Below are 57,671 nucleotides of genomic sequence, written 5' to 3'. Positions count from 1 at the left end.
GTTATCAGTAAGGCTGCCGATGCTATGCTGGCTATGTCTGGCATTGAAGCCAGCTTCGTTCTGGCAAAAAATACACAAGGATTTATTTCTATCTCGGCTCGAAGTCGTAGTAAAATCAATGTGCAACGTATTATGGAAGAGCTGGGTGGTGGTGGTCACTTTAATCTAGCAGCTGCGCAAATCGAGGATATGAGTTTGTCGGAAGCAGGAGAAAAATTGACTCAACTAATCCTGGAAGAACTAAAGGAAAAGGAGAAAGAAGAATGAAAGTAATCTTTTTAGCAGATGTTAAAGGAAAAGGAAAAAAAGGCGAAATTAAGGAAGTGCCAACTGGCTATGCTCAAAACTTCCTGATTAAAAAGAATTTGGCCAAGGAAGCGACTGCTCAAGCAGTGGGTGAGTTGCGTGGAAAACAAAAATCAGAAGAAAAGGCTCATGCTGAAATGATTGCTGAAGCAAAAGCCATCAAGGCTAAGCTTGAAGCAGAAGAAACAGTTGTAGAGTTTGTTGAAAAGGTTGGACCAGATGGCCGTACATTTGGCTCTATCACTAACAAGAAAATTGCAGAAGAATTGCTTAAGCAATTTGGTATCAAGATTGACAAACGCAATATTCAAGTGCAAGCACCAATTCGAGCAGTAGGTTTGATTGATGTACCAGTGAAGATCTACCAAGATGTTACAAGTATCATCAATCTTCGTGTAAAAGAAGGTTAAGTTTACAACTTCTTGACAAGATTGTAAAAGGAAGGAAAGTCGGATGGCAGAAGTAGAGGAACTGCGAGTTCAACCTCAGGATATTTTAGCAGAACAATCTGTTCTGGGGGCTATTTTTATAGATGAGAGTAAGCTCGTTTTTGTCCGAGAATACATTGATTCTCGCGACTTCTTTAAGTATGCTCATCGGTTGATTTTCCAAGCGATGGTAGACTTGTCGGATCGTGGAGAAGCGATTGATGCGACAACAGTTCGGACGATTTTGGATAGCCAAGGCGATCTCCAAAATATTGGTGGCTTGTCCTATCTTGTTGAAATCGTCAACTCGGTACCAACTTCAGCTAATGCGGAATATTATGCTAAAATTGTAGCAGAAAAGTCTATGCTACGTCGCTTGATTTCCAAGTTGACAGACTCTGTAAACCAAGCCTATGAGGCCTCTAAGCCTGCAGATGAAATCATCGCTCAAGCTGAAAAGGGACTCATTGATGTCAGTGAAAACGCCAATCGTAGTGGGTTCAAGAATATCCGAGATATTCTAAATATCAACTTTGGGAACCTAGAAGTTCGGTCACAACAAACAACGGATATCACTGGTATTGCAACGGGTTACCGTGATTTGGACCATATGACGACAGGTCTCCACGAGGAGGAGTTGATTATCCTAGCGGCGCGTCCAGCGGTTGGTAAGACAGCCTTTGCCTTAAATATTGCTCAGAACATTGGAACTAAGTTGGACAAGACGGTTGCCATCTTTTCACTGGAAATGGGTGCAGAAAGCCTAGTAGACCGTATGTTGGCGGCCGAAGGATTAGTGGAGTCCCATTCTATCCGTACTGGTCAATTGACTGATGAGGAGTGGCAAAAGTATACCATTGCTCAAGGGAATCTAGCCAACGCGAGTATCTATATTGATGATACGCCAGGGATTCGGATCACGGAAATTCGTTCGCGCTCACGTAAACTGGCTCAAGAAACAGGTAATCTAGGCTTGATTTTGATCGACTACCTACAGCTTATCACAGGGACTGGTCATGAGAACCGCCAACAAGAAGTCTCTGAAATTTCTCGTCAGTTGAAAATCCTAGCTAAGGAGCTAAAGGTTCCAGTCATTGCTCTCAGTCAGTTATCTCGTGGTGTGGAACAGCGTCAGGATAAGAGACCAGTCTTGTCTGATATTCGTGAATCGGGTTCTATCGAGCAGGATGCGGATATCGTAGCCTTTCTATACCGTGAAGACTACTATGATCGTGCGGGTGAAGAAGAGGAAGGAATTCCAAATAACAAGGTAGAGGTTATCATCGAGAAAAACCGTAGTGGAGCTCGTGGAACGGTGGAATTGATTTTCCAAAAAGAATACAATAAATTTTCAAGTATCTCAAAGAGGGAGGCATAAAATGTCAGATGCATTTACAGATGTAGCCAAGATGAAAAAAATCAAAGAAGAGATCAAGGCGCATGAGGGACAAGTCGTGGAAATGACTTTGGAGAATGGCCGTAAGCGCCAAAAAAATAGATTGGGTAAGCTAATTGAGGTGTATCCATCTCTATTTATCGTTGAATTTGGGGATGTTGAAGGAGACAAACAAGCCAATGTCTACGTTGAATCCTTCACCTACTCAGATATCTTGACAGAAAAGAACTTGATTCGCTATCTAGACTAAGAATCCTAAAATGAAGTGAGCTTTGCTCACTTTTTTCTTTTTCTCCCGAATAGTATAAACGAGGGTAACCTCGGAAATATATATTATTAAGGAGAATGAATGACGTTTTTTAAATCAGGAGTTAAGAAGAGTGGATATACTCAGTTGGGTGTAGGGCTGGCTACTTTGTTTGTTACGAGTACCTTTTTGTTTGGTGGAGAATCGGTTCAGGCCGATAGTGTAGCGCGTGGAGATGACTATCCGCTTCACTACAAAAATGGTAGTGTTGAAATCGATCAGTGGCGAATGTATTCTCGCCAGTGTACCTCTTTTGCGGCCTTTCGTTTGAGTAGTGTAAATGGCTTTGAGATTCCTCCTGCCTACGGAAATGCGAATGAATGGGGACATCGTGCAAGGCGAGAAGGCTACCGTGTGGATACTAAGCCAGAAGTTGGGGCTATTGCTTGGTCGACAGAAGGATATTATGGGCACGTGGCCTGGGTATCAAATGTATCAGGGGATACGATTGAAATCGAAGAGTATAACTATGGGGTTCGAGAAAAGTATAACCGTCGAAAAGTCAAGGCTAGTTCGATGACAGGTTTTATTCATTTCAAGGATTTATCTACTAGCCATAGTGCGGGTGAGAATGCTCGTAGCTCAGAGCTTCCGTCTAGTGGGACAATAGTATTCACGGGGAAATCACCTATTATGGACCAACCGTCAAGTACAGGAAAGGTTATTGACTACTATTATGCTGGTGAGAGTGTGAGTTATGATCAAGTTCTTGAAAAGGATGGTTATAAGTGGATTGGTTATTTGTCTTATAGCGGTTCTAGAAGATATGTGCAGTATGCAGAGTTAAGAAATACAGAGAATGGATGGAAAAAAGAAGGAGGGAGTTGGTATTACAGAGAGAATGGTAAGCTAGCGACAGGATGGAAAAAAGTTAACGGCAATTGGTATCATTTAAAAGAAAATGGGGCCATGTCAACTGGATGGATTAAGGATGGCTCTCATTGGTATTATCTAAAGGCTTCGGGTGAGATGCAGACGGGATGGCTTAAAGACAAGGGAACTTGGTATTACTTAGAGGAATCTGGCCAGATGAAAGCTAGTCAATGGTTCCAAGTCTCGGGTAAACATTACTATGTCGATGTTTCGGGAGCCTTAGCTGTTAATGCGATTATTGATGGCTACAGACTAGACAGTGATGGGGTAAGGATAGGAAGTGTTTCTTAAACATCATACAAGCTTTCTTCTTGTTCATAAAATTTTAAAATGGATATCGAATTAGTTGACGTTCTTTAAATAGTATAATATAATAACATTAAAAACTATAAAAGGGGCTTTGTCTAATGGACAAGAAGAAAGTTATTTTAACAAGTTTAGCAAGTGCAGCTGTATTGGGTGCTAGTGTACTCGTTTCACAGCCTTCAGTAGTTAAGGCAGATGAAGGGAAAGCAGAAGAGCAGGCAGTTGCTCCTGCACAACCACAAGCTGGAACAGAAGGGGAGAGCGGTGCTCAAACTGAAAAGGGATCAGAAAACGCTAGTCCAGCTAATCCTGGTGCGACAAATCCAGCTAAAATGACCAAAGAAGAGTTGATGAAGGCTTTGGATGAACTTGAGGAACAGGCTATTAGTGATATTAAGGATAAGGAAGCGATTGAGGACAAAGAGGATGCAGCTGAAGCTGTGAAGGAATATATCGGTAAGATGTATATTTCAGATACTCTTGAGTCTGGAGAGCTTAGCTTAGATAATATCATCGCTGAATTGCCAGAAGGTGCAGAAGATAAGGCTGTGGTAACAGGTCCTGAAGTTCAAACTAATAAAAAATTATCTACTGAGGAGAAGGCTCTACTAGACCAGGCTGAAAAAGATGCCAAAGAACAAGTTTCTCAAGCGACGGATGCTCTGGTTCAAGCCCTAGAATCTCTTGAAAATGCTGTAATTGAAGATATTAAAAAAGACGCTTCAATCACCGATAAAGAAACGGCCATCAAAGAAGCCAAAGAAGAGATTGGTAAAGAAAATCTTTTGAAGGCTATCGCAGATGAGGATTTGGAGATTGGTGATGTTATTGTAGACTGGCCAGCAGATACAAGCGAGCATAAAACAGTAGCTGAACCTGTATCAGAATTCACAGATGAAGACCAAGCTAAGTTAGATGAAGCTGATAAAGAGGCTCAGGTTGATGCAGCCAAAGTTCGCTCAGATTTAATCGCTACCTTAGAAAAAATTGAAAAATCAACCATAGATGACATCAACAAGGATGCCACTATCACTGATAAGGAAGCAGCGATCAAGGCGGCTAAAGAAGTGATTGGCAAGGACGGCATCTTGAAAGCTATCGAAGAAGGCGACATTGATGCCTCAGACTTGTTAGATGATTTCTTAGCAGAAGACAGTGACCAGGTAACACCAGCCGAAGCGATGAGCCAAGAAGATTTCTCAAGTCAAGACCAAGCAAAACTCGCTGCAGCGGACAAGGAAGCGGCTGAGGAAGCCAAGAAAGAGGAAGAAGCTAAGCAAGCTGCAGAAGAAAAAGCTCACAGCGAATTGCTTTCAACGCTTGAAGGTATCGAAAAATCAACCATCGACGACATCAACAAAGATGCTACTATCACTGATAAGGACGCGGCGATCAAAGCAGCTAAAGAAGTGATTGGCAAGGATGCTATCTTGAAAGCTATCGAAGAAGGCGATATCGAAGCGTCCGACTTACTGGCAGATTTCTTGGCAGAAGACAGCGATCAGGTAACACCAGCCGAAGCAAAAACTCAATCTCAACTTTCAAGCCAAGACCAAGCTAAACTCGCTACAGCCGACAAGGAAGCAGCGGAGGAAGCAGCAAAAGTTCGCTCAGATTTAATCGCTACCCTAGAAAAAATTGAAAAAGAGACCATCGACGACATCACCAAGGATGCCACTATCACTGATAAGGAAGCAGCGATTAAGGCGGCTAAAGAAGTGATTGGCAAGGACGGCATCTTGAAAGCTATCGAAGATGGAGATATTGAAGCATCTGACTTGTTAGATGATTTCTTGGCAGAAGACAGCGATCAGGTGACACCGGCCGAAGCGATGAGCCAAGAAGATTTCTCAAGCCAAGACCAAGCTAAACTGGCTGCAGCCGACAAGGAAGCAGCAGAAGAAAATAGTAATGTGAAAAAACTTGAGCTAAGTAAATTAGAAGAGCAAGTTGCTAAGATTAAAGCACAATTATCAAGTTTACAAGTTTCTGGTGACAAGAATAGTCAAGTAAAAGACTTGCAACAAGCTTTAGTCGACTATGAGGATGCTATTAAGGCTCTAAGTAGTGTTATGTCAGCTGTTCTTGAAATTGAAGACTTTAAAGGTGGGGTGAACGCAGTAGAAGCTGCAACTGCAGAGTTGCCAGAATACAACAAAGGTGCAAATGCGGTAGAAGCTGCTGTAAATGAACTCCCAGCCTATGCAGAAAGTGGCGCTCCAGTCGTAGCGAACGTTCCAGCTTACGGAGAAAGCGGTGCCCCAATAGTAAACAACACTCCGCCTTATGGAGAAAGTGGCGCTCCAGCCGTAGCGAATGTTCCAGCTTACGGAGAAAGCGGTACACCAATAGTAAACAACACTCCGCCTTATGCAGAAAGTGGCGCTCCAGTCGTAGCGAATGTTCCAGCTTATGGAGAAAGCGGAACACCAATAGTAAACAATGCTCTGCCTTATGGAGAAAGTGGCGCTCCAGCCGTAGCGAATGTTCCAGCTTATGGAGAAAGTGGTGCCCAGCCCTAGCAAATGTTCCAGTTTATGGAGAAAGTGGTGCTCCGGCAGTGGCTACTATTCCAGCCTATGCTGAAAAGATTGAGCCTGCAGTAAATGAAGTTCCGGAATACACTGGCAGTGTAGCTCCTTTGGCTACAAACCCTACTCTTGGAACTGAACAAGATCGTACCTATAAAGCGCCTGCAGCAACGGATGAGCAACTCCTTCCAAATACAGGAAGTAAAGATGCTTCAGCAGTCGCATCACTAGGATTTGTTGGTCTCCTTCTTGGTTTGCTACCATTTGCAAAGAGAAAATTTAATAAATAAATCGCATGAAATCAATAAAAGAAAAGGATTTGAATGGTCCTTTTCTTTTTTATGGTGAAATAGGGACAAGTCCACGTTTTTCAGCTCTTTCCGATGGTATTTTTCCTTGCTTTCCTTTATAATGGGTGTATGGACAAGAAAAAATTATTATTAATTGATGGATCTTCAGTTGCTTTTCGAGCTTTTTTTGCGCTCTATCAGCAGTTGGATCGTTTTAAAAATGCTAATGGCCTTCATACCAATGCAATCTATGGCTTTCAACTCATGTTGAATCATGTCTTAGAGCGGGTTGAGCCCAGCCATGTTTTGGTAGCCTTTGATGCAGGCAAGACGACTTTCCGAACAGAGATGTATGCAGACTACAAGGGTGGCCGTGCTAAAACTCCAGATGAGTTTCGTGAGCAATTTCCCTTCATTCGTGAGTTGTTAGACCACCTTGGGATTCGCCATTATGAGTTGGCTCAGTATGAAGCGGATGATATCATCGGGACTCTTGGTCGTTTGGCTGAGAAAGATTCCTTCGATGTGACAATCGTTAGCGGAGACAAGGACTTGATCCAGTTGACCGATGAGCGTACGGTGGTCGAGATTTCCAAGAAAGGTGTGGCTGAGTTTGAGGCCTTTACACCAGCTTACCTTATGGAAAAGATGGGCCTCACACCAGCTCAGTTTATAGATCTCAAAGCCCTGATGGGGGATAAGTCTGATAATATCCCTGGCGTCACTAAAATTGGTGAAAAGACGGGCATCAAGCTCTTGCTGGAACACGGCTCGCTCGAGGGTATTTATGAACATATCGATGGGATGAAGGCTTCTAAGATGAAGGAAAATCTCATCAATGACAAGGAACAAGCCTTCCTGTCTAAAACCTTGGCGACTATTGAGACTCATGCACCTATTGAGATTGGCCTTGATGATTTGGTCTATAGTGGACCAGATGTGGAAAATCTCGGAAAATTCTATGATGAGATGGGCTTCAAACAACTCAAGCAAGCTCTAAATGTTTCATCAACGGATACGCCTGAAAGTTTGGATTTCACTATTGTTGACCACGTCAGTCAAGACATGCTGAGCGCAGACTCTATCTTCCACTTTGAGCTTTTTGGTGAGAATTACCATACAGATGATTTGGTTGGTTTTGCCTGGTCCTGTGGGGATAAACTTTACGCTACAGATAAACTTGAGCTCTTACAGGAGTCGATTCTCAAGGATTTTCTAGAAAAAACACCTCTGAAAGTGTATGACTTTAAGAAAGCGAAGGTTCTTTTAAATCGCTTGGACTTGAACCTGCAGGCCCCTGCTTTTGACAGTCGCTTGGCCAAGTACCTTCTCTCTACTGTCGAGAATAATGAAATTTCAACCATTGCGAGTCTTTATGGTCAGACTTACATAGTCGACGATGAGACCTTTTACGGCAAGGGGGTCAAGAAGGCAATTCCTGAACGGGAAAAATTCTTGGAACACCTAGCTCGCAAGGTTGCTGTATTGGTTGAGACGGAGCCGGTTTTACTTGAAAAACTCAGTGAACATGGACAGTTAGACCTTCTCTATGACATGGAGCAACCTCTGGCTTTTGTCCTTGCTAAGATGGAAATTGCTGGGATCAAGGTCAAAAAAGAAACCCTACTTGAAATGCAGGCTGAAAATGAGGTCGTCATTGAGCAACTCACTCAAGAGATTTACGAACTGGCTGGTGAGGAGTTTAATATCAACTCGCCTAAGCAGTTGGGCGTCCTTCTCTTTGAAAAGCTCGGTCTTCCTCTAGAATACACCAAGAAAACCAAGACAGGTTACTCAACAGCAGTGGATGTGTTAGAGCGCCTAGCTCCTATTGCGCCAATTGTTAAGAAAATTCTAGACTATCGTCAGATTGCTAAAATTCAATCGACTTACGTGGTTGGCTTGCAGGATTGGATTTTAGATGATGGCAAGATTCACACGCGCTATGTGCAGGATTTGACTCAGACTGGGCGTCTGTCTAGTGTAGATCCAAACTTGCAAAATATTCCTGTGCGTTTGGAACAAGGCCGTCTCATTCGTAAGGCTTTTGTGCCAGAGTGGGAGGATAGTGTACTACTCAGTTCGGACTATTCACAGATTGAGTTGCGCGTTTTGGCTCATATTTCTAAAGATGAGCACTTAATTAAGGCTTTCCAAGAAGGAGCTGACATCCATACTTCAACGGCCATGCGGGTCTTTGGAATTGAACGCCCTGAGGATGTGACTCCAAACGACCGTCGTAATGCCAAGGCGGTTAACTTTGGAGTGGTTTACGGAATTTCAGACTTTGGCTTGTCTAATAATCTGGGCATCAGCCGTAAAGAGGCTAAAGCCTACATCGATACCTATTTTGAACGCTTCCCAGGTATTAAAAACTACATGGATGAAGTGGTGCGTGAGGCGCGTGATAAGGGTTATGTAGAGACTCTCTTCAAGCGTCGTCGCGAGTTGCCAGATATCAATTCGCGCAACTTTAACATTCGTGGTTTTGCAGAGCGGACAGCTATCAACTCCCCTATCCAGGGATCTGCAGCAGATATTCTCAAGATTGCTATGATTCAACTAGACAAAGCTCTAGTTGAAGGTGGCTATCAGACCAAGATGCTCTTGCAAGTGCATGATGAAATCGTCCTTGAGGTTCCAAAATCAGAACTAGCAGCCGTTAAAGCTCTAGTGAAACAAACCATGGAAGAAGCCATCCAGCTCAGTGTTCCCCTCATTGCAGATGAAAATGAAGGAGCAACCTGGTACGAGGCTAAATAAGAAAGCTATGATAGAGTTTGAAGCATTTGACTTCAAACTCTTTTTCATGATTTTCTGTAAGCAGTTTCCTTGACTTTTCCTAGTATTTGCGTTACTATATTTCCATATAAGATATGGGAGTCTGTGTACAGTCTGAGAGGAAGTGTTAAACTTCGACCGCACCTGATCTGGGTAATGCTAGCGTAGGGAACGATACTTAGCCGAATTCTGCACCTTTTCCATATATGGCAAAGGTTTTTCTTTTTGTCAAAGGGAAACCTGAGAAAAGGAGGTTTTTATGAAAGCAAGCATTGCCTTGCAAGTCTTGCCCCTATCACAGGGGATTGATCGAATTGCTATTATCGATCAGGTGATTGCTTATCTGCAAGCTCAGTCCGCGACCATGGTAGTGACACCATTTGAAACGGTTTTGGAAGGAGAGTTTGATGAGCTCATGCGCATTCTCAAAGAAGCGCTTGAAGTGGCTGGGCAGGAGGCAGATAATGTCTTTGCAAATGTCAAAATAAATGTAGGAGAAATTTTAAGCATCGATGAGAAACTTGAAAAGTATACTGAGACGACACATTAGTCTATTGGGTTTTCTAGGAGTCTTGTCAATCTGGCAGTTAGCGGGAATATTCAAACTTTTACCCAAGTTTATCCTACCAACTCCTTTTGAAATTCTCCAGGCCTTTGTTCGTGACAGAGAATTTCTCTGGCACCATAGCTGGGCGACCTTGAGAGTGGCTTTACTCGGACTAGTCTTAGGAGTCTTGATTGCCTGTATCATGGCTGTGCTTATGGACAGTCTGACTTGGCTCAATGATCTTATCTACCCTATGATGGTGGTTGTTCAGACCATTCCGACCATTGCTATAGCTCCTATCTTGGTCTTGTGGCTAGGCTATGGAATTTTGCCCAAGATTGTCTTGATAATCCTGACAACAACCTTCCCTATCATCGTCAGCATTTTGGATGGTTTTAGGCATTGTGACAAGGATATGCTGACCTTGTTTAGTCTGATGCGAGCGAATCCTTGGCAAATCCTGTGGCATTTTAAAATCCCGGTCAGTCTACCTTACTTTTATGCAGGTCTGAGGGTCAGTGTCTCCTACGCCTTTATCACAACCGTGGTGTCTGAGTGGTTGGGAGGCTTTGAAGGACTAGGTGTCTACATGATTCAGTCTAAAAAACTGTTTCAGTATGATACCATGTTTGCCATTATTATTCTGGTGTCGATTATCAGCCTTTTGGGTATGAAATTGGTCGATATTAGTGAAAAATATGTGATTAAATGGAAACGTCCCTAAGATAAGGATGTTTTAGAAAAAGAAAAGAGGAAATGAAAATGAAGAAAACATGGAAAGTGTTTTTAACGCTTGTGACAGCTCTTGTAGCTGTCGTGCTGGTGGCTTGTGGTCAAGGGACTGCTTCTAAGGACAATAAAGAAGCAGAACTCAAGAAGATTGACTTTATCCTAGACTGGACGCCAAATACTAACCACACAGGGCTGTATGTTGCCAAGGAAAAAGGTTATTTCAAAGAAGCTGGAGTGGATGTTGATTTGAAATTGCCACCTGAAGAAAGCTCATCTGACTTGGTGATCAATGGCAAGGCACCATTTGCTATCTATTTCCAAGACTACATGGCTAAGAAATTGGAAAAAGGCGCAGGAATCACTGCCGTTGCAGCTATTGTAGAACACAATACATCAGGAATCATCTCTCGTAAATCTGACAATGTAGCTAGTCCAAAGGACTTGGTTGGTAAGAAATACGGAACTTGGAATGATCCAACTGAACTTGCTATGTTGAAAACCTTGGTAGAATCACAAGGCGGAGACTTTGAGAAGGTCGAAAAAGTACCAAACAACGATTCAAACTCAATCACACCGATTGCCAATGGCGTTTTTGACACTGCTTGGATTTACTACGGTTGGGATGGAATCCTTGCTAAATCTCAAGGCGTAGACGCTAACTTCATGTATTTGAAAGACTATGTCAAGGAGTTTGACTACTACTCACCAGTTATCATCGCAAATAATGACTATTTGAAAGACAATAAAGAAGAAGCCCGTAAAGTCATCCAAGCTATCAAAAAAGGCTACCAATATGTTATGGAGCATCCAGAGGAAGCAGCAGATATCCTCATTAAGAACGCACCTGAACTTCAGGAAAAACGTGACTTTGTTATCGAATCTCAAAAATACTTGTCAAAAGAATACGCAAGCGACAAGGAAAAATGGGGACAATTTGACGCTGACCGCTGGAATGTCTTCTACAAATGGGACAAAGAAAATGGTATCCTTAAAGAAGACTTGACAGACAAAGGCTTCACTAACGAATTTGTAAAATAATGACAGAAATTAGACTAGAACACGTAAGCTATGCCTATGGCGATGAAAAGATTTTAGAGGACATCAACCTGCAGGTGACTTCGGGTGAAGTGGTTTCTATCCTAGGTCCAAGTGGTGTTGGAAAGACCACTCTCTTTAACCTAATCGCTGGGATTTTAGAAGTCCAGTCTGGGCGAATTGTCCTTGATGGCGAGGAAAATCCTAAGGGGCGCGTGAGTTATATGTTGCAAAAGGATTTACTCTTGGAGCATAAGACAGTCCTTGGCAATATTATCCTGCCCCTCTTGATTCAAAAGGTTGATAAGGCAGAAGCCATTGCTAGCGCGGATGAAATCCTTGCGACCTTCCAGTTGACAGCCGTAAGGGACAAGTATCCTCATGAACTCAGTGGTGGGATGCGGCAACGTGTGGCCTTGCTCCGTACCTACCTTTTCGGACACAAGCTCTTTCTCTTGGATGAGGCTTTCAGCGCCTTGGATGAAATGACCAAGATGGAGCTCCATGCTTGGTATCTGGAGATTCACAAACAGTTGCAACTGACAACCTTGATTATTACCCACAGTATCGAGGAGGCCCTCAATCTCAGTGACCGCATCTATATCCTAAAAAATCGGCCTGGGCAGATTGTTTCAGAAGTTAAACTAGATTGGTCTGAAAAAGAGGACAAGGAAGTCCAAAAGATTGCCTACAAACGTCAAATCTTAGCAGAATTGGGATTAAATACCTAGCCTTTTAGGAAATTAGTATATATTAAATACGAGCGAAATCCTTGCCTGTATTTTTTGTTTCAAAGCTGATGAACATACATGATTAGGCTTAATATTTAAATGAATAATAAGTTAATATAAAAACCGAATCATTTTAATTGACATTCTGTCAAGGTTCTGTATAATATAATTGAACCATTTTAAACAAATAAGGAAGACAATGTGGTGACGAAGAGAAATAAAAAACTCTTTCATGGCTTGATGGCTTTGCTGCTGGTTGTGTCGGTCTTTTTGCCTGCACTTAAAGTTAGCAATGTTGTTAAAGCGGAGGAACTACCAGCGAGCAGTTACACAATGAAAACTGTTTCAAAAATCAACAATAACAAACTTGTTGATGGCGCTAAGTACGGGGAAGGTAAATTCTATCTTCAACCAACTTATAGTTTCCCAAATGATGTAACCCTCAAAGATGGGGATTACATGGTGTATCATGTTCCAAACGAATTTAAAATTGAAAAAGATTCTACTACGGAATTGAAAGCACCAGATGGGCAAACAACTATTGCTGAATTGACAACTAGTAAAGCAGATAACACAGCTACTGTCAAAGTGACAAATGCTGCTTACTTTGCTAATTTGTCAGAGAACAAGGAGATTACTGCCCTGTTTACAGTCGTTTGGGCAGATAGTGTTAAACTAAACACTCCTTATCAAATTAATATCCCAGGTGACCAAGTTTACACTTTGACTCGTATCGTCCCAGATGATGACCCAACTGGATTTACTAAATGGGGAGTTCAAGACTCAGACGATCCTAACTATGTAAACTGGCGTATCCGTGTTAACCGCTATGCAAAATCTTACACAGGGGTTAAACTCGAAGATACTATTCCAGAAGGACAAGTTCTTGCAAGTGAAATTACTGGTTACTACTTTACTGAGTGGAACAAAGCTGAAGCTCGTCCAAGACTAGAAGCTGCCCATATCAACGTTGTTGATGGAAATCACTTTACAATCACTCCAAACGGTGATGGTACAATGGACGGACAAGGTCTCTATATTCTATATAAAACTCGTCTAACTGCTCCAGTTGACAATGCAACTAAAAAAGCATTTAACGATGTAAAAGCGACAACCGATCAAGAAACATTTGATGTTCATGGATTTGCTGCTTTGACAACTACAGAAGGTATCGGTTCAGGTGCGAAGTCTGATGAGGTTGAATTCCAAGTTAAGAAAAAACTTGAAGGAAAAACTCTTGAGGCAGATGCATTTACTTTCCAATTGATTGCTCCAGATGGTTCTGTAACTGAAGCTAAAAACGATGCTGAAGGAAATGTTAAATTCCCAGCAGTTAAATTCTCTAATGAAGGTACATTCAAATACCAAATTAAAGAAGTAAATGACAACAAACCTGGCTATACATACGATGATTCAGTACTTGAAGCAGAAGTTACTGTAGCAAACGTGTATGGTCAAAAGATTGCAAGTGTTAAATATAAAGATTCTAAGAAAGAATTTACAAACACATACGCTGCTAAAGAAGCAAAACTTCAACTTGAAGCTAAGAAAGTCTTGAACGGTAAAGCTATCGAGGCTGGCCAATTTGAATTTGAGTTGAAAGAAAATGGAACAGTTCTCCACACTGTTTCAAACGATGCAAACGGTAAGATTCAATTCCCAGAACTTACCTTCACAAAAGAAGAAACTCGTACATTCACTATCTCTGAAAAAGCAGGTGATGTAGCCGGAGTTGAATACGATCCAAATGCTTATGAAGTAACAGTAGTCGTTAAAGATAACGGCCAAGGTCAACTTGTTGCAACTGCAACAGGCGCAGACAACCTTACTTTCACGAACGTTTATAAAGCTAAACCAGCAAAAGCTACCATCACAGCTACTAAAGTCTTGAATGGTAAAGCGCTTGAAGCAGACAAATATGAGTTTGAACTTAAAGAAGGCAACAAAGTAGTCGCAACAGCTAAGAATGCTGCAGACGGTACTGTTACTTTCCCAGTAATCAGCTATGATGCTGCAGGCCCTCACACTTACACAATTACTGAAAAAGCTGGTAGTGAAAAAGGTGTGACATACGACACTGCTAAACACGAAGTAACAGTAAACGTTACAGATAATGGACAAGGTGAACTTGTTGCAGATGTAAAAGACAACAACCCAACCTTCACCAATACTTACAAAGCAGCTACAACAACAGCTACTATCACAGCTACTAAAGTCTTGAACGGTAAAGCTCTAGAAGCTGACAAATACGAATTCGAACTTAAAGAAGGTGACAAAGTCGTTGCGACAGCTAAAAACGCAGCAGACGGTACTGTTACTTTCCCAGCAATCAGCTATGATGCTGCAGGCCCTCACACTTACACAATTACTGAAAAAGCAGGTAGCGAAGCAGGTGTGACATACGACACTGCTACACATGAAGTGACAGTTGCAGTTGTTGATAACGGTGCAGGCGAACTTGTTGCGACTGTAACTGACAACAACCCAACCTTCACCAATACTTACAAAGCAGCTACAACAACAGCTACTATCACGGCTACTAAAGTCTTGAATGGTAAAGCTCTAGAAGCTGGTAAATATGAGTTTGAACTTAAAGAAGGTGACAAAGTCGTTGCAACAGCTAAAAATGCTGCAGACGGCACTGTTACTTTCAAAGAAATTGAGTTCAATGAAGCAGGCGACCACACTTACACTATCACTGAAAAAGCAGGTAGCGAAGCAGGTGTGACATACGATACTGCCAAACACGAAGTTAAGGTGAACGTTAAAGATGACGGTGCAGGTCAACTTGTTGCAACTGTTACAGGTAACAACCCAACCTTCACCAACACATATAAAGCAGCTTCAACAACTGTAAATATTACCGCTAAGAAAGTCTTAGAAGGTAAAGCCCTTGAAGCAGGCAAATATGAGTTTGAACTTAAAGAAGGTGACAAAGTAATCGGAACAGCTAAAAATGCTGCAGACGGAACTGTTGCTTTCGAAGGTATCGAATACAAAGAAGCAGGTAGCCACACTTACACTATCTCTGAAAAAGCAGGTAACGAAGCAGGTGTGACATACGATAAATCTACTCACAATGTAACAGTAAAAGTTACAGATAATGGTCAAGGTCAACTTGTTGCGACTGTAACTGACAACAACCCAACCTTCACAAACACTTATGTCGCGTCTTCAACACAAGTAAACTTAACAGCTAAGAAAGTCTTGAATGGTAAAAAAGAACTTGTAGCAGGTCAGTTTAAGTTTGAACTTAAAGAAGGTAACGAAGTAATCGAAACAGCTACAAACGCTGCAGACGGTACTGTTACTTTCAAAGCAATTAAGTACGCAGCAGCAGGTGAGCACACTTACACTATTACTGAAGTAAAAGGTGACGATAAGAATATCAAATATGATGAAAATTCTTACGAAGTGACAGTAAAAGTGACAGATAATGCTGCAGGCCAACTTGTAACAACAGTTACAGGTAACAACCCAACAATCACTAACACGTATACTGAACCGAAAAAAGAAGAACCTAAGGAAGATCCTAAGGGTGAACAACCTAAGGGAGATTTGCCAAACACTGGTGGAGCAGACTTTACAGCATTCTCTACTATTCTTGGTCTAGTTCTTGCAGCTTTGGCAGGACTTGTATACCGTGCTAAAAAAGTTGACTAATCTTAACTTTGAATAAAGCAAAATGATGGTGACCGTTTTACGGTCCCATCTTTTTGTTTTGGGTAGTTTATAATAATCTTCGCAACTCGCTCCCTTTTCCTTTAAAAAAATCAAAAATTTCGGTATAATAGTCAAAGATAGTCAAGGTTCAAAGAAGGAGTTTGATTTACTATGAGATTTAAAAATACATCAGATCATATCGAAGCCTATATCAAGGCGATTTTAGACCAGTCTGGTATCGTGGAATTGCAGCGGAGCCAGTTGGCAGATACCTTTCAGGTTGTGCCAAGTCAGATCAACTATGTCATCAAGACACGTTTTACTGAAAGCAGAGGTTATTTGGTTGAGAGCAAGCGTGGTGGCGGAGGCTACATTCGTATCGGACGGATTGAGTTTTCCAATCATCATGAGATGCTCCGCGATTTGCTTTACTCGATTGGTGAGCGAGTTAGTCAGGAGATTTATGAGGATATTCTCCAGCTTTTGGTGGAGCAGGACTTGATGACCAAGCAGGAAATGACCTTGCTGACTTCTGTAGCAACAGATCGTGTCCTAGGAGAAGAATCCTCAGTTGTCCGTGCCAATATGCTCCGACAGCTATTGCAAGAGGTAGATAGAAAAGAGAAGTAAGATGAACTATTCAAAAGCATTGAATGAATGTATCGAAAGTGCCTACATGGTTGCGAGCCATTTTGGAGCCCATTACCTAGAGTCTTGGCATTTATTGATTGCCATGTCCAATCACAGTTACAGTGTGGCAGGTGCGACTTTAAACGATTATCCATACGAGATGGACCGTTTAGAAGAGGTTGCGTTAGAGCTGACTGAAACGGCCTATAGCCAAGACGAAACCTTTACAGAATTGCCCTTTTCCCATCGTTTGGAGATTCTCTTTGCAGAAGCAGAGTATGTGGCTTCAGTGGTCCATGCTAAGGTGCTAGGGACAGAGCATGTCCTCTATGCGATTTTGCATGATGGCAATGCCTTGGCGACTCGCATCTTGGAGAGAGCAGGTTTTTCTTATGAAGATCAGAAAGATCAGGTCAGAATTGCTGCTCTTCGTCGCAATTTAGAGGAACGTGCAGGTTGGACAAGAGAAGACCTTAAGGCTTTGCGTCAACGCCATCGCACGGTAGCAGACAAGCAAAATTCCATGGCCAATATGATGGGCGGCATGCCTCAGAATCCAAGTGGTGGTCTAGAGGATTACACGCATGATTTGACAGAGCAAGCGCGCTCTGGCAAGTTAGAGCCAGTTATCGGTCGTGACAAGGAAATCTCACGTATGATTCAGATTTTGAGTCGGAAGACCAAGAACAATCCGGTCTTGGTTGGAGATGCTGGTGTCGGGAAAACAGCTCTGGCCCTTGGACTTGCTCAGCGTATTGCTAGTGGGGATGTACCTGCGGAAATGGCTAAAATGCGCGTTTTGGAACTTGATTTGATGAATGTTGTTGCGGGGACACGTTTCCGTGGAGATTTTGAAGAGCGTATGAACAATATCATCAAGGATATCGAGGAAGATGGCAAAGTTATCCTCTTTATCGATGAACTCCACACCATCATGGGTTCTGGTAGCGGTATTGATTCGACTTTGGATGCGGCCAATATCTTGAAGCCAGCCTTGGCTCGTGGAACTTTGAGAACGGTTGGTGCAACCACTCAGGAAGAATACCAAAAACACATCGAAAAAGACGCAGCTCTTTCTCGTCGTTTTGCCAAAGTTACGATTGAAGAGCCAAGTTTAGCTGATAGCATGACGATTTTGCAAGGTTTGAAGGCTACCTATGAGAAACACCACCGTGTGAAAATCACAGATGAAGCTGTCGAAACAGCTGTTAAGATGGCACATCGTTACCTGACCAGTCGTCACTTGCCAGACTCTGCTATCGACCTCTTGGATGAGGCAGCAGCAACTGTGCAAAACAAATCCAAGCATGTGAGAATGGACGAATCCGACTTGAGTCCAGCTGACAAGGCCTTGATGGATGGCAAGTGGAAACAAGCAGGCCAGCTAATCGCAAAAGAGCAGGAGGTCCCTGTCTATAAAGACTTGGTGACAGAATCCGATATTTTGACCACCTTGAGTCGCTTGTCAGGGATTCCAGTCCAAAAACTGACGCAAACAGTTGCTAAGAAGTACCTTAACCTCGAAGCGGAACTGCACAAACGTGTCATCGGTCAAGATCAAGCTGTTTCAAGTATTAGCCGTGCCATTCGCCGCAACCAGTCAGGAATTCGCAGCCACAAGCGTCCGATTGGTTCCTTTATGTTCCTAGGACCGACGGGTGTCGGGAAGACCGAATTGGCCAAGGCATTGGCAGAAGTTCTCTTTGATGACGAATCAGCCCTTATCCGCTTTGATATGAGTGAGTATATGGAGAAATTCGCAGCCAGCCGTCTCAATGGAGCTCCTCCGGGCTATGTGGGCTACGAAGAAGGGGGGGAGTTGACTGAGAAGGTCCGCAATAAACCATACTCCGTACTCCTCTTTGACGAGGTAGAGAAGGCCCACCCAGACATCTTTAATGTCCTCTTGCAAGTCTTGGACGACGGTGTCTTGACAGATAACAAGGGACGCAAGGTTGACTTTTCAAATACCATTATCATCATGACGTCAAACCTTGGTGCGACAGCCCTTCGTGATGACAAGACAGTTGGTTTTGGGGCCAAGGACATTCGTTTTGACCATGAGAATATGGAAAAACGCATCTTCGAAGAGTTGAAAAAAGCTTATCGACCAGAGTTTATCAACCGTATTGATGAAAAGGTGGTCTTCCATAGCTTGGATAGCGACCACATGCAGGAAATTGTCAAGATCATGGTTAAACCGTTGATTGCTAGCCTGGAAGAGAAGGGAATTGACTTGAAACTGCAAGCTTCGGCACTGAAGTTACTAGCTAGTCAAGGCTACAATCCAGAAATGGGAGCCCGTCCACTTCGCAGAACCCTGCAAACAGAAGTGGAAGACAAGCTAGCAGAACTCCTTCTCAAGGGAGAACTGGTAGCAGGTAAGACCCTCAAAATTGGTGTAAAAGCTGGACAATTGAAATTTGATATTGCTTAAAACTAGAGAATCAGGAGGAATCCTGATTCTTTTTCATCACCTTTTTATAAAAAATAATAAAAAACTATTGACAAAACAAAAATATAGTATATAATAAAAACATATAAAATAAAAATATCAAAAATTATAAAAAGGCAAAACGTTTATGAAAAAGAAAACAGCAGTCGTATTTGGAACCTTTGCCCCTCTTCATCAGGGGCATATCGATTTAATCCAGCGAGCGAAGCGTCAGTGTGATCAGGTCTGGGTAGTTGTTTCAGGCTATGAGGGAGACCGAGGGGAGCAGATAGGCTTAACTCTTCAAAAAAGATTTCGCTATATCAGAGAGGCTTTTCGTGACGATGAGTTGACCTCTGTCTGCAAACTGGATGAGACCAACCTTCCCCGTTATCCTATGGGCTGGCAGGAGTGGTTGGACCAGATGTTATCGGAGATTTCCTACGATGAAGCCCAGCAAGAACTGATCTTTTTTGTGGGAGAACGTGACTACCAGCAAGAATTATCTAATCGTGGATTTGGCACTGTCTTGCAAGAAAGAAAGTTTGGAATCTCAGCGACTATGATTCGAGAAAATCCAAGCAAATATTGGAAATACATCGCTCAGCCCTTCCGTCGTCAGTTTACTAAGAAAGTGTTGATTATGGGAAGTGCCAGCAATGGGAAGACTACTCTAGCCAAGGATTTGGCAAGGTATTACGATGCGCCGGTCAGCCTGGAATACGCACGTGAGTACCAGATCAAAAACAATGTCCGCGACGATGAATTGACTCCAAAGGATTACTACTATCTCCTTTTAGGGCAGTATGACCAGACCTCTAAGTTAATTGACAGTAATGCCAATCGAGGCCTAGTGATAGCTGACACAAACTCCTTAGTAACTAAGGGCTACTATGACTATTACATGGAGACAGAGGATCAAGGGGACTTATCAGGAGAAACCTTTGACAATCTCTTTGTTTCGATCTTGGCTAAGGAAAAATGGGACTTGATTCTCTTTGTGCAACCTGTAGGCTCCTATGTCAATGACGGGTTTAGAGATATGACCATGGCAGAAGACCATATTCGTCACAGTTTTTCCCAGCATTTGGACCAGATGAGAGAGCGATATTTAACCACCATTCCTTTAGTTTATCTAGCTGAGGATTACCTAGGCAATTATGAAGCAGCCAAAGTGGCTATAGATACCATTTACCAAGCAGATTAGGAGAAAATTATGAAAACAGTAACTAAAAAAATCACACAATTTATCGAAAACTTTAAAAATGTCCATGCAGAAGCCCGAAAGATCGGTTTTGCAGGAATCATGCGCCTGCTCTGGAAAGATCTCTTTGTCGGCCGTAGTCTTTTCCAGTGGTTGTATCTCATCGCCTTGTCAAGTGTTCCTTTGATCTTGGAGTTCACACAAAATACAGAAAGCCATGACTGGTTGAGCTTGTTTGCATCTTGGACTGGGATTGTCTGTGTTATCTTGGTAGCAGAAGGGCGTGCAAGCAATTATCTCTTTGGGGCTATTAACTCGGCTATCTATTTGATTTTGGCCATGAATGCGACTTTTTATGGCGAAGTCTTGACGACTGTTTACTTCTTTGTCATGCAGCCGATTGGTCTCTATGCTTGGTTGTCCAATCGTATCAATGACCAAGGAAAACCAGAAGAATCCCACTTTGAAGCTAAGAAATTATCTGTTCTTGACTGGCTCAAGTACTTGGTCTTGACTGTTATCATTTGGATTGGCATGGGCTTGGCTTATCAAAGTATCAATAGTGCTCGCCCTTTCCGTGATAGTGTAACCGATGCGACCAATGGTGTTGGTCAGCTCTTGATGACACGTCTCTATCGTGAGCAATGGATTTTCTGGATTGCAACCAATCTCTTTAGTATCTACCTCTGGTGGGGTGAAAACATCCACATCCAAGGGATGTACTGGGTTTACACGCTCAATAGTCTAGTGGGATGGTACCAATGGACCAAGGCAGTTCGAAAGGAGGCATAAGATGGCAGACATAAAGATTCCAGCAGGGATGACGGAAAAAGAATATTTTGAAATTCATGCCAGTCAGGAGGAGTTTTTAGACTGGTACTACAAGCAGGAACTCCCTCAATATGAAAAACCAAGTGTGACAGTAGATATGGTGGCTTACTGCTTTGTCGAAGGAAAGATCAAGCTCTTACTGATCCGTCGCAAGGCCCACCCTTATCAAAACTGTTTGGCCTTAGTTGGAGGCTTTATGGACAAGGGAGAAGATGCTGCCCATGCCTGTCAGCGCGAGGTGAGAGAAGAAGTCAATCTCGATCTACCTTTAGAAAAAATCGAGCAATTGATGACCGTATCGACCCCCGGTCGTGATCCACGTGGCTGGACGGTGACCATTGCCCACTTGGTGTACCTACCTAGTCGTGCCTTAGACCTCGTTCAGGCTGGAGACGATGCTAAGGATGTGGTTTTTGTAGATGTGGATTTTCGGACGGGCAAGTGCTTCCTAGAGGGAGTGGAGTTGGACGAGCAAGCCTTCGCCTTTGACCATTATGCCATTATCCAAGAGTCCATCAAACGAATCCAAGGGCGACTTGACTGGAATCCGACCTTCCTTTATCTGCTGGAAGAGGAGTTCACTGTTTACGAAGGAACTGAACTAGTCAATCTCATCAACCCCGGTCGCCCAATCGTCAGCAATAACTTTCTCGTAAAATACGGCGAATATGTAGAAGAAGTCGGACTCAAGCGAGTTCCTAAAAAGAAACCAAGAAAAACCTATCGATTGAAATAAAAAGCGAGGTCGGAACAAAGTTCCCGACCTTTTTGTTTGCCCTTATTAAGTTACTTTGCTGTTGCGACTGTTTTTATTTTAGAACAATGCAAGCGACTATATAAAGTAGGATGTAAAAAAATAGCTCTAATCTAGGAAATTTTCCTATTTTTTCGTTTCGATTACGAATAGAGATAGTAGAGAGAATAATTTTTAAAATAGTTTCTCTAAATAGTTGACAGATTCAAAGTCCAATGTTACAATTATATTACAAAAAGATTTCTTAGCATTTCAAAAATGTTACAAAGGAGTAGAAAAATGAAAAAGAAAACCTATATCAAATTGATAGCAGCGACTGTATTGGCTTCTACCTTGCTACTGGGAGCTTGTGGAAATAAAAACGAAACCACACAAACCAGTAGCTCTGCAAAGACAAGTCAATCATCAAGTTCTAAAGCAGCTTCTTCTAACAAAGAAAGCAAAACTCAAAAATCTTCAAGCTCAGCTTCATCTGAAAAGGCTCAAGCATCTTCTGATCAGTCTTCTACAACAGCAGATCAGTCACAAGCGAAACCAGCACCTGAATCAAGACAAGAACAAGCAACTCCTAGTCAACCAGCCCCTTCTCAGGCTCCGTCAACCCAGCAAGGTTCTCAAGCCCAGTCTAACCAGTCAAGCTATGATCCAACAACTGACCGCAAACTTCAAGACAAGCAAGCAGAACACAACAAACGCTACAAGGGAGTTTTAACCATGGTGGATGGTGACTTCTCAGCTGCAGCAGGAAACTGGAAGGGAGCGAATGGCGAAACCATTACAGTTTCATCAGGGGGGCAATTCACAGTAGAAACTGCAGATGGAAAGAAAGAAAACTATTCTATCAGAGGCTACTCTTACACTCTTGATGATGGCAAGTATAATGCCAAAATCGGTGGAGGAAAAATCATCCAAATTACAACAGGTGCGGATGGTAAAGTTTCGAGTGTTGCCTTGATTCAATAATAGTATCTAGGTTTTCCTTGGATAAAAAAACCGTAAACTTCAAGTGAGTTACGGTTTTTTGTGTATTAAGCTTTATCTAATTGCAATAGAGCTTCAATCTCAGCCAGGGTGCTTGCTTGGGAAATGGCTCCACGAAGTTTGGCTGCACCAGATGTTCCCCGGAGGTAGTGAGGAGCGAGTCCACGGAATTCACGAACAGCTACGTTTTCCCCCTTGAGGTTAATCAAGCGTTTCAAATGTTCGTAAGCAATTTTCATCTTGTCTTCAAAGGTCAAATCAGGGAGAATTTCTCCTGTTTCAAAGTAATGGTTGATTTGGTTGAAGAGGTAAGGATTTCCCATGGCAGCACGGCCAATCATGACTGCGTCAGCACCGACTTCTTCTATGCGTTGCTTGGCTTCTTGGACAGTACGGATATCACCGTTTGCGATGAAGGGAATCTTGGTCAAGGCTTGAGCGACCTTGTGAAGGGTCTCGAGGTCTGCGTGACCTGTATACATTTGTTCACGGGTACGGCCATGCATGGCGAGGGCAGAAACACCTGCTGCTTCAGCAGCGAGGGCATTTTCTACTGCAAGAGATGGGTCAGACCAGCCAGTGCGCATTTTGACAGTGAGGGGGATATCAAGGACAGATTGGACCTTGTTGATAATAGAGTAGATCTTGTCTGGATCCTTGAGCCACATAGCGCCAGCTTCGTTCTTCACGATTTTGTTGACAGGGCAGCCCATGTTGATATCCACGATATCGGTTTTGGTGTTTTCTTGGATGAATTCTGCTGCGCGTGCTAGGCTGTCTTCATCACTACCAAATAGTTGGATAGAGACAGGGTTTTCGCCTTCATCGATATGAAGCATGTGCAGGGTTTTTTCGTTGTTGTATTGGATTCCCTTGTCAGAGACCATTTCCATAACAACGAGTCCAGCTCCGAGCTCTTTTGCAATAGTACGAAAGGCTGAGTTGGTCACGCCAGCCATAGGTGCTAAAACGGTACGATTGGGAATCTCAACATTGCCAATCATAAAAGGTGTGTTAAGATTTGTCACGAATGAGTTCCTCCAGGTCGTTTTCATCAAAGTTGTAAGTCGTTTGGCAGAATTGACAAGTGATTTCTGCCCCATGGTCTTCCTCTTTCATTTCCTGTAAGTCTGAGCTTGGAAGGCTAGAAAGAGCGTTCATAAAACGTTCATGGCTACAGTCACATTGGAAACGGATTTCTTCTTCAGAAAGACGCTTGTAGGCCTCGTCACCGTAGATAGCCTTGAGGAGGGCTTCGATATGGTCGTCACTTTCCAGAAGGGTTGAGATAGCTGGCATTTCTTGGATGCGTTTTTCAAAGCGAGCAATCTCTTCTTCCTTAGCTCCTGGCAAGACTTGAACTAGGAAACCACCTGCAACCTTGACCTTGTCTTCTTCGTCTAAAAGGACATTGAGGCCGACTGCTGAAGGGGTTTGTTGGCTTTCGGTCAGGTAAAAGGCCAGGTCTTCACCGATTTCCCCAGAGATGAGGGGAGTCATAGAGTTGTAAGGATTTCCAGTACCGTAGTCTGTGATAACGAGGAATTGACCATTTCCAACAAAAGGTCCAACTAGGACTTCACCAGTTGCAGTCTTTTTGATGTCAACACCAGGATTTTGAACGTAGCCTTTGACGTTCCCCTTGGTATCAGCAACGGTGATAATGGCTCCTAGAGAGCTAGATCCCAGTACCTTCACTGTTAGTTTGGTATTTCCTTTTTCATTGGCTGCGAGAATCTGGCTAGCGATAAGAGTTCGACCAAGCGCTACAGTTGAGCTAGCTTGGGTTTGGTGTTTTTCTTGAGCAGTGCGGACGGTTTCTGTGCTATCAAGGACAAAAGCACGAAAGGCTCCGCTTTCTGATATTGTTTTAATAATTTTATCCATAGCTACTATTTTAGCATAAAAATGCCCAAAGGGGGAGCCGTGTGTTTGCTGATTTTTAGGATAATGGACCAGGAAATCAGCATGAAAATAAAAAGAGAAACAGATTATTTCAGCATTTGTAAGATTTATGCTATGCTTAAGGTAGAAAATGAAAGGGGTAACAAATGTATTTAGGAGATTTGATGGAAAAGGCCGAATCTGGCCAATTTTCAATCCTTTCCTTTCTATTACAAGAGTCTCAGACGACCGTCAAGGCTGTAATGGAGGAAACAGGATTTTCAAAAGCAACTCTAACCAAATATGTCACCCTGCTCAATGACAAGGCTTTGGACAGTGGCTTAGAGCTGATTATCTCCTTAGAAGATGAAAATCTGCGTCTGTCAATCGGTGCAGCTACCAAGGGGAGAGATATTCGGAGCTTGTTTTTGGAGAATGCTGTTAAATACCAGATTCTTGTTTATCTTCTCTACCACCAACAGTTTTTAGCCCATCAGCTGGCTCAAGAATTGATGATTAGTGAGGCTACGCTTGGTCGCCACTTAGCTAGTTTGAATCAGATTTTGTCAGAATTTGACTTATCTATCCAAAATGGACGTTGGCGAGGTCCAGAGCATCAGATTCGCTATTTCTATTTCTGTCTTTTCCGCAAGGTCTGGTCCAGTCAGGAATGGGAAGGTCACATGCAGAAACCAGAGAGAAAACAGGAGATTGCCACTTTAGAAGAAATCTGCGGTGCAAGTTTGTCTTCGGGTCAGAAATTGGACTTGGTTCTCTGGGCTCATATCAGTCAACAGCGTCTTCGGGTTAATGCTTGTCAGTTCCAAGTGATAGAAGAGAAAATGCGAGGGTATTTTGACAATATTTTCTACCTTCGTTTGCTGAGAAAGGCTCCGTCCTTTTTTGCTGGACAACACCTTCCTCTAGGAACTGAGGATGGGGAGATGATGATTTTCTTCTCTTTCCTCCTATCTCATCGCATTCTTCCTCTTCATACTATGGAATATATCCTTGGTTTTGGAGGGCAGTTGGCCGATTTGCTGACACAGTTGATTCAAGAAATGAAGAAGGAGGAGTTGCTGGGTGATTATACAGAGGATCACGTTACCTATGAACTCAGTCAGCTTTGTGCTCAAGTCTATCTCTATAAGGGCTATATTTTACAGGACCGCTACAAGTACCAGTTGGAGAATCGTCATCCTTATTTTTTGATGGAACATGATTTTAGGGGAACGGCAGAGGAGATTTTTCATGCCTTGCCTGCCTTTCAGCAGGGGACGGATTTGGATAAGAAAATTCTCTGGGAATGGCTCCAGTTAATTGAATATATGGCTGAAAATGGTGGCCAGCATATGCGGATTGGTTTGGATTTGACATCAGGTTTTCTTGTCTTTTCAAGGATGGCAGCCATTTTGAAACGGTATTTGGAATACAATCGTTTTATTACCATTGAAGCCTATGACCGAACTCGACATTATGATTTGCTGGTTACCAATAACCCGATTCATAAGAAGGAACAGACTCCAGTTTATTATTTAAAAAACGACTTGGATTTGGAAGATTTGGCAGCGATTCGTCAGTTATTATTCACTTAAAAGGCTTGGTTGTTCCAGGTCTTTTTTGTGAAATTCACACAATCTACTCACATTTTTTAAAAAATTAAAAAAAGTTGATGAATAAGAAAGCGCTTTATTTTGTATACTAGTTACTGTAAAGAGGAAACATCCTCAAGATCTTTATCAGGAGGACAGCACATGTCACAAGAAAAATACATTATGGCCATTGACCAGGGAACTACAAGTTCTCGTGCCATTATTTTCAACAAAAAAGGAGAAAAAGTTAGCTCGAGTCAAAAAGAGTTTACCCAGATTTTCCCTCAGGCAGGTTGGGTAGAGCACAATGCCAATGAAATTTGGAACTCTGTTCAGTCAGTTATTGCGGGTGCTTTCATCGAAAGTGGTGTCAAGCCAAATCAAATCGAAGCAATCGGGATTACCAACCAGCGTGAAACAACTGTCGTCTGGGATAAGAAAACAGGGCTCCCTATCTACAATGCTATCGTTTGGCAATCACGTCAGACAGCTCCTTTGGCTGAACAACTAAAAAGTCAAGGTTATGTGGAAAAATTCCATGAAAAGACTGGTTTGATCATCGATGCTTACTTCTCTGCTACCAAGGTTCGTTGGATTTTGGATCATGTAGAAGGTGCTCAAGAGCGAGCAGAAAAAGGGGAATTGCTCTTTGGTACCATCGATACTTGGTTGGTTTGGAAATTGACTGACGGTGCGGCTCACGTGACGGACTACTCAAATGCAGCTCGTACCATGCTTTATAACATTAAAGAACTTAAATGGGATGATGAGATTTTGGAAATCCTCAACATTCCAAAGGCTATGTTGCCAGAAGTTCGTTCTAACTCTGAAATCTACGGTAAGACAGCTCCATTCCATTTCTATGGTGGACAAGTGCCAATCTCAGGTATAGCTGGGGACCAACAAGCAGCCCTCTTTGGACAGTTGGCCTTTGAACCAGGTATGGTCAAGAATACTTATGGAACAGGTTCTTTCATCATCATGAATACTGGTGAAGAGATGCAGTTGTCTGAGAACAATCTTTTGACAACCATTGGTTACGGTATCAATGGCAAGGTTTACTATGCCTTAGAAGGTTCTATCTTCATCGCAGGAAGTGCCATTCAATGGCTTCGTGACGGTCTTCGCATGGTGGAAAATTCACCAGAATCTGAAAAATACGCTCGTGATTCTCACAACAATGATGAAGTTTATGTCGTTCCAGCCTTTACAGGTCTAGGTGCTCCATACTGGAACCAAAATGCCCGCGGTTCTGTCTTTGGCTTAACTCGTGGAACAAGTAAAGAAGACTTTATCAAGGCAACTCTTCAATCTATCGCTTATCAAGTCCGTGATATCATCGATACGATGCAAGTGGATGCGCAGACAGCTATCCAAGTCTTGAAAGTAGACGGTGGTGCAGCTATGAACAATTTCCTCATGCAATTCCAAGCTGATATTTTGGGAATCGATATCGCACGCGCCAAAAACTTGGAAACAACAGCTCTAGGGGCAGCCTTCCTAGCAGGTTTGTCAGTGGGCTATTGGAAAGACTTGGATGAGTTGAAACTCTTGAACGAGACAGGAGAACTCTTTGAACCATCGATGAACGAATCTCGCAAGGAACAACTCTACAAGGGCTGGAAGAAGGCTGTAAAAGCAACGCAAGTCTTTGCGGAAGTAGACGACTAATACTGGAAGAATAAAGCGACTTAGTTAGAAAGTGTGTAAATATGGAATTTTCAAAGAAAACACGTGAATTATCAATTCAAAAAATGCAGGAACGTACCTTGGACCTCTTGATTATCGGTGGAGGAATTACAGGGGCTGGTGTAGCCTTGCAGGCAGCAGCTAGTGGTCTAGATACTGGTTTGATTGAAATGCAGGACTTCGCAGAAGGAACATCCAGTCGTTCAACAAAATTGGTTCACGGTGGTCTTCGTTACCTCAAACAATTCGACGTAGAAGTGGTATCAGACACTGTTTCTGAACGTGCTGTAGTTCAACAAATCGCTCCCCACATTCCGAAACCAGACCCAATGCTCTTACCAGTTTACGACGAAGATGGAGCGACCTTTAGCCTCTTCCGTCTTAAAGTAGCCATGGACTTGTACGACCTTTTGGCAGGAGTTAACAACACGCCAGCTGCTAACAAGGTTTTGAGTAAGGAAGAAGTCTTGGAACGCCAGCCAAACTTGAAGAAAGAAGGCTTGGTAGGAGGTGGGGTTTACCTTGACTTCCGTAACAACGATGCGCGTCTCGTGATTGAAAATATCAAACGTGCCAACCAAGACGGTGCCCTCATTGCTAACCACGTGAAGGCAGAAGGCTTCCTCTTTGACGAAAGTGGCAAGATTACAGGTGTTGTAGCTCGTGATCTCTTGACAGACCAAGTCTTTGAAATCAAGGCCCGTCTGGTGATTAACACAACAGGTCCTTGGAGTGATAAAGTACGTAACTTGTCTAATAAGGGAACCCAATTCTCACAAATGCGTCCAACTAAGGGAGTTCACTTGGTAGTGGACTCAAGCAAGATCAAGGTTTCACAGCCAGTTTACTTTGACACTGGTTTGGGAGATGGTCGTATGGTCTTTGTTCTCCCGCGTGAAAACAAGACTTACTTTGGTACAACGGATACAGACTACACAGGGGATTTGGAACATCCAAAAGTGACTCAGGAAGATGTAGATTATCTACTTGGCATTGTCAACAACCGCTTCCCAGAAGCAAACATTACCATTGATGATATCGAAAGTAGCTGGGCAGGTCTTCGTCCATTGATCGCAGGCAATAGCGCTTCTGACTACAATGGAGGAAATAACGGAACCATCAGTGATGAAAGCTTTAACAACTTGATTGCGACTGTTGAATCTTATCTCTCTAAAGAAAAAACGCGTGAAGATGTTGAGTCTGCTGTCAGCAAGCTTGAAAGCAGTACCTCTGAGAAACATTTGGACCCATCTGCAGTTTCACGTGGTTCGAGCTTGGACCGAGATGACAATGGCCTCTTGACCCTTGCTGGTGGTAAAATCACAGACTACCGTAAGATGGCTGAAGGAGCTATGGAGCGCGTGGTTGACATCCTCAAAGCAGAATTTGACCGTAGCTTTAAACTCATCAATTCTAAGACTTACCCTGTTTCAGGTGGGGAATTGAACCCAGCAAATGTGGACTCAGAAATCGAAGCCTTTGCGCAACTTGGAGTGTCACGTGGCTTGGATAGCAAGGAAGCTCACTATCTCGCAAATCTCTACGGTTCAAATGCACCGAAAGTCTTTGCTCTTGCTCATAGTTTGGAACAAGCACCAGGACTCAGTTTGGCGGATACTTTGTCACTTCACTATGCAATGCGCAATGAGTTGGCTCTGAGCCCAGTTGACTTCCTTCTTCGTCGTACCAACCACATGCTCTTTATGCGTGATAGTTTGGATAGCATCGTTGAGCCAGTTTTAGATGAAATGGGACGATTCTATGACTGGACAGAAGACGAGAAAGCAACTTACCGTGCGGATGTCGAAGCAGCTCTTGCTAACAACGATTTAGCGGCATTAAAAAATTAAGAAAAACTAGAAGAGAGGGAGGTAGGCCTTCCTTGCCTTCTCTCTCCTTCTTTTAAATGGAGACAACGATATGATGAAAGAATTATTTGGAGAATTTTTGGGGACTTTAATCCTTATCCTCCTAGGAAATGGTGTTGTAGCAGGTGTGGTTCTTCCTAAAACCAAGAGTAACAATTCAGGATGGATCGTCATCACGATGGGATGGGGGATTGCCGTTGCGGTTGCCGTCTTTGTATCTGGCAAACTTAGTCCTGCACACTTAAACCCAGCTGTGACGCTTGGTGTAGCCTTAAAAGGTGACTTGCCTTGGGCTTCGGTATTCCCATATATCCTAGCTCAGTTCGCTGGAGCGATGCTTGCTCAAATTTTAGTTTGGTTGCAATTCAAACCACACTATGATGCAGAAGAAAATGCAGGCAATATCCTAGCGACCTTTAGTACTGGACCAGCAATCAAGAACACAGTATCCAACTTGGTTAGTGAAATCCTTGGAACCTTTGTTTTGCTCTTGACAATCTTTGCCTTGGGGCTCTATGACCTTCAGGCAGGATTAGGAACCTTTGCAGTGGGAACCTTGATTGTCGGTATCGGTCTTTCACTAGGTGGGACAACGGGTTATGCCTTGAACCCAGCTCGTGACCTTGGACCTCGTATCATGCACAGTATCCTTCCGATTTCAAATAAGGGAGATGGGGACTGGTCTTATGCTTGGATTCCAGTTGTGGGACCTGTTATCGGTGCAGCCTTGGCCGTGCTTGTATTCTCGCTTTTCTAATCTAGAAAACAATTATTTTTGATAGGGCTTGAGATGAGAATCTCAGGCTCTTTTTGATGGCCAAAACATTAATATCTTAACTTGTCTTAAAATAAGCTAAAACCAACTTTTAAGTGACGGTAAACAGTTGAAAATTAGCATCATAAAGTGGTAAAATGGTAAAAAGATAAGATAGTAAGTGCTTATTTGCACAATATTCCTGAAAGTTTACAGAAAAGAAGTCGAATATGAAAAAAAAGAGAACATTTTATATTTTTTGGGCTCAAACATTCCTGTATTTTGTTATTTTACTAGGCTTGCTATATTTTTTTAGTTACCTTGGACAGGGACAAGGTGGCTTTATCTATAACGAATTTTAACTCAAAGGAGAAAATCTATTGTGTCAAATAAACCCATAGTTGATATGATTGAAACGATTGAGCACTTTGCTCAGACACAAGCTAGTTATCCTGTTTACAACGTTTTGGGGCGAGAGCATACTTATGGAGATTTGAAGGTTGATTCGGATAGTTTGGCTGCAGCCATTGATCAGTTGAATTTGCCAGAAAAATCTCCTGTTGTCGTCTATGGCGGACAGGAGTATGAGATGTTGGCTACCTTTGTGGCCCTGACCAAGTCAGGTCATGCTTATATTCCCATCGATAGCCATTCAGCCTTAGAACGGGTAGCTGCTATCGTAGAAGTAGCAGAACCGAGCTTGATTATTGCTATTTCAGATTTTCCATTAGAGCAGACAAGTATACCAATGCTGAATTTAGAGCAAGTCCATGAATCCTTTTCTCGACGTTCCAGCTATGCCATCACGCATCCAGTAAAAGGAGATGACAACTACTACATCATCTTTACATCTGGGACGACTGGTAAGCCAAAAGGAGTGCAGATTTCCCATGACAATCTCCTCAGCTTTACCAACTGGATGATTACAGACAAGGAATTTGCGACGCCAAGTCGTCCACAAATGCTGGCCCAGCCGCCTTATTCTTTTGACCTGTCTGTTATGTACTGGGCGCCAACCTTGGCACTAGGTGGTACACTTTTCGCTCTTCCTTCAGCCATTACTCAGGACTTCAAAAAACTCTTTGCGACCATCTTTTCATTGCCCATCGCTATCTGGACTTCGACGCCTTCCTTTGCAGATATGGCTATGTTGTCAGAAGACTTTAATAGCGAGAAAATGCCTGAAATCACGCATTTCTACTTTGATGGGGAAGAATTAACTGTCAAAACAGCTCAAAAACTGCGTGAGCGTTTCCCAAATGCCCGTATTATCAATGCCTACGGTCCAACAGAAGCTACAGTGGCTTTATCGGCAGTTGCCGTGACAGATGAGATGTTGGCGACTCTCAAACGCCTGCCAATCGGCTATACTAAGGCGGATTCTCCAACCTTTATCATTGACGAGGAAGGGAAGAAAGTTCCTAATGGTGAACAGGGAGAAATCATTGTTTCTGGACCAGCTGTTTCAAAAGGCTATATGAATAATCCTGAAAAAACGGCAGAAGCTTTCTTTGAGTTCGAAGGTCTTCCGGCCTACCACACAGGAGATGTGGGAACTATGACAGATGAGGGCTTGCTTCTCTACGGTGGACGGATGGACTTCCAGATTAAGTTTAATGGTTATCGTATTGAGCTTGAAGATGTCTCTCAAAACCTCAACAAGTCTCGCTATATCGAGTCGGCAGTTGCTGTCCCACGTTATAACAAGGACCATAAGGTACAAAATCTACTGGCCTATGTGATCCTAAAGGACGGTGTCCGTCAGCAGTTTGAACGGGATATTGATATTACCAAGGCTATCAAGGAAGACTTGACTGATATCATGATGTCCTATATGATGCCGTCCAAATTCCTTTATCGGGACAGCCTCCCACTGACTCCAAATGGAAAAATTGACATCAAAGGATTGATTAACGAGGTGAATAAGAGATGATGGAGTTCTTTCAACAGCTTCCTCATTTAGAGCCATACGGCAATCCTCAGTATTTTGTCTATGTGATTGCTGCAACCTTGCCCATCTTTATCGGTCTCTTTTTCAAGAAACGCTTTGCCTGGTATGAAGTGCTGGTTAGTCTCTTCTTTATTGTTACCATGTTGGTGGGTGGAAAGACCAATCAATTGGCTGCCTTGGGTATTTACCTTTGCTGGGAGATATTGCTCCTGCTTTTCTACAAGCACTATCGAAAAAGTAAGGATGGCAAGTGGGTCTTCTACCTAGTTAGTTTTCTGTCCCTTCTCCCGATTATCTTTGTCAAGGTGCAACCAGCTATCAATGGAACGCAGTCTTTGCTTGGCTTTTTGGGAATCTCTTACCTGACCTTTCGTTCGGTTGGGATGATCATCGAGCTGAGAGATGGGGTGATTAGGGATTTCACCTTGTGGGAATTTCTCCGATTTCTCCTCTTCATGCCGACTTTCTCGAGTGGTCCTATCGATCGCTTTAAACGTTTCAATGAAAATTACGAGACCATTCCTGAGCGAGATGAGCTGATGGATATGCTAGAAGAGGCTGTCAAATATATCATGCTTGGCTTCCTCTACAAGTTTATCTTGGCTCACATTTTAGGAGAGACATTATTGCCTCCTCTGAAAAATTTGGCCTTGCAGACAGGTGGTTTCTTTAACCTCTACGCTTTAGCGGTCATGTACACCTTTGGTCTGGAGCTCTTCTTTGACTTTGCGGGCTACTCTATGTTTGCCTTAGCCATCTCAAACTTGATGGGGATTCGTAGCCCGATAAACTTTAACAAGCCCTTTTTGTCAAGGGATTTAAAAGAGTTTTGGAATCGCTGGCACATGAGTCTGTCTTTCTGGTTCCGTGACTTCGTCTTCATGCGGATGGTCATGGTGTTGACCAGAAAGAAGGTCTTTAAGAATCGCAATGTGACTTCAAGTGTCGCCTATATTGTCAATATGCTGATTATGGGATTTTGGCATGGTGTGACCTGGTACTACATTGCCTATGGACTTTTTCATGGGATTGGGCTGGTCATCAATGATGCTTGGGTTCGTAAGAAAAAAGCCCTCAATAAAGAACGGAAAAAAGCTGGAAAGGGTTCCTTACCTGAGAATCGCTGGATTCAGTTGCTTGGCATGGTTGTCACCTTCCATGTCGTGATGGTTTCATTCTTAATCTTTTCTGGATTTTTGAATGATTTATGGTTTAAAAAATAAAAGGATATGAAAAATGGATATTAAATCAGAAGTTATTGAAATTATTGATGAGTTGTTTATGGAAGATGTTTCTGACATGATGGATGAAGATCTTTTTGATGCGGGTGTCTTGGATAGCATGGGAACTGTTGAATTGATTGTTGAGATTGAAAATCGTTTTGACATTCGTGTCCCAGTGACGGAGTTCGGTCGTGATGACTGGAATACGGCTAATAAAATCGTAGAAGGTATTACGGAGTTGCAGAATGCTTAAACGCTTGTGGCTGATCTTCGGGCCTATCTTCATTGCTGGATTTTTGGTTCTTCTACTCATCTTTTTTTATCCAAGTACAACAAGCCATAATCTGACGGAGGAGAAATACTCCGCGGCTTCTATTAGTACAGAGAGCTTTAAGGAGAGAAGTCAAAAAGTGAGGGCTCTTACGGATCCAAATATGCGTTTTATTCCTTTTCTAGGGTCCAGTGAATGGATTCGATTTGATAGTGTTCATCCAGCTGTTTTAGCGGAAAAATACCATCGTCCCTATCGTCCTTACTTTTTAGGTCAAGCAGGAGCAGCCTCTCTAAATCAGTATTTTGGTCTACAGCAAATTTTGCCAGAAATAGAGAATAAGCAGGCTGTATTTGTGATTTCGCCTCAGTGGTTTACGGAGACAGATTATGAACCCGCAGCGTTTCAGAGATTTTTTAACAGTGACCAATTGACAGCTTTTCTGGAAAATCAATCTGGTGACACTGCTGCAAAGCATGCGGCTATTCGATTGTTAAAGCAGAATCCTAATGTTTCATTAAAAGACATTGTTCAAAAACTGTCAAAGGGTGAAGAATTATCAGAGGTTGATCGGGTTGCTATTGATATTTTTGCGCGATTCAATGAAAAGCAATCCGCTCTCTTTGGACAATTCTCCATTCGAGGACAACTCAAGTACAAGGAACATGTGGAGAACTATTTAAAAGATCTTCCGGATCAATTTTCTTATGATGAGTTAGAAAAAATTGTTCGTAAGGATGCAGAAGCAAATACGACCAATAACGATATGGGGATGGAAAATCATTTCTATACGAGAGAGATTCAAAAGGATTTAAAAAAATGGGAAGGGTATCAAAAAAATTACAACTTCCTCAAGTCCTCTGAATACAATGATTTGCAGCTGGTCCTTAATCAATTTGCTAAGTCGAATGTCAATGTGCTCTTTGTCATTCAGCCGGTTAACAAGAAGTGGATGGAGTACACAGGGCTCAGTGAAGAGATGTACCAGCATGCAGTGGAGAAAATTCGTTACCAATTAGAAAGTCAGGGTTTTACCAATATTGCTGATTTTTCAAAAAATGGAGGGGACCCTTATTTTGTTAAGGATACCATTCATCTAGGATGGTTAGGTTGGCTGGCTTTTGATAAGGTTGTCAATCCTTTCTTGACGGATCCGAAACCAGCTCCAGACTACAAGATGAATGACCGCTTCTTTAGCAAGGACTGGGCGACCTATGATGGGAATATCAAAGATTTCCAATAAAATGAGTTAAAAGTTTGGGGTTTGAACCCAAGCTTTTTTGTTTAAATGGCGAATATTTAAGATGAAAATAGGTCAAAAGTTTCAAAATTTTTAGAAATAGCGTATAATATAAAAGAGAAAAAGAAAAGAAAGGGATTTTAAAATGAACAAACGTTCTTTATTACCTGTCTTATCGACAGCCCTGTTAGCTCCAGCCTTCTTAGCTGGACAAGTCTATGCTGAAGAAGCAACAACTTCTGCAGAAAGTTCAGCTGTCGTAGCGACTCCTGCTACGTCGGCGACCCCAGCTCCTGTTGAGAGCCCTGCGGTACCGGAAACTTCAGCAACTTCGGCAACTTCAGAAGCAGTTGCACCTGCAGAAACTCCGTCAGCTCCTGCCGAATCTCCTAAAGGCGAAGAAAAGGACACCGTTATATTACACACCAATGATGTCCATGGTCGTATTGTAGAGGAAAAAGGAGTAATTGGAGATGCCAAGTTAGCGACTGTCATTGAGCAGGAGCGTGCAAAATCAAATCAAAATACTCTGGTTGTTGACGCGGGAGACGCTTTCCAAGGTTTACCGATTTCCAACTCTACTAAGGGTGAAGCACGCGCTGAAATTCTCAATCAGATGCAGTATGATGCCATGGCAGTAGGAAACCATGAGTTTGACTTTGGTCTTGATGAAGTTAAAAAATACAAGGAAATCTTGAAATTCCCATTACTTAGTTCAAATACCTACGTCAATGGTGCTCGTCTCTTTGAAGCTTCCACAATCGTTGATAAAGATAAGACTGTGGAAGGTGATGAGTTTGTTGTAATCGGCGTGACAACACCTGAAACTGCTACAAAAACCCACCCTAAAAACATTAAAGGGGTAACTTTTACAGATCCAATCTCTGAAGTCAATAAGGTCATCGAAGAAGTTCAAGCCAAGGCTCGTGCAGAAGGTAAGGACTACAAACACTATGTTGTGCTTGCTCACTTGGGTGTAGATACCACAACTCCAGTCGAGTGGCGTGGTTCAACCTTGGCAGAAGCCTTGTCTAAAAATCCTCGTTTGAAAGGGAAACGCGTAACAGTAATCGACGGTCACTCTCATACAGTAGAATCAACGACCTATGGAGACAATGTTACCTATAACCAGACAGGAAGCTACCTTCATAATGTAGGGAAAATCACCTACAAATCACGTCAGCTTTTGGGCAATCCAACTCAGATTCCGGCTGCTGATGCTAAAAAATTACCAGCTAATCCTACAGTTGAAAAACTAGTCAAAGACATTAAACAAAAATACGATGCTGAAAATGCGGTTGAAGTCGTTTCAAACAGCCCTGTAGAACTCAACGGAGATCGTGAAAATGTTCGGGTTCGTGAAACTAACCTCGGAAACGTCGTAGCAGACTCGCTCTATCAGTATGGTCAAACAGGATTTAGCCGTCCGACTGACATCGCTGTGACAAATGGCGGTGGCTTGCGTGAAACTATTGCAAAAGGCAAACCGATCACTAAAGGAAATGTCATTGCCGTTCTTCCATTTGGAAATACCATCTCACAAATTCAAGTGACTGGGCAACAAGTCTTGGATATGTTTGAAAAATCACTCGGATCTATCTTGCAGGTCGATAAGGATGGCAAGAAGGTCTTGGATGAGAACGGGCAACCATTGCTAGAACCAAGTGGTGGCTTCTTGCAAGTTTCAGGTGTGAAGGTCTACTATGATACTAATCTACCATCAGGAAAACGTGTCTTGGCCATCCAGGTCAAAAACCGTGCGACTGGTCGTTATGATCTTCTGGACCTCGCAAAAACTTACTACCTTGCAACTAATGATTTCTTAGCTGCAGGTGGTGATGGCTACACGATGTTAGGTGGTGCGCGAGAAGAAGGTCCTTCTATGGATGCAGCCTTTGAAGAGTATCTTAAAACCGCTGATTTGACTCAGTATGAAAAGATCAATCCGAACTCACGGACGATTTCTGTGGATTCTAAAAACTTTAGTCTGCCAGTAGAAACGCCTCAAACGAATGCAGCTGCTAACGATGCGACTACAAATGTGCCATTGACTTATGAGGTGGCGGGGCAATTTAGCAAGAAGGCAGTTGTCTCAGAAAAAGCCCTCCCAAATACAGGAAGTGAACAGTCCATCTTCTTGCTCTTGATGGGAATGGTAGCTGGTTTGGCAGGTATCTTATCGAGTCGAAAACCAAAGCAAAAATAGGTTAAATTTTACATCTAGAAGAGTCTAGGGAAACGTTTTTACGCCTTTTTCCCTTGACTCTTTTTTGGTTTATGATATAATTAACCAGTAAAGAATCGGTGGCTATCTCTATTTTTTACGAAAGGATAGCTTGGGAAGGAGTAACACATGAGACAGCTTGCACAGGAAATCGATAACTTTTTAAACGAGGTGATCTTGAGATCTGAGAACCAGCATGAAATTCTGATTGGGCATTGCACGAGTGACGTAGTCTTGACCAACACTCAGGAACACATCCTCATGCTCTTGTCGGAAGAATCCCTAACCAACTCGGAGCTAGCCCGTCGTCTCAATGTCAGTCAGGCAGCAGTGACCAAGGCTATCAAGTCTTTGGTCAAAGAAGGAATGTTAGAGACATCGAGAGACCCAAAGGATGCGCGTGTGATCTTTTATCAACTGACAGACCTAGCTCGACCGGTGGCAAAGGAACACCACCACCATCATGAACAGACGCTCTTAGCCTATGAACAAGTGGCAAGTCAGTTTACTCCAAATGAACAAGAAGTTATCCAGCGGTTTTTAACTGCTTTAGTAGGAGAAATTAAATAATGCGGTATATTACAGTAGAGGACTTGTCTTTCTATTATGACAAGGAACCTGTTCTCGAACATATCAACTACAGTGTTGATAGTGGGGAGTTTGTCACCTTGACTGGTGAAAATGGAGCTGCCAAGACAACGCTTATCAAGGCTAGTCTGGGCATCTTGCAGCCAAGATTTGGCAAGGTAACCATCTCAAAGACAAATACTCATGGGAAAAAACTTAGGATCGCTTATCTTCCCCAGCAGATTGCCAGTTTTAATGCTGGTTTTCCGAGTACGGTTTATGAATTTGTCAAGTCGGGTCGCTATCCTCGAAAGGGCTGGTTCCGTCGCTTGAATGCTCATGATGAGGAACATATCAAGGCCAGTCTAGACTCGGTTGGTATGTGGGAACATCGTGACAAACGAATTGGCTCACTCTCGGGTGGGCAAAAGCAACGAGCAGTGATTGCTCGGATGTTTGCTTCTGACCCAGATATCTTTGTCTTGGATGAGCCGACAACAGGGATGGATGCTGGAAGCAAAAATGAATTTTACGAACTCATGCACCACAGTGCCCACCATCATGGCAAGGCTGTTTTGATGATTACCCATGACCCTGAGGAGGTCAAGGACTATGCGGATCGCAATATTCATCTAGTCCGTAACCAAGACTCACCGTGGCGTTGTTTCAACGTTCACGAAAGCGACCAGGAGGTGAACCATGCTTAGTTTGTTATCTTATGACTTTATGCAGCGTGCCTTCTTGGCGGTCATTGCCATGAGTCTCTTTTCTCCAGTTCTTGGGACCTTCCTTATCTTACGTCGTCAGAGTCTCATGAGCGATACCCTCAGTCACGTTTCTCTATCAGGGGTAGCCTTTGGTCTGGTTTTGGGGATTTCTCCAACTATTTCAACCATTGCTATTGTCTTAATCGCTGCGGTCTTTCTAGAGTATCTCCGGACGGTCTATAAGAACTTTATGGAAATCGGGACTGCCATCCTCATGTCAACAGGACTTGCAGTGTCTCTTATCGTGATGAGTAAGGGCAAAAGTTCGAGCTCCATGAGTTTAGACCAGTATCTCTTTGGGTCTATTGTGACTATTAGCCAGGAGCAGGTGATGTTCCTCTTTGCCATTGCGGCGGTCGTTTTACTCTTGACTTTCTTATTCTTGCGACCAATGTATATCCTGACCTTCGATGAGGACACGGCTTTTGTAGATGGACTTCCAGTGCGGACCATGTCTATCCTCTTTAACATGGTGACAGGGGTGGCCATTGCCCTTATGATTCCAGCTGCAGGAGCCCTTTTGGTGTCGACCATTATGGTCTTGCCAGCTAGCATTGCCCTTCGTCTGGGGAAAAACTTCAAATCCGTTATGTTACTAGCCAGCGCTATTGGCTTTTTGGGAATGGTGGCAGGTCTCTATATTTCCTACTATGCGGAAACACCTGCCAGCGCTAGTATCACCATTATCTTTGTAGCTGTCTTTTTGTTAGTCAGTCTACTGAAACGTTTTATCAAATAGGAGAATGAAATGAAAAAACTGAGCTTACTACTGGCTAGTCTATGTGCCCTGTTTTTAGTGGCTTGTTCCAATCAAAAACAGGCAGATGGGAAACTAAATATCGTGACAACCTTTTACCCTGTCTACGAATTTACCAAGCAAGTCGCAGGAGATACTGCTAATGTAGAACTTCTAATCGGTGCTGGTACAGAACCCCATGAGTATGAACCGTCTGCCAAGGCAGTTGCCAAAATCCAAGATGCAGATACCTTTGTCTATGAAAATGAAAACATGGAAACTTGGGTTCCAAAATTGTTAGAATCCTTGGATAAGAAAAAAGTGAAAACCATCAAGGCGACAGGTGATATGTTGCTCTTACCAGGTAGCGAGGAAGAAGAGGGAGAGCATGACCATGGAGAAGAAGGTCATCACCATGAGTTCGATCCCCATGTTTGGTTATCACCAGTTCGTGCCATTAAACTAGTAGAGCATATCCGTGATAGCTTATCAGCAGATTATCCTGATAAAAAAGAGACCTTTGAGAAGAATGCTGCTGCCTATATCGAAAAATTGCAAGCCTTGGATAAGGCTTATGCAGAAGGCTTGTCTCAAGCCAAACAAAAGAGCTTTGTGACTCAACACGCAGCCTTTAACTACCTTGCCTTGGACTATGGGCTCAAACAAGTCGCAATCTCAGGACTTTCTCCAGATGCAGAGCCATCAGCAGCTCGTTTGGCAGAATTGACAGAGTACGTCAAGAAAAATAAAATTGCCTATATCTACTTTGAAGAAAATGCCTCACAGGCCCTTGCTAATACACTTTCAAAAGAAGCAGGTGTCAAAACAGATGTCCTCAATCCTTTAGAAAGTCTGACAGAAGAGGACACCAAGGCTGGAGAAAATTACATCTCCGTGATGGAGAAAAACCTCAAGGCTCTAAAACAAACAACGGACCAAGAAGGCCCAGCAATCGAGCCTGAAAAGGCAGAGGATACCAAGACAGTCCAAAATGGTTACTTCGAGGATGCAGCTGTCAAGGACCGCACCTTGAGTGACTATGCAGGTAATTGGCAATCAGTTTATCCTTTCCTTGAAGATGGTACTTTTGATCAAGTGTTTGACTACAAGGCTAAGTTGACTGGTAAGATGACACAGGCTGAGTACAAGGACTACTATACAAAAGGCTATCAGACAGATGTGACTAAGATTAATATCACTGATAACACCATGGAATTTGTTCAAGGTGGTCAAAGCAAGAAATATACCTACAAGTATGTCGGCAAGAAAATCTTGACTTACAAGAAAGGCAATCGTGGCGTGCGCTTCCTTTTTGAAGCGACAGATGCTGATGCTGGACAATTCAAGTATGTTCAGTTTAGTGACCACAATATCGCCCCAGTTAAGGCAGAACATTTCCATATCTTCTTTGGAGGAACAAGCCAAGAAGCCCTCTTTGAAGAAATGGATAACTGGCCAACCTACTATCCAGATAATCTATCTGGCCAAGAAATTGCCCAAGAAATGTTGGCACATTGATGCAAGATAGAATCCCGCAAATCTGCGGGATTTTTTGCTGGAAACGATTATCTGAGTAGGCTGTGGGCGTTATAGTACCACAGTTGTGCTGTTCACAATGTGATAAGGCAGTCATTTTCTACTGGCTGCTTCTCACTAGCTGGCGAATGCAAAAGCTACGATTGTACAAATTATAGAATCTTTTCAGGGGATTTAGGAAGGGAGCTTAGTCATATTGACGCTGCTATCGCTTTTTGTTATAGTCAAGGAGAGAGCAGTCTGGAACAATAGTTTATTCACAGTCTGTGGATAAGTCTAGGGGAAAATGACATACAACTCAGGGCGATGAAGCATCCTGAAAATAGTTCCGTATGTTAGTGAATTTCTGGAAATTTAGTAGAAACCCTAGTACAGAGCCATTTGACAAAGGTGTGTTTAGCGTGAAGGCTTCCAAGTCTAAGAGCTGGATTTTGGAGAAACTAGTTTTTAGGCATGTTTTCTTATCCACAAGTTGTGGATAACTGTAGAGAGTCAGCTTGTGCATCAACTTCAAGTCCAAGTTTCATAAAAGAAGAACCTTTGCGCGATGCAAAGGTTCTTTTGGTTAGGAGTGATTTGGTAGCCAGCTGAGGGTGAAAGGTCTTCTGACGTAGCGTCTTGATGAGAAGAGCGGTATAGTTAGGGTAGTCGCTGTAGCGGAAGAGATAAGGAATGTGGAAGCTAGGCTGGTTGGAAATGGCGATTTGCCCAAAAGGAGCGGTAGCCATCTCGCTCATCTCGTGAATCTCGTAACCATAGCCAGTCGTCTCAAAGAGGGGAGCATCTTGACAGGCTTTCAAAAGATAGTGGCTAAAGGTTTCCTTTCCACCCATAAGCTGGATTAAGCCTGGGATGTCGTGGAGGACGCCTAAGGTCGCTTGAATGGCAGAGCATTCGGCGTAGTCGCGTCCCCAACTATAAGGAGAGAAGTCGGGGCGGAAGTTGCCTTGGCTATCTCGCGCACGCATGTAGCCCGTCGCAGTGTCAAATAGATGGTGGTAATTTTGTGACGAAGTTCTATAAGTTTCCGCGATGTCATTCTGACCAAGCTTTTCGGCACAGCTGGCGATACAAAAGTCACTATAGGCATAGTCAAGGGTGTGACTGACACTTTCGTGGTGGTCGGTAGAGAGATAACCTAATTCTTGGTATTGTGCCAAACCGTGGCGACCGTTGATGCCGAGAGGGTCGGACTTAGTGGCTGTCTCCAGCATGGCTTGGAGGAGTTCTTCTTCTAAGTCGGGAGTCATGTCCTTGCAGGCGCTATCTGCGATAATGCTGTCTAAAAGGGTACCTGGCATCATACCACGTTCATCTGGGGCTAGCCATTTTGGAAGGAAACCAGTATCGCGGTAGCTATTGAGAAATCCTTCTAAGAAGCGGTGGTAGTGTTCCGGTATGATAAGGGCAAAGAGGGGGAAGGTGGTACGGAAGGTATCCCAGAAACCATTGTTGCTGAAGAGGACACCAGACTTGACAGTTCCAGTAGTCAGATCCTTGTGGATAGCGTGCCCTGATTTATTAACCTCATAAAAAGTTTGAGGAAATAGGAAGAGTCTGTAAAGGCAGTGATCAAAGAAGATTCTGTCAGCCTCTCCTGTCTTTATAATGTCAAAACGATGGAGGAGATTTTCCCAGTCCGCTTGGGCATTTGCTTTACAGCTATCAAAATCTTCTTGAGGTAGATTAAGCAGTGCTTGAGAAGGAGAGATGAAAGAAGTGGCTAGCTGAATTTCGGTTTGGCTACTTGCTAGGTCGATTCGCCAGTCTTCGCCTTCTTGGCTGACAGCAAGGATATCTGTATTCATTTGCAGGGCAGTGAAGAATATCAGCGGATTTTTGTTGGTTTCAGTTTTTCCTTCTTGTCGCAGGGCCAGAGTCCGCTTATCTACCTGCTCAATTGTTAGGTCATCTGCTGCGTGAAGGTAGAGGGAGAGGGCTTTGCCTTGCTTTTGCTCCAAACGAATAGAAGCACCGTAGCAAGTCGGTGTGAGCTGGGTTTCAATCTGATAGCGCAGGGAGAAAATCTTCAGATAATGAGGTTGGAAAGAGGCCTTATCTATGTCATAGGAAGATTGGCGGTGAAAGAGGCTGTCTCCACCCAGTTGGCCTGTGACAGGTGTCAGAAGGAGCCAAGAGTAGTCTCCAATCCAAGGACTGGGCTGGTGGGTTAATCGAATCCCCTGAAAGATAGGCAGATGTGGATCAAAAAACCAAGAGCCCTCCTGGTCACTGGTCTGGGGTACAAAGTAATTCATCCCAAAAGGAACGCCTGTGTATGGCAGGGTATTTCCCCGAGAAAAGGCATGCTTGCTGGCAGTTCCAAAGCGGGTATCGATGGTTTCAAGTAGTGGTTTCATAGTCTTTCCTTTAGCTGTTTTTCTACATTATATCAGAAAAAGATAGCCTTTAGAAAAGGGGTTTCAAAGATAACTATTTTGTAGAAAAATGACTATCATTTGTGTATGTATTTTCTGTCTCAAAAGCTATATACTGAAAATGAAACTTGTTTGAAAGAGGAAACTGCACGATGATTTATTCGAAAGAAATTGTTAGAGAATGGCTGGATGAAGTAGCAGAGCGGGCTAAGGACCATCCGGAGTGGGTGGATGTCTTTGAGCGTTGCTATACAGACACCTTGGACAATACGGTTGAGATCCTAGAAGATGGTTCAACCTTTGTACTCACAGGGGATATTCCTGCCATGTGGCTTCGGGATTCGACAGCCCAACTTAGACCCTACCTGCATGTGGCAAAAAAAGATCCTCTCTTGCGTCAGACCATTGCAGGTTTGGTCAAGCGTCAGATGACTTTGATTCTCAAGGATCCTTATGCCAACTCTTTTAACATTGAGGAGAATTGGAAGGGCCACCACGAGACTGACCATACCGACCTTAATGGCTGGATTTGGGAACGCAAGTATGAGGTGGACTCGCTTTGCTATCCTTTGCAGCTGGCTTATCTCCTTTGGAAAGAGACTGGCGAGACCAGTCAGTTTGATGAGACTTTTGTTGCAGCGACCAAGGAAATTCTTCACCTCTGGACGGTAGAGCAAGATCACAAGAACTCTCCATATCGCTTTATTCGAGATACAGACCGTAAGGAAGATACTCTGGTAAATGATGGCTTTGGACCTGACTTTGCAGTGACAGGTATGACCTGGTCAGCTTTCCGACCGAGTGATGACTGCTGCCAGTATAGCTACTTGATTCCGTCCAATATGTTTGCAGTAGTTGTCTTGGGGTATGTGCAAGAGATCTTTGCAGAATTAAACTTGGCTGATAGCCAAAACATCATGACAGACGCTGAGCGTCTCCAGTCTGAAATCCAAGAAGGCATCGAAAATTATGCCTACACCACTAACAGCAAGGGTGAAAAGGTTTACGCCTTTGAAGTGGATGGTTTAGGGAATGCTAGCATCATGGATGACCCAAATGTACCAAGTTTATTGGCGGCGCCTTATCTGGGCTATTGCGACATTGAAGACGAAGTGTATCAAGCCACACGCCGTACCATTCTGAGCTCTGAAAATCCATACTTCTACCAAGGAGAATACGCTAGCGGTCTCGGAAGTTCTCATACCTTCTATCGCTATATCTGGCCCATTGCCCTTTCTATCCAAGGCTTGACAACAAGAGATAAGGCAGAGAAGAAATTCTTACTCGATCAGCTCGTTGCCTGCGATGGTGGCACAGGTGTTATGCACGAAAGCTTCCACGTGGACGACCCAACTCTCTACTCTCGTGAATGGTTCTCTTGGGCCAACATGATGTTCTGTGAATTGGTTTTGGATTACTTGGATATCCGTTAATCTAGGATTTTACTTGTTTTTAGTCAATTTACTAAGACAAAGTAGCTAAATATTTACTTCTTTCAAATTTCATCTCAAATCATAGTTAAATTCTTGATAAATAAACTATTTAGAGTTAAACTGTTGGTGATTTGTTGAATTTGATTGAGCAAATCTTACATCCAAAAACGTTAACAATAAAAATTTAAATTTAGAATGAGGTTTTACTTCATGGAAAATGTTGTCGTACATATTATCTCACATAGTCACTGGGATCGTGAGTGGTACTTGCCTTTTGAAAGCCACCGTATGCAGTTGGTGGAATTATTTGACAATCTCTTTGATCTCTTTGAAAATGACCCTGAGTTCAAGAGCTTCCACTTGGATGGTCAAACCATTGTCCTTGATGACTACTTGGAGATTCGCCCTGAAAATCGCGACAAAGTTCAGCGCTACATTGACGAAGGCAAACTTAAAATTGGTCCTTTTTACATCTTGCAAGATGACTACTTGATTTCAAGTGAAGCCAATGTCCGAAATACTCTTATCGGTCAGCAGGAGGCTGCAAAATGGGGCAAATCAACTCAGGTTGGTTACTTCCCAGATACCTTTGGAAATATGGGGCAAGCGCCTCAAATCCTTCAAAAATCAGGCATTCACGTGGCCGCTTTTGGTCGTGGTGTGAAGCCGATTGGATTTGACAACCAAGTCCTCGAAGATGAGCAGTTCACTTCCCAGTTTTCAGAAATGTACTGGCAGGGTGCGGATGGTAGTCGTGTCCTCGGGATTCTCTTTGCCAACTGGTACAGTAATGGGAACGAAATTCCAGTTGATAAAGACGAGGCTTTGACCTTCTGGAAACAAAAACTGGCAGACGTGCGTGACTATGCTTCGACCAACCAATGGTTGATGATGAACGGATGTGACCACCAACCTGTACAGAAAAATCTGAGCGAAGCCATTCGTGTGGCAAATGAACTCTTCCCAGATGTAACCTTTGTTCATAGTTCTTTTGATGAATATGTCCAAGCCGTGGAAAGTGCCCTACCAGAGCAATTATCAACGGTTACAGGTGAGTTGACCAGTCAGGAAACAGACGGCTGGTACACACTTGCCAACACTTCTTCATCTCGTATTTATCTCAAACAAGCCTTCCAAGAAAATAGCAACCTCCTAGAGCAAGTTGTAGAACCCTTGACGATTATCACTGGGGGTCATAACCACAAGGACCAGTTGACCTATGCTTGGAAAACACTTTTGCAGAATGCGCCACATGATAGTATCTGTGGCTGTAGCGTGGACGAAGTTCACCGCGAGATGGAAACTCGTTTTGCCAAGGTCAACCAAGTAGGAAACTTTGTTAAGAGCAATCTTCTTAACGAATGGAAGGGTAAAATCGCTACAGCTAAGGCTCAAAGTGATTATCTCTTTACTGTCATTAACACAGGCTTGCATGATAAGGTTGATACGGTCAGCACAGTGATTGATGTTGCGACTTGTGATTTCAAGGAATTGCACCCAACAGAAGGTTACAAGAAGATGACTGCCTTAACCTTGCCAAGCTACCGTGTGGAGGACTTGGATGGGCGTCCTGTAGAGGCTAAAATCGAAGACCTCGGAGCTAATTTTGAGTACGATTTACCAAAAGACAAGTTCCGCCAAGCTCGTATCGCTCGACAAGTGCGCGTGACAATTCCAGTTCACCTAGCGCCACTTTCTTGGACAACCTTCCAATTGCTGGAAGGAGAACAAGAACACCGCGACGGTATTTACCAAAATGGAGTGATTGATACGCCATTTGTAACGGTGAGTGTGGATGACAATATCACAGTCTATGACAAGACAACTCACGAGGCCTATGAAGATTTTATCCGCTTCGAAGACCGTGGTGACATCGGAAACGAGTATATCTATTTCCAACCAAAAGGAACAGAGCCAATCTATGCAGAGCTTAAGGGCTACGAGGTCTTGGAAAACACAGCTCGCTACGCTAAGATTTTGCTCAAACATGAATTGACCGTGCCTGTCAGTGGCGATGAAAAACTAGAAGAAGAGCAAAAAGGCATTATCGAGTTTATGAAGCGTGAGGCTGGACGTTCAGAAGAATTGACAAGCATTCCTCTTGAAACTGAGTTGACTGTCTTTGTTGACAATCCACAAATTCGTTGCAAGACTCGCTTTACCAACACTGCCAAAGACCATCGTATCCGTCTCTTGGTCAAGACTCACAACACGCGTCCAAGCAATGATTCTGAAAGTATCTATGAGGTGGTGACACGACCAAACAAACCAGCTGCTTCATGGGAAAATCCTGAAAATCCTCAACACCAACAGGCCTTTGTCAGTCTGTATGATGATGAAAAAGGGGTGACTGTATCCAACAAGGGATTGAATGAATACGAAATCCTTGGGGACGACACCATTGCAGTGACTATTTTGCGTGCCTCAGGTGAGCTGGGTGACTGGGGCTACTTCCCAACACCAGAAGCTCAATGCTTGCGTGAGTTTGAAGTCGAGTTTGCGCTTGAGTGCCACCAAGCCCAAGAACGTTTCTCAGCTTTCCGTCGTGCTAAAGCCTTGCAGACACCGTTTACCAGCCTTCAAGTTGCAAAACAAGAGGGTAGCGTGGCTGCGACTGGTAGCCTCTTGAGCCATTCTGTTCTCAGCATACCGCAAATCTGTCCAACAGCCTTTAAGGTAGCTGAAAATGAAGAAGGCTATGTTCTTCGCTACTACAATATGTGTAGTGAAAATGTACGTGTACCAGAAAGTCAACATCTCTTCCTTGACCTACTTGAACGACCATACCCAGTTCATAGAGGTCTCATTTCACCACAAGAGATTCGTACAGAATTGATCAAAAAAGAAGAAATTTAATTTCAAAAAGTAAACATAAAAAGAAAGGAGGGGCGAAAAAGTAAGGACTAACTGCTGATTCGCCCCTTTTTATGGTAAAAACAATGACCATTGCAACGATTGATATCGGAGGGACTGGGATTAAGTTTGCCAGTCTGACTCCTGATGGGAAAATACTAGATAAGACAAGCATTCCAACGCCTGAAAACTTGGAGGACTTACTAGCTTGGCTAGATCAACGTTTGTCAGAGCAGGATTACAGTGGGATTGCTATGAGCGTTCCAGGCGCGGTCAATCAAGAGACAGGTGTGATTGATGGCTTCAGTGGGGTGCCCTACATCCACGGATTTTCTTGGTATGAGGCGCTTAGTTCTTATCAGATTCCTGTCCATCTGGAAAATGATGCTAACTGCGTTGGACTTAGTGAACTGCTGGCTCACCCAGAGATTGAAAATGCAGCCTGTGTCGTTATTGGGACAGGGATTGGTGGGGCCATGATTATCAATGGCAAGCTTCACCGAGGTCGTCATGGCTTGGGGGGAGAGTTTGGCTATATGACAACCATTGCACCTGCTGAAAAACTCAACAACTGGTCGCAACTAGCGTCAACTGGAAATATGGTTCGATACGTGATTGAAAAATCTGGTCAGACTGACTGGGACGGACGCAAGATTTACCAAGAGGCCGCAGCTGGCAATGCTCTTTGTCAAGAAGCGATTGAGCGCATGAATCGTAATCTGGCTCAAGGTTTGCTTAATATCCAGTATCTCATCGACCCAGATGTCATTAGTTTGGGAGGCTCTATCAGTCAAAATTCAGATTTTATTCAAGGTGTCAAGAAGGCTGTTGATAACTTTGTCGAGACCTACGAAGAATACACGATTGCGCCCATCATCCAAGCCTGCACCTATCATGCAGATGCTAATCTCTACGGGGCCCTTGTCAACTGGTTGCAGGAGGAAAACCAATGGTAAGATTTACAGGAATTAATTCCAAACAAACTCAGGCAATCGACTTGCTGACAAAGCATATCTCTCTGCCAGATGTAGAAGTGGCAGTCGCTCAATCTGACCAAGCTTCTATCTCTATCAAGGGTGAGGATGGTCACTATCAATTAACTTATGACAAACCTCACCAACTCTATCGTGCCTTGTCCTTGTTGGTAACAGCTCTAGCAGAAGGTGACAAGGTAGAGATTGAGGAGCAGGCAACTTACGAAGATTTAGCCTACATGGCTGACTGTTCGCGAAATGCGGTGCTGAATGTGGCTTCTGCTAAGCAGATGATTGAGGTCTTGGCTCTCATGGGCTACTCAACCTTTGAGCTTTATATGGAAGACACTTATCAAATCGAGGGGCAACCTTACTTTGGTTATTTCCGCGGGGCTTATTCGGCTGAGGAGTTGCAGGAAATCGAAGCTTATGCCCAGCAGTTTGACATGACCTTTGTGCCTTGTATCCAGACCTTGGCCCACTTGTCAGCCTTTGTTAAATGGGGTGTCAAAGAAGTTCAGGAGCTCCGTGATGTGGAGGATATCCTCCTTATCGGCGAAGAAAAGGTTTATGACCTGATTGATGGCATGTTTGCCACTCTGTCTAAACTGAAGACTCGCAAGGTCAATATCGGGATGGACGAAGCCCACTTGGTTGGTTTGGGACGCTACTTGATTCTCAACGGTGTTGTGGATCGTAGTCTCCTCATGTGCCAACACTTGGAGCGCGTGCTGGATATTGCAGACAAATATGGTTTCCACTGCCAGATGTGGAGCGATATGTTCTTTAAACTTATGTCAGTAGATGGGCAGTACGACCGTGATGTGGAAATTCCAGAGGAAACTCGTGTCTACCTAGACCGTCTCAAAGATCGTGTGACCTTGGTTTACTGGGACTATTATCAGGATAGCGAGGAAAAATACAATCGCAACTTCCGCAACCATCACAAGATTAGCCATGACCTTGCCTTTGCAGGTGGTGCTTGGAAATGGATCGGTTTTACACCCAATAACCATTTCAGCTGTCTCATCGCTCTTGAAGCGAACAAGGCCTGCCGTGCCAATCAGATCAAAGAAGTCATTGTGACGGGCTGGGGGGACAATGGTGGGGAAACTGCCCAGTTCTCTATTCTCCCAAGCTTGCAAATCTGGGCAGAACTCAGCTACCGCAATGATCTAGACCGTTTGTCTGATCATTTCAAGACTAATACAGGTCTATCAGTTGAGGACTTTATGCAGATTGACCTTGCCAACCTCTTGCCAGACCTACCAGGCAATCTCAGTGGCATCAATCCTAACCGCTATGTCTTTTATCAGGATATTCTCTGTCCGCTCCTTGATCAGCACATGACACCTGAACAGGACAAACCGCACTTCGATCAGGCAGCTGAGATTCTTGCTGACATTAAAGAAAAAGCTGGCAACTATGCCTACCTCTTTGAAACTCAGACTCAGTTGAATGCCATTTTAAGTAGCAAAGTCGATGTGGGACGACGCATTCGTCAGGCTTACCAAGCAGATGATAAAGGAAGTCTGCAAGAAATCGCCAGACAAGAATTACCAGAACTCAGAAGCCAAATTGAAGACTTCCATGCCCTCTTTAGCCACCAATGGCTGAAAGAAAACAAGGTCTTTGGCTTGGATACGGTCGATATCCGCATGGGTGGACTCTTGCAACGCATTAAGCGAGCAGAAAGCCGTATCGAAGCTTATCTGGCTGGTCAGATTGACCGCATCGATGAGTTAGAAGTGGAAATTCTGCCATTTACAGACTTCTACGCAGACAAGGACTTCGCAGCCACAACAGCCAACCAGTGGCATACCATTGCTACAGCTTCAACCATTTATACAACTTAAAAACAAGAACAGTGCCCTTGTTCAGAGTGTTTCCCGTGAAACATCCCTTTCTTCAAAAGTACTCCACATAAAATAATTTGTGGAGTTTTTTCTATAATTAGTAGTTTAACCTAACCTGCAAATAGGAATATACTAATAATGTAATCGTTATCAAAAGTCTAAAAAGGAATTTTTAGATGGATATCAAAATAAAAAAGGGAGGAAATTATGAATAAGTTTTCAAAAACCTTGAGAGACAATTGGATCTTTCTCTTGATGGTTTTACCAGGGGCACTCTGGTTGATTCTATTCTTCTACATTCCAGTATTTGGGAACGTGGTTGCCTTCAAAGACTACCACATGACCAGTAATGGTTTCATAGATAGTATCATGAATAGTAAATGGGTCGGACTCGATAACTTCAGATTCTTGTTTAGTTCAAAAGACGCTTTTATTATCACACGAAATACTGTCCTCTACAATCTTGGCTTTATCTTTATTGGCTTGATTGTATCTGTAGGGATTGCCATTATCCTCAGTGAACTCCGTTCTAAGAGAATGGTTAAGATCTTCCAAACTTCCATGTTGTTCCCTTACTTCTTGTCTTGGGTTATCATCAGTTTCTTTACAGATGCCTTTCTAAACATTGATAAAGGGGTGTTCAACCATTTATTGGAAACTCTTGGTCTCAAAGAAATCAACTTCTACGCTGACTTGGGTATTTGGCCATATCTCCTACTTTTCCTAGGTATTTGGAAAGGTTTTGGATATAGCAGTGTCATGTACTATGCTACAATCATGGGAATTGATCCAACCTACTACGAAGCAGCGACAGTGGATGGAGCCAGCAAATGGCAACGGATTCGCAATGTAACCATTCCGCAGTTGACACCGCTGGTAACCGTATTGACCATCCTTGCAGTCGGAAATATCTTCCGTGCAGACTTCGGTCTTTTCTACCAAATCCCCCACAATGCTGGTCAGCTTTATAACGTAACCAATGTCTTGGACGTATATGTATATAATGGCTTGACTCAGACAGCGGATATCGGGATGGCTTCAGCAGCAGGTCTCTACCAATCAGTTGTCGGTTTGATTCTGGTTATCCTATCAAACTTACTTGCAAGACGAGTTGATCCAAACTCAGCCTTGTTCTAGAAAGGAGGAGAATATGGCAGAAAAGAAAATTAAAAAAGAAAAAATTGATAATGTCGGAATTCACTCCTTCAGTAAGAAAGCAGATATCTTCTTCAGTACCATTTCTGGTTTGATTGCCCTTTCTTGTATCCTACCCTTTGTATTCGTTATTGTTATTTCGGTGACAGATGAAAAGAGTATCCTCCAAAATGGATATAGCTTCTTCCCATCCCAATTCGGTTTAGACGGTTTTGAATTTTTGGCACAGTTTAAGGATAAAATCCTCCAAGCCCTCTTCATATCAGTCTTTGTAACAGTGGTGGGGACTATCACAAACGTTTTTATCACAACAACCTATGCCTACGCCATCTCACGGACAACCTTTAAGTATCGCAGATTCTTTACGATTTTTGCCCTTCTTAGTATGTTGTTCAACGCTGGTTTGGTACCAGGCTATATCGTGGTCACTCGTTTGCTTCAACTTGGTGATACAGTTTGGGCCTTGATTGTTCCAATGCTTCTCTCTCCGTTTAACATCATCTTGATGCGTTCCTTCTTCAAGAAGACCATCCCAGAAGCCATTCTTGAATCCGCTCGTATCGATGGTGCCAGTGAAGCCCGGATCTTCTTCCAAATTTGTTTGCCATTGTCACTACCAGGTATCGCAACCATCACGCTCTTAACAGCTCTTGGTTTCTGGAATGACTGGTTCAACGCCCTACTTTATATCAAGAGTGACAACTTGTACCCATTGCAATATTTGCTCATGCAAATCCAACAAAATATGGACTACATCGCCAAAGCAGTCGGCCTATCTGGTCAACTGGGAGTTGCTCTACCAAAAGAAACAGGACGTATGGCCATGGTTGTGGTCGCAACCCTTCCAATCGCGATTCTGTATCCATTCTTCCAACGCTACTTTGTAAAAGGTTTGACTATCGGTGGCGTGAAAGAATAGTGCTTGTTGAGAAGAACATTTCTCGTTTCCAAACTTCCCTTGCGTGAAGTTAATACTCTTCGAAAATCTCTTCAAACCGCGTCAACGTCGCCTTGCCGTAGGTATGATTACTGACTTCGTCAGTTTCATCTACAACCTCAAAACAGTGTTTTGAGCAGCCTGCGGCTAGTTTCCTAGTTTGCTCTTTGATTTTCATTGAGTATAAGATCATTACATTGTTTATAAGTTTAAAAATAAAAAAAGGAGTTTTTATCATGAAAAACTGGAAAAAATATGCTTTTGCATCTGCTAGCGTAGTCGCTTTGGCTGCTGGTCTTGCTGCTTGTGGAAACCTTACAGGTAATAACAAAAAAGCTGCTGATACTGCTTCAGGTGAAAAACCTGTAATCAAAATGTACCAAATCGGTGACAAACCAGACAACTTGGATGAATTGCTAGAAAATGCAAACAAAATCATCGAAGAAAAAGTCGGTGCTAAATTGGATATCCAATACCTCGGATGGGGTGACTATGATAAGAAAATGTCAGTTATCACATCATCTGGTGAAAACTATGATATCGCATTTGCATCTAACTATGTCGTAAATGCTCAAAAAGGTGCTTATGCTGACTTGACAGAATTGTATAAAAAAGAAGGAGCAGAGCTTTACAAAGCACTTGACCCAGCTTACATCAAAGGGAACACTGTAAACGGTAAGATCTATGCAGTACCAGTTGCAGCTAACGTTGCATCATCTCAAAACTTTGCCTTCAACGGAACTCTTCTTGCTAAATACGGTATCGATATTTCAGGTGTCACTTCATACGAAACACTTGAGCCAGTCTTGAAACAAATCAAAGAAAAAGCTCCAGACGTAGTACCATTTGCGGTTACGAAGAACTTTATCCCATCTGATAACTTTGACTACCCAGTACCAAACGGACTTCCATTTGTTATCGACCTTGAAGGAGACACTACTAAGATTGTAAACCGTTACGAAGTGCCTCGTTTCAAAGAACATTTGAAGACTCTTCACAAATTCTATGAAGCTGGATACATTCCAAAAGACGTAGCAACAAGCGACACTTCATTTGACCTTCAACAAGATACTTGGTTCGTTCGTGAAGAAACAGTAGGACCAGCTGACTACGGTAACAGCTTGCTCTCACGCGTTGCTAACAAAGACATCCAAATCAAACCAATCACTAACTTTATCAAGAAAAACCAAACAACACAAGTTGCCAACTTTGTTATCTCAAACAACTCTAAGAACAAAGAAAAATCAATGGAAGTGTTGAACCTCTTGAACACGAACCCAGAACTCTTGAACGGTCTTGTTTACGGTCCAGAAGGCAAGAACTGGGAAAAAGTTGCAGGTAAAGAAAACCGTGTTAAAGTCCTTGATGGATACAAAGGAAACACTCACATGTCAGGATGGAACACTGGTAACAACTGGATCCTTTACATTAACGAAAACGTTACAGATGAACAAATTGCACAATCTAAGAAAGACTTGGAAACTGCAAAAGAATCTCCAGCGCTTGGATTCATCTTCAACACTGACAACGTGAAATCTGAAATCTCAGCTATCACTAACACTATGCAACAATTCGATACAGCTATCAACACTGGTACTGTAGACCCAGATAAAGCTATTCCAGAATTGATGGAAAAATTGAAATCTGAAGGTGCCTACGAAAAAGTATTGAACGAAATGCAAAAACAATATGACGAATTCTTGAAAAACAAAAAATCATAAGATTGATTGATTTCGTGTATTCATTCCTAATTCCTAAAAATGTGATCACTGCCTTCCCTAGTTCTCTAGGGGAGGTAGTGATTTTTTGAAAGTTTTTGAAGCCATGTATGCTGAGGAAATGTATAAAGACTATCAAACCTAATTTATTTCAGGTTGTTATAAATACTATCTAAATATGAGTGAATTTCTTGTTGTATAGATTGTAAAGAATGATTTCTAGCTGTATCAATGACACCGAATATTCTGTAATGATTACGGAAAAGTTTATCATAATCAATGTAACTTCCTATGATAATAATGTTGGCAAATTCAGAACGGAGTCGCATATCTTCTATATAAGAATACATTGTATCTGAAGATAAAAACATTGATTTTATGATAAAATAGGTAGTAGTGTTATAGGAATAGATGATACGCCTAGAAGCTATAATTCTCGTTTTTGTTGATAAGTTTTCTTTAATATAAGAATTGATGTCACTTGTGATGATATATCCTAATAATGAAAAATGTAGAATTTGAATGGTATCCATATTTCTCCTCTTACTCTATCATATCAAAAATATCCGATAGAAGATGTCGAAATCTTAGATTGTATAACTGTTAGCATGAAATGTTGAAAAATAACCATTTATGATAACTCAGATACCTTTTAAGATTTTTTCCATCATAGGATACTAGTTTTGATATGATATAGGAGAGTAAGGAGGAAAAATATGCAAGAATATATTTTAAGCCAAGGTAGAGCAGTTGTTAAAGTGCCTCATTCTAAGGTTTACTATGTGACAACACATCCTACGAAGGCACATGCTGTTATTTTTATTACAGCTGATGGAGTATTTGAGAAGTATATGAGCCTAGCTAGAGTTGAGGAAATGAGTCTGGGTAAATTGTTCAGGTGTCATAGAAAGTTTCTTGTTAACTTATCCAAAGTAATAGGATTGAAGTATGAAACGAAGACTATTTTATTTATGGATGAAAGAGTATCAGATATTATCTGCTCTAGAAGATATTTTAAAACTGTAAAAGAAAGATGGTTAAATACTAAAGGAGACGAGAAATGAATATCTTTATATTAGAGGATGATTTTATACAGCAGACTAGGATGGAAAATCTGGTGTATGATATTTTAGAGAAGAATTGTTGGGAAGTAAAGCACTGTGGTGTTTATGGTAAACCAAATCAATTGTTAGAAGATATGATGGAACGTGGAGGTCATCAACTTTTCTTTTTGGATATTGAAATTAAAAACGATGTTAGAAAAGGGTTAGATATTGCTTTGGAAATCAGAGATAGAGATCCAAATGCAGTCATTGTTTTTGTAACAACTCATTCAGAATTTATGCCTGTTAGTTTTCAATATCAAGTATCAGCTTTAGATTTTATTGATAAGGAATTACCTGAAAGTGCTTTTAGGGAACGTGTGGAAAAAGCAATCGCTTATGTTCACAAGAATAAACATCAACTAATGACTGAAGATTCTTTTGTGTTTACAAATTCTAAAGCACTCGTTCAGGTTCCGTTTTCGGATTTGCTTTATATAGAAACGTCAATGATTCCTCATAAGCTAGTTCTTTATTCTATGAGAGAAAGAATAGAGTTTTATGGTAAAATTTCTGATATATTGAAGCAAGAACCAAGATTGGTTCAGTGTCATCGCTCTTTTATTGTGAATCCTTATAATATCTCTTCAATAGATAAGGAAGAAAAACTAGTCTATTTGAAGAACGGGTCAAGTTGCCTAGTATCTAGGTTAAAAATGAGGGCATTGCTGAATATAGTTAAAGATTTACATGATAGTAAGGAGTAGTAAATGTCTTTTGTGTTAGTATCTTTGAATTTTTACATACTTTTATTTCTTCATGCAAAAATTTATGGCTATCAATTGACTATAAAGAGATCTTTAGAGTTATTGTTTTTCTATTTTTTATTAGAGTTTTTACTTTTAACCTTGATTAAGATGTTCTATATCCCTGTTGTTATTACAGTACTAGATTATCCCATCTTTTTTATTATCTATACATTGTTGTTGGATAAAAAGAAATACAGTCTGCTATCGACACTTTTTTATGCTCTGTTTCCTATCACATTTTGGTCGATCATCTATGATTTTTTTGTTGATTTTATTATTCCTAATTTTGCTAGTTTAACAGACATATATGTTTATTACGATGCTACCATTTTCTCAATTTTAGCAAGTCTCCTATCTTTGCTTATAATAAAAGTTTTTCAGTATGATTTTAGCTATCTAAGAAGTAAAGTGTTGGATAAACATTTAGCTCAAATAATGAGGATTGCTAATGCTGCAATGTTGGGTTATTTTATCTTGGTTCCTTTTATTGGTTATATTAAAAAAATCTTGAACTTATCTATAAATCATTATCAAGGAGCTATAACTGCAATCTATTTCTTTTTATTTATCTATTTTGTCAATATACTGGATAGAAATGTACGTGAGGAATTGCAAAAAGATTTAGTACTTCAAAAAGAGATTCAACTTCAAAATCTTAAGAGCTATAGTAAACAAGTAGAAGGACTTTATCAAGAGGTTAGAAGCTTTAGGCATGATTATGCAAATATCTTAACAAGTTTAAAGATAGGAATAGACCGAAAAGATATTGATTTAGTTGCTCAAATTTATGACAGTGTCTTGAAAGACTCAGGGAAAAATTTAAAAGATACAAAATTTGATGTAGTGAGATTGAGAAATATAGAGGATTTATCCTTGAAGAGTTTATTAATCTCAAAATTATCCGAGGCTCAGAGTTTACTAGTGCCAGTTTCTTTGGAAATAGAAAAACCAATCGTTATCAAAAAGATTGAGGAAATTGATTTTTTAACAGTTGTTTCTATATTGTTAGATAACGCGATAGAGGCCGCTGCAAGCGCCACTGTCGAGGAACCTCTAAGTGTTTGTTTTTTTGAAGATATGAGAAATAATAAGCAAGTTTTAATTATCCAAAATCCGACCCTAGATAGAGAGATTGATGTTACAAAAATATTTGAGAGAGGAATGTCGTCTAAAGGGCAGAATAGAGGAGTTGGTTTGTCTAATGTTAATAGTATTTTGACAAAATACCCAAATATCATTCTAAAAACTACAAGTTCTAATTTTAGATTTAAACAAGTCTTAGAGATAGAAGTATAGGTGGGGATGGGTGACTTGTATCTTCTATAATCTTTTCATGATAAAACGCATAGTATCAGTCATTTTGAAATCTGATATTAGGCTCTATAATATTTGTAGTGGGTAAATCCTCTATAGATATTATGGAGCCTATTTTTGTATAGAAAAAAAGTCCCAT

The 57,671-nt window shown here is 42.3% G+C and carries 44 protein-coding genes, 2 pseudogenes and 1 riboswitch (1 of these 47 running past the window's edge); of the genes and pseudogenes, 42 read left to right on the top strand and 4 right to left on the bottom strand.

Features of this window, described 5'->3' with window-relative positions:
* The 18 genes and pseudogenes from ACIY19_RS02245 to ACIY19_RS02160 all read left to right on the top strand — a co-directional run.
* On the top strand, positions 1–267 hold the 3' portion of the coding sequence (locus ACIY19_RS02245; RefSeq protein ID WP_409002586.1) for a DHH family phosphoesterase. Its footprint begins 1,707 nt before the window's first position; the window shows 267 of its 1,974 coding nt (coding positions 1,708–1,974); its start codon lies off the left edge, out of view; its stop codon occupies positions 265–267.
* The gene (gene rplI, locus ACIY19_RS02240; RefSeq protein WP_000864208.1) at positions 264–716 is read left to right on the top strand and encodes a 50S ribosomal protein L9; all 453 of its coding nucleotides are present in this window, start codon (positions 264–266) and stop codon (positions 714–716) included. The genes ACIY19_RS02245 and rplI overlap by 4 nt, the downstream gene beginning before the upstream one ends.
* A gap of 43 nt (positions 717–759) precedes the next feature.
* Complete coding sequence (gene dnaB, locus ACIY19_RS02235; RefSeq protein WP_409002585.1) at positions 760–2,112, top strand: replicative DNA helicase; 1,353 nt, start codon at positions 760–762, stop codon at positions 2,110–2,112.
* 1 nt (position 2,113) lies between these two features.
* On the top strand, positions 2,114–2,380 hold the full coding sequence (locus tag ACIY19_RS02230; protein WP_001278165.1) for a Veg family protein: 267 nt from the start codon (positions 2,114–2,116) through the stop codon (positions 2,378–2,380).
* A gap of 99 nt (positions 2,381–2,479) precedes the next feature.
* Positions 2,480–3,601: an SH3 domain-containing protein gene (locus ACIY19_RS02225; protein ID WP_409002584.1), complete on the top strand. Its 1,122-nt coding sequence runs from the start codon at positions 2,480–2,482 to the stop codon at positions 3,599–3,601.
* Positions 3,602–3,717: 116 nt separating this feature from the next.
* Positions 3,718–6,437 (top strand): annotated as a pseudogene (locus ACIY19_RS02220) (SIALI-17 repeat-containing surface protein).
* 129 nt (positions 6,438–6,566) lie between these two features.
* Entirely contained in the window at positions 6,567–9,200 is a 2,634-nt protein-coding gene (polA, locus tag ACIY19_RS02215; RefSeq protein ID WP_409002583.1) for a DNA polymerase I, read from the top strand.
* Positions 9,201–9,303: 103 nt separating this feature from the next.
* Positions 9,304–9,406, top strand: a riboswitch (TPP riboswitch).
* 71 nt (positions 9,407–9,477) lie between these two features.
* Positions 9,478–9,768: a thiamine-binding protein gene (locus tag ACIY19_RS02210; protein WP_000647669.1), complete on the top strand. Its 291-nt coding sequence runs from the start codon at positions 9,478–9,480 to the stop codon at positions 9,766–9,768.
* Positions 9,731–10,489: an ABC transporter permease gene (locus tag ACIY19_RS02205; protein ID WP_078232932.1), complete on the top strand. Its 759-nt coding sequence runs from the start codon at positions 9,731–9,733 to the stop codon at positions 10,487–10,489. The genes ACIY19_RS02210 and ACIY19_RS02205 overlap by 38 nt, the downstream gene beginning before the upstream one ends.
* 38 nt (positions 10,490–10,527) lie before the next feature.
* Entirely contained in the window at positions 10,528–11,535 is a 1,008-nt protein-coding gene (locus ACIY19_RS02200; protein WP_409002582.1) for an ABC transporter substrate-binding protein, read from the top strand.
* The gene (locus tag ACIY19_RS02195) at positions 11,535–12,263 is read left to right on the top strand and encodes an ABC transporter ATP-binding protein (RefSeq protein WP_409002581.1); all 729 of its coding nucleotides are present in this window, start codon (positions 11,535–11,537) and stop codon (positions 12,261–12,263) included. The genes ACIY19_RS02200 and ACIY19_RS02195 overlap by 1 nt, the downstream gene beginning before the upstream one ends.
* 240 nt (positions 12,264–12,503) lie before the next feature.
* On the top strand, positions 12,504–15,926 hold the full coding sequence (locus ACIY19_RS02190) for a Spy0128 family protein (RefSeq protein ID WP_409002602.1): 3,423 nt from the start codon (positions 12,504–12,506) through the stop codon (positions 15,924–15,926).
* Between the two features lie 171 nt (positions 15,927–16,097).
* Complete coding sequence (locus tag ACIY19_RS02185; protein ID WP_001211258.1) at positions 16,098–16,556, top strand: CtsR family transcriptional regulator; 459 nt, start codon at positions 16,098–16,100, stop codon at positions 16,554–16,556.
* A gap of 1 nt (position 16,557) precedes the next feature.
* A complete protein-coding gene (locus ACIY19_RS02180) occupies positions 16,558–18,993 on the top strand; it encodes an ATP-dependent Clp protease ATP-binding subunit (protein ID WP_409002580.1) in 2,436 nt (811 codons plus the stop codon).
* A 145-nt stretch (positions 18,994–19,138) separates the two neighbouring features.
* Entirely contained in the window at positions 19,139–20,197 is a 1,059-nt protein-coding gene (locus tag ACIY19_RS02175; protein ID WP_409002579.1) for an AAA family ATPase, read from the top strand.
* A 9-nt stretch (positions 20,198–20,206) separates the two neighbouring features.
* Positions 20,207–20,986: a nicotinamide riboside transporter PnuC gene (pnuC, locus tag ACIY19_RS02170; RefSeq protein ID WP_409002578.1), complete on the top strand. Its 780-nt coding sequence runs from the start codon at positions 20,207–20,209 to the stop codon at positions 20,984–20,986.
* Position 20,987: 1 nt separating this feature from the next.
* A complete protein-coding gene (locus tag ACIY19_RS02165) occupies positions 20,988–21,761 on the top strand; it encodes an NUDIX domain-containing protein (RefSeq protein ID WP_409002577.1) in 774 nt (257 codons plus the stop codon).
* Between the two features lie 297 nt (positions 21,762–22,058).
* On the top strand, positions 22,059–22,742 hold the full coding sequence (locus ACIY19_RS02160) for a hypothetical protein (protein ID WP_409002576.1): 684 nt from the start codon (positions 22,059–22,061) through the stop codon (positions 22,740–22,742).
* Positions 22,743–22,807: 65 nt separating this feature from the next.
* Here ACIY19_RS02160 and dusB read toward each other — a convergent pair whose 3' ends face one another.
* Entirely contained in the window at positions 22,808–23,788 is a 981-nt protein-coding gene (gene dusB, locus ACIY19_RS02155) for a tRNA dihydrouridine synthase DusB (RefSeq protein ID WP_000183317.1), read from the bottom strand.
* Positions 23,775–24,647: an Hsp33 family molecular chaperone HslO gene (gene hslO, locus ACIY19_RS02150; RefSeq protein ID WP_000357853.1), complete on the bottom strand. Its 873-nt coding sequence runs from the start codon at positions 24,645–24,647 to the stop codon at positions 23,775–23,777. The genes dusB and hslO overlap by 14 nt, the downstream gene beginning before the upstream one ends.
* Positions 24,648–24,811: 164 nt before the next feature.
* On the opposite strand from hslO, the gene ACIY19_RS02145 reads away from it, so the two are divergent.
* The 14 genes from ACIY19_RS02145 to adcA all read left to right on the top strand — a co-directional run bounded on the left by ACIY19_RS02145 (position 24,812) and on the right by adcA (position 41,044).
* Complete coding sequence (locus ACIY19_RS02145; protein WP_409002575.1) at positions 24,812–26,239, top strand: helix-turn-helix domain-containing protein; 1,428 nt, start codon at positions 24,812–24,814, stop codon at positions 26,237–26,239.
* 159 nt (positions 26,240–26,398) lie between these two features.
* Positions 26,399–27,907, top strand: coding sequence for a glycerol kinase GlpK (gene glpK / locus ACIY19_RS02140; RefSeq protein WP_409002574.1), 1,509 nt, complete (start codon positions 26,399–26,401; stop codon positions 27,905–27,907).
* A 41-nt stretch (positions 27,908–27,948) separates the two neighbouring features.
* Positions 27,949–29,775: a type 1 glycerol-3-phosphate oxidase gene (gene glpO / locus ACIY19_RS02135; protein ID WP_409002573.1), complete on the top strand. Its 1,827-nt coding sequence runs from the start codon at positions 27,949–27,951 to the stop codon at positions 29,773–29,775.
* A 70-nt stretch (positions 29,776–29,845) separates the two neighbouring features.
* On the top strand, positions 29,846–30,550 hold the full coding sequence (locus tag ACIY19_RS02130) for an MIP/aquaporin family protein (protein WP_096408665.1): 705 nt from the start codon (positions 29,846–29,848) through the stop codon (positions 30,548–30,550).
* Between the two features lie 227 nt (positions 30,551–30,777).
* A complete protein-coding gene (locus ACIY19_RS02125) occupies positions 30,778–30,909 on the top strand; it encodes a teichoic acid D-Ala incorporation-associated protein DltX (RefSeq protein ID WP_061407648.1) in 132 nt (43 codons plus the stop codon).
* 20 nt (positions 30,910–30,929) lie between these two features.
* Positions 30,930–32,480, top strand: a complete 1,551-nt coding sequence (gene dltA / locus ACIY19_RS02120; RefSeq protein WP_409002572.1) for a D-alanine--poly(phosphoribitol) ligase subunit DltA — start codon at positions 30,930–30,932, stop codon at positions 32,478–32,480.
* Entirely contained in the window at positions 32,477–33,721 is a 1,245-nt protein-coding gene (gene dltB, locus ACIY19_RS02115) for a D-alanyl-lipoteichoic acid biosynthesis protein DltB (RefSeq protein WP_409002571.1), read from the top strand. The genes dltA and dltB overlap by 4 nt, the downstream gene beginning before the upstream one ends.
* A 13-nt stretch (positions 33,722–33,734) precedes the next feature.
* Entirely contained in the window at positions 33,735–33,974 is a 240-nt protein-coding gene (gene dltC / locus ACIY19_RS02110) for a D-alanine--poly(phosphoribitol) ligase subunit DltC (protein ID WP_000351973.1), read from the top strand.
* Positions 33,967–35,235: a D-alanyl-lipoteichoic acid biosynthesis protein DltD gene (gene dltD / locus ACIY19_RS02105; RefSeq protein WP_409002570.1), complete on the top strand. Its 1,269-nt coding sequence runs from the start codon at positions 33,967–33,969 to the stop codon at positions 35,233–35,235. Before dltC ends, dltD begins: the two co-directional genes overlap by 8 nt.
* Before the next feature lie 142 nt (positions 35,236–35,377).
* Positions 35,378–37,438, top strand: coding sequence for a cell surface ecto-5'-nucleotidase Nt5e (nt5e, locus tag ACIY19_RS02100; RefSeq protein ID WP_409002569.1), 2,061 nt, complete (start codon positions 35,378–35,380; stop codon positions 37,436–37,438).
* Between the two features lie 147 nt (positions 37,439–37,585).
* Entirely contained in the window at positions 37,586–38,026 is a 441-nt protein-coding gene (adcR, locus tag ACIY19_RS02095; RefSeq protein WP_409002568.1) for a zinc-dependent transcriptional regulator AdcR, read from the top strand.
* Positions 38,026–38,730, top strand: a complete 705-nt coding sequence (locus ACIY19_RS02090) for a metal ABC transporter ATP-binding protein (RefSeq protein WP_409002567.1) — start codon at positions 38,026–38,028, stop codon at positions 38,728–38,730. Before adcR ends, ACIY19_RS02090 begins: the two co-directional genes overlap by 1 nt.
* Entirely contained in the window at positions 38,723–39,529 is an 807-nt protein-coding gene (locus ACIY19_RS02085) for a metal ABC transporter permease (RefSeq protein ID WP_044021562.1), read from the top strand. The genes ACIY19_RS02090 and ACIY19_RS02085 overlap by 8 nt, the downstream gene beginning before the upstream one ends.
* 9 nt (positions 39,530–39,538) lie before the next feature.
* On the top strand, positions 39,539–41,044 hold the full coding sequence (adcA, locus tag ACIY19_RS02080; protein ID WP_409002566.1) for a zinc ABC transporter substrate-binding lipoprotein AdcA: 1,506 nt from the start codon (positions 39,539–39,541) through the stop codon (positions 41,042–41,044).
* 608 nt (positions 41,045–41,652) lie between these two features.
* Here adcA and ACIY19_RS02075 read toward each other — a convergent pair.
* Positions 41,653–43,422 (bottom strand): annotated as a pseudogene (locus tag ACIY19_RS02075) (GH92 family glycosyl hydrolase); the annotation flags it as partial.
* Positions 43,423–43,592: 170 nt separating this feature from the next.
* Here ACIY19_RS02075 and ACIY19_RS02070 point away from each other — a divergent pair.
* The 7 genes from ACIY19_RS02070 (at position 43,593) to ACIY19_RS02040 (ending at position 54,369) form a co-directional block, all read left to right on the top strand.
* Positions 43,593–44,873 (top strand): glycoside hydrolase family 125 protein, encoded by a 1,281-nt coding sequence (locus tag ACIY19_RS02070; RefSeq protein WP_000640496.1) that lies wholly within the window; start codon positions 43,593–43,595, stop codon positions 44,871–44,873.
* A 210-nt stretch (positions 44,874–45,083) separates the two neighbouring features.
* Positions 45,084–47,729, top strand: a complete 2,646-nt coding sequence (locus ACIY19_RS02065) for an alpha-mannosidase (RefSeq protein ID WP_409002565.1) — start codon at positions 45,084–45,086, stop codon at positions 47,727–47,729.
* An 83-nt stretch (positions 47,730–47,812) separates the two neighbouring features.
* Positions 47,813–48,682: an ROK family protein gene (locus tag ACIY19_RS02060; protein WP_409002601.1), complete on the top strand. Its 870-nt coding sequence runs from the start codon at positions 47,813–47,815 to the stop codon at positions 48,680–48,682.
* On the top strand, positions 48,676–50,556 hold the full coding sequence (locus ACIY19_RS02055; protein WP_409002564.1) for a beta-N-acetylhexosaminidase: 1,881 nt from the start codon (positions 48,676–48,678) through the stop codon (positions 50,554–50,556). Before ACIY19_RS02060 ends, ACIY19_RS02055 begins: the two co-directional genes overlap by 7 nt.
* Before the next feature lie 207 nt (positions 50,557–50,763).
* On the top strand, positions 50,764–51,693 hold the full coding sequence (locus ACIY19_RS02050; RefSeq protein ID WP_020899962.1) for a sugar ABC transporter permease: 930 nt from the start codon (positions 50,764–50,766) through the stop codon (positions 51,691–51,693).
* 13 nt (positions 51,694–51,706) lie between these two features.
* Positions 51,707–52,630: a carbohydrate ABC transporter permease gene (locus ACIY19_RS02045; RefSeq protein WP_000818351.1), complete on the top strand. Its 924-nt coding sequence runs from the start codon at positions 51,707–51,709 to the stop codon at positions 52,628–52,630.
* Positions 52,631–52,884: 254 nt separating this feature from the next.
* Complete coding sequence (locus tag ACIY19_RS02040) at positions 52,885–54,369, top strand: ABC transporter substrate-binding protein (RefSeq protein WP_409002563.1); 1,485 nt, start codon at positions 52,885–52,887, stop codon at positions 54,367–54,369.
* A 143-nt stretch (positions 54,370–54,512) separates the two neighbouring features.
* Here ACIY19_RS02040 and ACIY19_RS02035 read toward each other — a convergent pair whose 3' ends face one another.
* On the bottom strand, positions 54,513–54,899 hold the full coding sequence (locus ACIY19_RS02035; RefSeq protein ID WP_240149763.1) for a hypothetical protein: 387 nt from the start codon (positions 54,897–54,899) through the stop codon (positions 54,513–54,515).
* A 183-nt stretch (positions 54,900–55,082) separates the two neighbouring features.
* Here ACIY19_RS02035 and ACIY19_RS02030 point away from each other — a divergent pair, with 183 nt between their 5' ends.
* The 3 genes from ACIY19_RS02030 to ACIY19_RS02020 are packed head-to-tail and all read left to right on the top strand — an operon-like array spanning position 55,083 to position 57,514.
* Positions 55,083–55,430 carry a LytTR family DNA-binding domain-containing protein gene (locus tag ACIY19_RS02030; protein WP_112444768.1) on the top strand — a complete coding sequence of 116 codons (348 nt, stop codon included), beginning with the start codon at positions 55,083–55,085 and terminating at the stop codon, positions 55,428–55,430.
* A complete protein-coding gene (locus ACIY19_RS02025; RefSeq protein ID WP_112444770.1) occupies positions 55,427–56,176 on the top strand; it encodes a response regulator transcription factor in 750 nt (249 codons plus the stop codon). Before ACIY19_RS02030 ends, ACIY19_RS02025 begins: the two co-directional genes overlap by 4 nt.
* A gap of 3 nt (positions 56,177–56,179) precedes the next feature.
* Entirely contained in the window at positions 56,180–57,514 is a 1,335-nt protein-coding gene (locus ACIY19_RS02020; protein ID WP_112444772.1) for a GHKL domain-containing protein, read from the top strand.
* The last annotated feature ends 157 nt before the right edge of the window (positions 57,515–57,671 follow it).

The organism is Streptococcus sp. ST14 (assembly GCF_046098195.1).
GTDB lineage: Bacteria > Bacillota > Bacilli > Lactobacillales > Streptococcaceae > Streptococcus.
Note: the sequence above shows the minus strand (reverse complement) of the source record. Positions and strands in the feature narration are given on the sequence as shown.

Excerpts from the sequence above, each read along its gene's own strand:
- rplI (WP_000864208.1), top strand. The coding sequence starts at position 264 with ATGAAAGTAATCTTTTTAGCAGATGTTAAAGGAAAAGGAAAAAAAGGC.
- dnaB (WP_409002585.1), top strand. The coding sequence starts at position 760 with ATGGCAGAAGTAGAGGAACTGCGAGTTCAACCTCAGGATATTTTAGCA.
- ACIY19_RS02230 (WP_001278165.1), top strand. The coding sequence starts at position 2,114 with ATGTCAGATGCATTTACAGATGTAGCCAAGATGAAAAAAATCAAAGAA.
- ACIY19_RS02225 (WP_409002584.1), top strand. The coding sequence starts at position 2,480 with ATGACGTTTTTTAAATCAGGAGTTAAGAAGAGTGGATATACTCAGTTG.
- polA (WP_409002583.1), top strand. The coding sequence starts at position 6,567 with ATGGACAAGAAAAAATTATTATTAATTGATGGATCTTCAGTTGCTTTT.
- ACIY19_RS02210 (WP_000647669.1), top strand. The coding sequence starts at position 9,478 with ATGAAAGCAAGCATTGCCTTGCAAGTCTTGCCCCTATCACAGGGGATT.
- ACIY19_RS02205 (WP_078232932.1), top strand. The coding sequence starts at position 9,731 with ATGAGAAACTTGAAAAGTATACTGAGACGACACATTAGTCTATTGGGT.
- ACIY19_RS02200 (WP_409002582.1), top strand. The coding sequence starts at position 10,528 with ATGAAGAAAACATGGAAAGTGTTTTTAACGCTTGTGACAGCTCTTGTA.
- ACIY19_RS02195 (WP_409002581.1), top strand. The coding sequence starts at position 11,535 with ATGACAGAAATTAGACTAGAACACGTAAGCTATGCCTATGGCGATGAA.
- ACIY19_RS02190 (WP_409002602.1), top strand. The coding sequence starts at position 12,504 with ATGGCTTTGCTGCTGGTTGTGTCGGTCTTTTTGCCTGCACTTAAAGTT.
- ACIY19_RS02185 (WP_001211258.1), top strand. The coding sequence starts at position 16,098 with ATGAGATTTAAAAATACATCAGATCATATCGAAGCCTATATCAAGGCG.
- ACIY19_RS02180 (WP_409002580.1), top strand. The coding sequence starts at position 16,558 with ATGAACTATTCAAAAGCATTGAATGAATGTATCGAAAGTGCCTACATG.
- ACIY19_RS02175 (WP_409002579.1), top strand. The coding sequence starts at position 19,139 with ATGAAAAAGAAAACAGCAGTCGTATTTGGAACCTTTGCCCCTCTTCAT.
- pnuC (WP_409002578.1), top strand. The coding sequence starts at position 20,207 with ATGAAAACAGTAACTAAAAAAATCACACAATTTATCGAAAACTTTAAA.
- ACIY19_RS02165 (WP_409002577.1), top strand. The coding sequence starts at position 20,988 with ATGGCAGACATAAAGATTCCAGCAGGGATGACGGAAAAAGAATATTTT.
- ACIY19_RS02160 (WP_409002576.1), top strand. The coding sequence starts at position 22,059 with ATGAAAAAGAAAACCTATATCAAATTGATAGCAGCGACTGTATTGGCT.
- hslO (WP_000357853.1), bottom strand. The coding sequence starts at position 24,647 with ATGGATAAAATTATTAAAACAATATCAGAAAGCGGAGCCTTTCGTGCT.
- ACIY19_RS02145 (WP_409002575.1), top strand. The coding sequence starts at position 24,812 with ATGTATTTAGGAGATTTGATGGAAAAGGCCGAATCTGGCCAATTTTCA.
- glpK (WP_409002574.1), top strand. The coding sequence starts at position 26,399 with ATGTCACAAGAAAAATACATTATGGCCATTGACCAGGGAACTACAAGT.
- glpO (WP_409002573.1), top strand. The coding sequence starts at position 27,949 with ATGGAATTTTCAAAGAAAACACGTGAATTATCAATTCAAAAAATGCAG.
- ACIY19_RS02130 (WP_096408665.1), top strand. The coding sequence starts at position 29,846 with ATGATGAAAGAATTATTTGGAGAATTTTTGGGGACTTTAATCCTTATC.
- ACIY19_RS02125 (WP_061407648.1), top strand. The coding sequence starts at position 30,778 with ATGAAAAAAAAGAGAACATTTTATATTTTTTGGGCTCAAACATTCCTG.
- dltB (WP_409002571.1), top strand. The coding sequence starts at position 32,477 with ATGATGGAGTTCTTTCAACAGCTTCCTCATTTAGAGCCATACGGCAAT.
- dltC (WP_000351973.1), top strand. The coding sequence starts at position 33,735 with ATGGATATTAAATCAGAAGTTATTGAAATTATTGATGAGTTGTTTATG.
- dltD (WP_409002570.1), top strand. The coding sequence starts at position 33,967 with ATGCTTAAACGCTTGTGGCTGATCTTCGGGCCTATCTTCATTGCTGGA.
- nt5e (WP_409002569.1), top strand. The coding sequence starts at position 35,378 with ATGAACAAACGTTCTTTATTACCTGTCTTATCGACAGCCCTGTTAGCT.
- adcR (WP_409002568.1), top strand. The coding sequence starts at position 37,586 with ATGAGACAGCTTGCACAGGAAATCGATAACTTTTTAAACGAGGTGATC.
- ACIY19_RS02090 (WP_409002567.1), top strand. The coding sequence starts at position 38,026 with ATGCGGTATATTACAGTAGAGGACTTGTCTTTCTATTATGACAAGGAA.
- ACIY19_RS02085 (WP_044021562.1), top strand. The coding sequence starts at position 38,723 with ATGCTTAGTTTGTTATCTTATGACTTTATGCAGCGTGCCTTCTTGGCG.
- adcA (WP_409002566.1), top strand. The coding sequence starts at position 39,539 with ATGAAAAAACTGAGCTTACTACTGGCTAGTCTATGTGCCCTGTTTTTA.
- ACIY19_RS02070 (WP_000640496.1), top strand. The coding sequence starts at position 43,593 with ATGATTTATTCGAAAGAAATTGTTAGAGAATGGCTGGATGAAGTAGCA.
- ACIY19_RS02065 (WP_409002565.1), top strand. The coding sequence starts at position 45,084 with ATGGAAAATGTTGTCGTACATATTATCTCACATAGTCACTGGGATCGT.
- ACIY19_RS02060 (WP_409002601.1), top strand. The coding sequence starts at position 47,813 with ATGACCATTGCAACGATTGATATCGGAGGGACTGGGATTAAGTTTGCC.
- ACIY19_RS02055 (WP_409002564.1), top strand. The coding sequence starts at position 48,676 with ATGGTAAGATTTACAGGAATTAATTCCAAACAAACTCAGGCAATCGAC.
- ACIY19_RS02050 (WP_020899962.1), top strand. The coding sequence starts at position 50,764 with ATGAATAAGTTTTCAAAAACCTTGAGAGACAATTGGATCTTTCTCTTG.
- ACIY19_RS02045 (WP_000818351.1), top strand. The coding sequence starts at position 51,707 with ATGGCAGAAAAGAAAATTAAAAAAGAAAAAATTGATAATGTCGGAATT.
- ACIY19_RS02040 (WP_409002563.1), top strand. The coding sequence starts at position 52,885 with ATGAAAAACTGGAAAAAATATGCTTTTGCATCTGCTAGCGTAGTCGCT.
- ACIY19_RS02035 (WP_240149763.1), bottom strand. The coding sequence starts at position 54,899 with ATGGATACCATTCAAATTCTACATTTTTCATTATTAGGATATATCATC.
- ACIY19_RS02030 (WP_112444768.1), top strand. The coding sequence starts at position 55,083 with ATGCAAGAATATATTTTAAGCCAAGGTAGAGCAGTTGTTAAAGTGCCT.
- ACIY19_RS02025 (WP_112444770.1), top strand. The coding sequence starts at position 55,427 with ATGAATATCTTTATATTAGAGGATGATTTTATACAGCAGACTAGGATG.
- ACIY19_RS02020 (WP_112444772.1), top strand. The coding sequence starts at position 56,180 with ATGTCTTTTGTGTTAGTATCTTTGAATTTTTACATACTTTTATTTCTT.